Here is a 55,224-nt window from a genome sequence, read left to right on the forward strand (position 1 = left end):
TGCCGGTCTCCTGGAGGAGTTGGGCGTCGATCAGCTCCTCCAGCTGCCGCTCGGCCTGCTCCGGCGGGATGTCGGCCGTCGCCGCCGCGGCCCACGACGCGAAGTCGGGGGCGTCGAGCAGCCCGAGCAGCCGGAAGGTGCGGCGGGTCGGCTCGGCGAGGCGGGTGTAGCCGACGGCGAAGCCGGCCCGTACGGCCAGGTTCCCGGCGGCCAGTTCGTCGAGCCGGCGCCGTTCGTCGTGCAGCAGGTGGGCGAGCCGGGCCAGGGTCCAGCGCGGCCGGGCGGCCAGGCGGGCACCGGCGATGCGGACCGCCAACGGCATGCCGCCGCACAGCTCGACGATCCGGGCGGCGGCCACCGGCTCGGCGGCGACCCGCTGCTCCCCGAGGATGCGGCTCAGCAGCGTCCGCGCGTGGGCGGCGTCGAGTTCGTGCAGGTAGACGAGCCGGGAGCCGGGCAGGGCCGTGAGCGCGGCGCGGCTGGTGACGAGGACCGCCGGGCGGGCCTGCGACCGGTCGCAGGCCCACTCCGCCGGCGTGCCGGGGAGCAGCGGGCCCAACTGCTGCTCCCCGGCGGCGTTGTCGAGGAGGACGAGGGCGCGGCGCCCGGCGAGCAGGGTGCGGTAGAGCGCGGAACGCTCCTCCAGCGAGGCCGGGATCTCCCGGGGGTCGGCGCCGAGGGCGCGCAGGAAGGCGGCCAGCACGCCGGCCGGGTCGGCGGGCGACTCGTCGGCCCCTCGCAGGTCGGCGTACAGCCGGCCGTCCGGGTAGTCGACGGCGGCGCGGTGGGCGGCGTGGACGGCCAGCGCCGTCTTGCCGATGCCGCCCATGCCGGCGATCACCGGGACCCGGCCGGCCGCCAGGGCGTCCAGCACGAGCCGCACCTGCTCGTCCCGCCCGGTGAAGTCCGGGATGTCGCACGGCAGTTGGGAGGGAACGCGGGCGCACCCCGGGCTCGTACGGGCGCCCTCGCGGTCCTGCGCCAGCAGCGTCAGGAAGACGTTCTGCACCTGTTCGCCGGGCTCGATCCCGAGCTCCTCGGACAGCCGCCGACGCAGCGCCTGGAAGCGGCGCAGCGCCTCGGCCGCCCGGCCGTCCGCCGCCAGCAGCTCCAGCAGGGCGGCCTGCACGGGTTCGTCGAACGGGTGCTCCTCGGCAAGCGCCGTCAGGGCGGGCACGGCCGGCCGCGGCGCTCCGGCGGCGAGGCCGGCCCGGGCCAGGGCCAGGACGGTGGCGCGCACCTCGTCCACCACGGACGCGACCAGCGGGTCCGCCCGGTTCACCCGCTCCAGCCCGGCCAACACCGGGCCGCGCCGCAGCCCGATCGCCCCGACCGGGTCCCCTCCGGCGGCCAGCCTGCGGAACCGCCCGAGGTCCACCGCGTCCGGCCCGGTCACCAGCCGGTACCCCTGCGCGTCGGAGGCCAGGACCACGCTCTCGTCCCCGAAGCCCCCGAGCCAGGTCCGCAGCCGCGACATCCCGGTGTGCACCGCGCCCCGGCCGACCCGGTCCGCCTGCCCGGCCCACACGAGGTCCAGCAGCCGCCCCACCTGCAGCCGCTCTCCCTCCGCGAGCAGCAGCGCCCCCAGCAGCCCCCGCAGCACGGTGGCCCGCGGCAGCACCTGCGGCACCGAGTCCACCTCGACCGCCAGGGGGCCCAACACCCCGAACGTCATCTTCATCCGCTTCAGCCTAGTGTCGCGGGCCCCTGCCGGTTCGGAGAGGGGAGGGATCCCCGCGGCGGACGGGGCTACCGGGTGGCCGGGGACTTCATGTAGGCGGTCCAGATCCGGGTCGGCAGGGCGGCGTCGGAGGTGTCCGGGGTGGCGCCGCCCAGGCCTTCGAGGGAGAGGAGCTTCATGTCCTTCAGGTCCGCGCGGAACACGGTGACCGCCGTCGACAGCTGCCCGTTGTAGCCGACGAACCACCCTGCCGTCCGGTCCGCGGTGGTGCCGGGCTTGCCGGCCAGGTTCGGGCCCGCCTCGGCGACCGACTTGGCGGCCCCGTCGCGGACGGAGCCCTTGAGTGCCGCGTCCACCTCGCCCGCGACCGCCGGGGTGAGCGCCTGGGCGGCGGCCGGCAGGCGCAGCGGGAGTTGGACGCCGTTGCGGGAGACGCCGAGCACCGAGTAGGGGTCGGTGTGGGTGCCGCCGGAGGCGAAGGTGGCGTACGCGTCGGCGGTGCGGACGGCGCTGGGGGTGGAGTTGCCGACGGCGAGGGCCGGGACGAGTTCGCCCAGGCTGGTGGGGAGCAGCCCGAGGTCGGTGGCGGTGTTCTGCACCCGGTCCAGGCCGACGTCCATGCCGAGTTGCATCAGCGGCCCGTTGACGGACTGCTCGACGGCATTCCGCAGGGTGACGTTGCCCCAGTTCCGCTTGCCGTCGTTGGCGGTCTTGACGATCTTCCCGTCCCGCCCCCAGTACGGCCCTTCCGGGGTCATCACGTTCACCCCGTCGTCGCCGTTGTAGGTGGTGGCGGGCGTCACCGGGGTGCGGTTGCCGCCCCGCTGGCGCTGTGCTCCCTGGCCGAGCCCGGCCGCGTACACCACCGGGGTGAAGGCCGAACCGATCGGCACGGTCGTGGTGTTGGCGTTGTTGAAGCCCTGCTTCAGGTAGTCGGGGCCGCCGTAGAGGGCGACGATCCGGCCGTCCCGGGCGACCGAGGCGGCGCCGACCTTCAGGAACTTGTCGGACTCCCGGTTGTCCGGGTCGATCCCCGCGCTGCCCTCCTGGACGGCGGCGACCAGGGCGTCGACCTTCGGCTTCTCGAAGGTGGTGCGGATCTGGTGGCCGCCGAGGTCGAGCTGGGCCGGGGTGATGTCGCTGTGACTCTCCACGTAGGCGCGGGCCATGTCGACCAGGTAGCCGATCTGGCCGCTCAGCCCCGCCGACTTCGGCTGAGGCCTCGGCTCGGGAAAGACCGTGTACCGGGCGCGCTCGGCGGCGGACAGCTTGCCCACCTCCACCATCCGGTCCAGGATCCAGGACCAGCGCTCCTCGGCCCGCTTGCGGTTCTCCGGGCCGACCGCCGGGTCGTACTGCCCGGCGCCCTTCAACAGGGCGGCCAGGAAGGCGCCTTCGCTCGGGTCGAGCTGGGAGACGTCCTTGCCGTAGTACGCCGCCGCGGCGCGCTCGATGCCGTAACTGCCGCGCCCGAACCAGCTGGTGTTCAGGTAGCCGGCCAGGATGTCCTGCTTGCTCATCCGGTCGTCCAGCTTGATCGCGATGACGATCTCGCTGAGTTTGCGGGACATGTCCTGGCGCTGGTTCAGGTAGATGTTCTTGACGTACTGCTGGGTGATGGTGGAACCGCCCTGGGTGTCGCCGCCCTTGACCATCTGGACGACGGCTCGGCCGATGCCGGTCACGGAGATGCCCGGGTCGGTGTAGAAGGTCTCGTTCTCGGCCGCCAGCACTGCCCACCGCACCGGCTCCGGAACCTGGTCGAGCGGCACGTCCTGCCGGTTGGTCGGGCCGATCCGCGCCATCTCGGTGCCGTCCGCCCAGTAGTAGACGTTGTTCTGCTGGGTGGCGAAGGCGTTCAGGTCCTCCGGGACGGCGGTGGTGACGTAGAACCAGACCAGCCAGCCCGTCAGCGCCGTCGCCCCCGCCCCGACCACGAACAGCAGCTGCCGCCAGGACGGGAGCCAGCGGCGGACCCCGCGCCGGCCTCGGCGCGGGTAGTCGATCCGCGGGGAGGGGCGACGCTTCCGGCGCCGTCGGCACCCGGACCTCTCCTCCTCGGCGGCGCCGTCTTGCTGAGCACGCACAGTCCGGTCTCCGATTCGCTCGTGGGACTGATTCCTCCGTCCACGTAGACGCGATGGGAACGCCAGTACGTAAGCCTCGATTCGGTGTGATCATGGTCATACTTCGTGCGACGGAGCCGCGACGGGCACTCAGCGGACGGGCTGCGGACGGGCGGCGGGCCCACGGCGGACGGGCATCGGACGCGCGGCCACCGGCTGCCGGGCCGCCGCCGGTCGGCCGACCCGCCCCGGAGCGTGCCACGGCAGTCCCGGCGTACCGCCAGAATGGCGCCATGAGGATGATCCAGACCGCGCTCGGCGCGCTGCTGCTCCTGCTGGTCGTCGGCAGCATCCTGCGCACCCTGGTCGTTCCGCGCGGGCTCTACTCGGCACTGGTGATGCGGCTCTGGCGGGTGCTGCGCAAGCTGCTGCGGCTGTTCGCCGGGCCGTCCCGCGGCTACCACGCGCAGGACCGGGCGCTCACCTGGCTGGCGCCGCTGGTGCTGCTGGGCATGCTCGGCGTCTGGCTCAGCTGCATGCTGATCGCGTACACCCTGCTGCTGCACGGCACCTCCGAACTCAGCTGGTCGGTGGCCGTGCGCGAGGCCGGGTCCAGCCTCTTCACCCTCGGCTTCGCCAGCGGCGAGCGGCTGCACCTGTCCGCGATCGACTTCCTGGCGGCCGCCAGCGGCCCGCTGGTGATCGCCCTCCAGATCTCCTACCTGCCGACCCTCTACGCCGCCTACCAGCGCCGCGAGACCGAGGTGACGCTGCTGCAGTCCCGGGCCGGCGAGCCCGCCTGGGGCCCCGAGCTGCTCGCCCGCCAGTCCCTGGTGGACACCGAGACCGCGCTCCCCCAGCTATACCGGGACTGGGAGCGGCTGGCCGCCGACATCGGCGAGAGCCACTCCAACTACCCGGTGCTGCTCTCCTTCCGCTCCCCCCAGCCCAACCGCAGCTGGGTGGTCGGGCTGATCGCCGTGATGGACGCCGCCGCCCTGCACCTGGCGCTCTGCCCGCGCTCGGCCCCGCCCGAGGCCCGGCTGGTGCTCCGGGCCGGCTTCACCGCCCTGCGCGACATCGCCCGCTCACTGCGGTTCGACTTCGACCCGGACCCGGACCCGGACGTCCCGATCCGGCTGACCTACGCCGAGTACCTGGGCGCCGTCGCGATGATCACCGCGGCTGGGTTCCCGCGCGAGCGCCCGGCCGAGGAGGCCTGGGTGCACTTCCACGGCTGGCGGGTCAACTACGAGGCGCTGGCGTACGAGCTGGCCCGCCGCGGCGACGCCGTCCCGGCGCTGTGGACCGGCCCGCGCGACTTCCGCGCCCCGGTCATCCCGCCGGCCCGCCCCGTCGACCGCCGTCCTTCCGCCACCCCTCCGCCGCCGCTGCCGCCGGACTGACGCGCGGGTGACGCCCACGTGACGCGGTGGGGCGGGTGACGCGACGGGGCGGGTGACGCGGTGGGGCCGGGTGGAACGGCGGGGCCGGGTGCGGATCTCCCTCCGCACCCGGCCCCGTCGCGTCACCCGCTCAGGCGTCCGCCGGTGCTCAGACGTCCACCGGTCCGCCGCCCGCCAGCGAGCGCTCGGCAGCGGCCAGGATCTCCACCACCCGCAGGCCGAAGTCCGCCCCGCAGGGGTGCGGCTCTCCGGAGGCCGCCGAGGCCTGCAGGGCGTCCAGCGCCCGGTGCAGCGCCGCGACCGGGCCCTCGCCGCGCGGGGGCAGCTGCACCACGCCGTGCTCGCCACGCAGCTCCATGCCCGTCCCGCCGGCCGCGAGCGGCGCGGTCAGGCTGAGCGCGAGCGTGCTGGAGGCTCCCCCGGCGTGCCGCACCACCAGGTTCACGGTGTCCAGCGGACCGGCCACCGCCGTCACCTGCGTCGCGTCACCCAGCACCGGCAGCAGTACGGACAGCGCGTGCGGGCCGACGTCCCACAGCGCGCCCTTCTCCACCCGCCACGGTGAGGCGGCGTACGGGCTGGTGCTGCCCGGTGCGAACACCGAGCCGAGCCAGTCCGAGCGGCCGGTGAACCAGCCGCCGAGCTCCGCCTGCCGCTCGATCCACGGCATCTGCTCGCCGCCGAAGCGCACGGTGAAGAAGACCACCGACGCGACCTTGTGCTCGCGCACCGCCTCGACCACGGCCTCGGCGTCCGGCACGGTCAGCGCGACCGGCTTGTCCAGCAGCAGGTGGCACCCGGCCTCGGCGGCCCGCACCGCGAGGCCCGCCTGCACGGTCGGGGGCAGCGCGATGGAGACCGCGTCCACCTCGGCCAGCAGCCGGTCGAGGTCCGCGTACCCGGGCACGCCGTACGCGGCGCCCAGCGCCTCGGCCGCCTCCGGTCGGCGGCCCCAGACGCCGGTGAACTCCAGCCCGGGGTGCTCGGCCAGGACGGGCGCGTGCACCCGTTCCGCCCAGGGGCCGGTTCCCAGCAGTCCGATCCGCACGATGTCTCCGTTCTCCGGTGGGCGAGTGACGCGCGGGCGCGCGCGGGTCAGTCGCAGATAAGCAAGTGGGTGGCAGGCCTGCGGTCAGCCGTCGCCCGGCCCGCGCTCAGCCGGCGCCAGGCCCGCGCTCAGCTGGCGCCAGGCCTGCGGTCAGCCCCGGACGCGGGCCAGCGTGAAGCCGTCGTAGCCCTTGCTGCCGACCGTCTGCACCGAGGTCGCGTCGACCCTCGGCTCGGCCGCGATCAGGTCGTGCAGCGCTCGGGTGCCGACCACCGCCGGGTCGGTGCTGGCCGCGTCGGCGACCGCGCCACCGCGCACCACGTTGTCGACGATGATCAGCGAGCCGGGCCTGGTCAGCTGGAGCGCCCGCCGGAAGTACTCCGGGTTGCTCGGCTTGTCGGCGTCGATGAAGACCAGGTCGAAGGGGTCCACGCCCTGCTCCACCAGCTCGGCCAGCGAGTCCGCGGCCCGGCCCACCCGCACCTCGGCGGTCCCGGCCAGCCCGGCGGCCGCCAGGTTGCGCCGGGCGACCTCGGCGTGCCGGGGGTCCAGCTCCAGGGTGAGCAGGGTTCCGTCCTCGGGCAGCGCCCGGGCCAGCCAGATCGCGCTGTAGCCGCCGAGCGTGCCGACCTCGAGGATCCGCTTCGCGCCCTGGGTCAGGGCCAGCAGGTGCAGCAGCTTGCCCTGGTTGGGGGCCACCGCGATCCTCGGCAGCCCGGCCTCGTCGGCGGCGGCCGTGGCGCCCTCCAGCACCGGGTCGTGCCCGACCAGCTGCTCGGAGAAGTAGGCGTCCACGGCGTCCCAGGTCGGCTGCGAAGACATCGGGCCCTCCGGATGCAAGATCGGCAGTACCCGGCCGATGCTACTCCGAGGGCCCGAGGCACCACGACGGGGGCTGCGGAGGAGGACCCGTCCGTGACCGGTCCTCCGCAAGGACCGGCCAGGGGACCGGACGGACGACCGATCGGAAGACCGGCCGGAGGGGGTGGTCAGTCGGCGACCGGCTCCTTGGCCGCGGCGGCGGCCTTGGCCGCCTCCTCCGCCTCGATCTTGGCATGCGTCTTGGCGGTGCGGCGCTTCATGATCCAGGCCGAGAGCAGGCCGATCAGCAGGGCCGCCCCCAGGCCCGCCCAGGAGAACCGGGCCAGCCAGGGCTCGATGCTCTTGCCGACCTTGTAGACCAGCAGCGTCGTGCCACCGGCCCAGACGACACCGCCCAGCACGTTGGCGATCAGGAACTTCCAGTACGGCATCTTCAGCGCGCCCGCGAGCGGACCGGCGAAGATGCGCAGCAGGGCGATGAAGCGGCCGAAGAAGACCGCCCACATGCCCCACTTCTGGAAGGAGCGCTCGGCGGTGGCCAGGTGGGAGGGCCCGAAGTGCTTGGGGAACTTGCGTCCCAGCTTCTCGAAGAGCGGCTTGCCGCCCTTGCGTCCGATCGAGTACCCGATCGAGTCACCGATGATCGCGCCGGCGATCGCGCAGATCGCGACGCCCCACGGGCTCACCACACCCTTGACCGCCATCAGCGACGCCGTGACCAGGGCGATCTCGCCGGGCAAGGGGATACCCAGCGACTCCAGCCCGATGATCAGACCGATTACGGCGTACACCGCCGTCGGCGGAATCCCCTCGATCCAGGCGTCGATGTGCAAGGCCAGTCCCTCCGTGGCAGGACGGGACCGGCCGCGCTCCCCCTGGAGCAGCGTGCCCGTCCCGGCAGTTCATCCGATGGCGGCACCAGGCCGCTCCCCCGGAGCGAGCCTAACGTGCCGGGCGGCCTGTCCCCCCGGCCGATCACCCGTGGTTACGACGTACGCCCCCACACCATGGTTCCAGGTTGACCTGCGTTTCCTCAAGATTCGGCAAAACGCAGTGCGACGACGGACGGGCGCTGCTTGATCCAGCGCACGAGCGGCAGCAGGGCGCTCAGTGGCAGACGCCCGCCCTCCGGATAGACCTCGCGGATGTCCGTGACCCGCGGGTGCGCGGAGGCCAGCCGGCCACGCTCGTCCGCGTCCATCCCGAACGGCATCGGCGGCGCCTGGTAGTACCGGTCCCGCAGCTTGCCCTCGACGGCCCTCCGACTGAACCAGCGCGGCACCGCGTCCAGCACCATCGCCCCACCGGGGAAGTGCTCGGCGCAGGCCGCGATCAGGGCGCGCACCTCCTGCGGCCGCAGGTACATCAGCAGCCCCTCGGTACTGATCAGCACCCCGTTCGCCGGATCCACCTCGTCCATCCAGCCCGGGTCGGTGGCCGAGCGGGCGACGATCCGGTGCCGCTCGTCCGGCGGCAGCAGCCGGCGCCGCAGCTCGGCGACCTCCGGCAGGTCCACCGACAGCCAGCTCGCCCGCCCGTTGTCGACCCGCCAGGCCTGGGTCTCCAGCCCGTCCCCGAGCCCGACCACCGTGCCGCGCGGGCAGCGGGTCAGGAAGTCCGCCACCTCCCGGTCGAAACAGGCCGCCCGCAGCGCCTGGAGCTGGCTCAGCAGCGCGCTCTCCCCGAACCGCGCCGCGAACGGATAGTCGATCCGCTCCACCAGATCCACCGCCACCGGATCCGGCAACACGGTGTCCGGCCGCCGCGCCTCCACCGCCCGGTGCCACAGCGTCCACAACGCCGTCTCCGGCACCTGCCCCAGCTCCGGCTGCTCCCCGCCGCCACTCATCGCTCGCTCCTTCGGACGTGGCGCCGCACTCCCGACGCATCCCCGCCATGGGCATGAACCCGCCGATTCTGACACCCCGTCCGCCCCACCCCTCCCGCCGACGCGCCGACCGTCGGCAGGGCGGCGGGTGCGACGACGGTTGGGGCGCGCGCAGCGCTGTGTGCGCCCGCCTCGATGCGCCGACGGCCGCCGGTGCCGTCCAACGCGTGCTCGTGGCCGTCCATCAACGCGTCCTCGATGCGCCGCCCCAGGTCGGCGCCGACCTTGGAGACGGACGCCTGGTGTGCAAGGCGGGGCATCTGCGCAACGAGAACCTGTCCGACTTCTGGTCGTACGTGGACCGCGCCCAACTCCTCCTCACGGACTCGGTCGCACAGCCGGCCGCCTACACCGAAGCGTGCATCCTCCCGACCGACCGAATGGTCACCCTCGACGCCGTCCCGGCCGACACAGATCCCGGGCGGACCGGCAGCAGCGAGCCAATGGCACATCGACAGAACCCCGGCCCCGCCCAGCCGACTTCGCTCACAACCCAGCCCGCCCGTGACCTCAGGCAATACCACTGATCCCGCCCTCCACGAGCGAGTACCCTTCGGGAGCCGCAGCATTGACAATGGCCTGGCCGTGAGAAGAGGTGACGACACCACATGAGTGCCGCCATGGACCGTCTACCGATTCGAACTGAATCAATCGGCACCCTCTGAGGAGAATCGGTGCAGGTCACGAAGCCTCGGCCCCGCGCTCGCGGGGATCGCGCAACCACGGCCGGATCGGCTGAGGGCCGCACCGGCCACGACCGTTCGCCGATACAGGCCCGGTGCCACGATCCCCCCATAGAATCCCGGCGACGGCAGGTCCGGGCGAAGAGGAGGGCGCCATGGGGCCCGTACCGGGCGCGCGGGAGGAGCTGGACCGGCTGGGCCAGATGCTGCGGGCACAACTCGTCGAGCTGATCGACGAGTTGGCTCCCGGCGGCGATCTGAGCCCGCCGTTCCTCGCCGAGCCGGAGGTCGTCGACTGGCACGAGCCGCTCCGCTACCGGTACTCGGTCGGCTGCTTCACGGGAAGGCGCCCCGCGAACGTCACCGCCACCGACGCCGCGTCCCGCGCGGCCGCCCTGCTCGAATCGGCCGGATGGAAGGTCGCGACCTCGCAGGAGGAGGCCGACGGGACGGTTCGCATCGTCGTCACCGGCCGCCGCCACGGCTGCGGCATCGAGATCCGTGCGGTCGACCACATGTCCACTCTCTGGTTCAGCGGGCAGACACCTGCGATGGCCCTGTACGAGCCAGAGGAGTTCCGACGCCCGGAGCCACTGCACACGCCCGAGACCGTCACCCCTGGATACGTACTGTGCTACGAGTGCGACGGCCTGGGCTGGTGTCACGACTGCGGAGGACGCGGCTGGCGCCCTGACGCGGCCCGCGGGCGGGTCAACTGCTCTGCCTGTCACCGGCGTCGCGTCTGCGTGATCTGCCGGGGCGCGGCGGAGCTCGCTGTGACCGATCTGTCGCCGTACCAGCGCGGCTACTACCCCGAACTGGGCCGGTGACGGGTCGTCGCGCCCCCGGAGAGACCTCGTGCAGTAGTCCTGCCACAGTCGCCCGGCCAAACCGCCTGACGTCGACTCAATCCTTGCCTTTAATGCTTGGATTGATATCTTGACTTCAATCCAAGGATTGACACCTTGGCTTCATGCCAAACAACGAGAAGCCTCGCCTCATCCCGACCGGCAAGTGCTGGTGCGGCTGCGGGAAGGACGTCGGCCTGGGCAAGTTCTTCGCCGCCGGTCACGACAAGATCGCCGAAGCAGCGCTCATGGCGCTCAAGTACGACGGGTCCGTCGCTCAACTGCTCCACGCCCACGGCTACGGCTCGCACCACTCCGTCCGCCATGCCGCTGTCGCCGATCCGGACTGCTCGTGGCAGCAGTGCGCCGACTGCCACTACAGCGGCGCCCCCGGCCAGCATCGTCAACCACCGCAAGAAGGACCATTCCTGACGACGTTCCGGACCGCGGCGCACCCGGTCGCCCCTACAGTGGCGCCATGGATGCCAACTGGGACGACTCGACCTGGGAACTGATGCTGGTACAGCGCCCCTCCGGTACGCACCTCTCGCAGTCGAGCACTGCTGGCGGGAAGAGCGCGCTGGCGCGGAACGACGACAACGAACTCACCACGCACGCCGTGCTGTTCCCCGGGACCAAGGTGGCCCTGGGGATCCTCGGCGCGGGCGTCGCCCTGGGGGTCGTCGCGGTGAGGGCCGCTCCGCACGTCAGGAGCGGCCTGATCAGCCTCAAGTCGAAGCTGACTCGCGGGACAGAGGAGGACGCCGAGGCCCCCGCTCCCCTGACGGTCGTCCCGGAAATCGGACCGGAGCAGCCGGACGCCTCTCCACTGCGCACTGCCTGAGCGACGGACCAGGCGCCGGCACGGAACTCGAATCAGGCCGAGTGGATGTGACATCCGCCACATCCACTCCGCCGGGTACCGGTCGCCCGTCATTCGCAACGCCCCGACCACCCTGTCGAGTTCGCGACCGAACGAACCCGGGCGCCGGTGAAAACGATCTGGCTGTCCTCGGCGGGCTGGCCCTAGCCTGCCCGCCATGTCCCAGAACACGAACACCTCCGGTTTCCCCGGACAGGCGACCGCTCCGTCCGGCGACGCCGCCAGGGTGCAGCGCCAGGTACAGCACCAGGCGGGCGTCGGACCCGTCTCCGGTGGCGGCGGCACCCTCTTCTCCGAGCCCGTCCTGGTGGTGAACCAGAAGGTCAAGCTGATCGAGCTGACCAACGAGTACTCGGTCTTCGACCAGCAGGGCGCCACGCTGGGCTCGGTGGTCCAGGTCGGCCAGAGCGGTCTGCGCAAGGTGCTGCGGCTGCTCTCCTCCATCGACCAGTACCTGACCCACAAGCTGGAGATCCGCGACGCGCACGGCACCCCGGTGCTGCTGCTGACCCGCCCGGCGAAGATCATCAAGTCGCGGGTGATCGTGCAGCGTCCGAACGGCCAGGAGGTCGGCCGGATCATCCAGCAGAACGTCATCGGAAAGATCGACTTCGCGCTGGAGGTCGACGGCCAGAAGGTCGGCGCCATCAAGGCCGAGAACTGGCGGGCCTGGAACTTCTCCATCGTCGACGCGACGGACACCGAGGTCGCCCGGATCACCAAGACCTGGGAAGGCCTGGCGAAGACGATGTTCACCACGGCCGACAACTACGTGCTCCAGATCCACCGCCCGCTCGCCGACCCGCTGCTCAGCCTGGTCCTGGCGACCGCGCTCACCGTGGACACCGCGCTGAAGCAGGACACCCGCGGCTTCGGATAACCGCGAACCACACGTCGCCCGGCGGCAGTTGCCGCCGGGTAGCGATGAGCATCGGCGGTCCGCGGCCGCGCGTCCGGATCGACCCCGGCCAGGGTCCGGCCGAAGTGGCCGCGACCGGACGGTAGACGGCCGCGGCGCCCGTGGTTCGGCCTCGGTCCGGGCCCACCAGCCTGCCGCCGTCAGCCGCCCACCCGGCGCACCGTCACCGCCGCCGAGTGGGTGCTCGCCGCCGCAGGTCGTCAGAGGGTGGCCGACGGAGCAGGCGAGGCCGCGGTAGTCGGCGGAGCTTGGCAGGGCAGCGTGACGACGACACCCACGCCCTGGCCGGGCTTCGCCTCGCCCGCGCGAACGGTGTAGCGGTCGGGCTCGTGGACGGCCTCGAACCCCCACGTGGACTGATCGGCCGAATCCGGCTCGTTCGAGGTGACCTTGAAGCCCTCCCCCGCGAGTTTCTCCCGCAGTGCCCGAACCACCTCGGGACGCTGGTCGTCCGTGGCCTCCAAGCGGATCGCCGAGCTGAGCTCGTACGCCTCACCCTCATCGGCGATGCCCGGCCCCCGCCCCGAGCACCTGGAGTAGGCGATGAGCCTGGTCCACGGATCCCGTTCGAGGCCCGTCAGCTCGCGCACGTGGCTCTGCACCTGGTCCGCCCGGACCAGCGCCTCCTCCCGGGACTCGACCCGCACCGGCTTGTTCGGCTTCTCCGCCCCTCCGACCAGTGGCTCCACGAGCGAGCACGAGCTCAGCACCAGGGCACTCGACACCGCCAGTACGGCCGCACGGGCGGCCCGTACGTCCGTTCCGGACAGCGCGGGCGTCGATCTCTTGAACAAGTGCGGTACTCCCCCGTGAACAGCTGTACGTCGTGCCGTCCGGATGTCACGGCACCGCAGGGGACAGTCCGCATCCGGATTTACGGGTCGCCCGGTCGGAAGGCTGCGGACGTTTCTCGTGCTTGCGGCCCTGGTCAGCGAGCGAGGTCTCCGGCGGCTCGCCCCGGTGATCCACCGAATCGAGGGGCCGCCCGGGGAACGTGATTCAAGAGAAGGACCGGCACCTTCCATCTCGACTCCGCCCCTACCCCAAGTCGGAAGGCCGCCCCGCCAGCACCGAGGAAGCCGTGGACGGGCTGACCCACGAGGTCCTGGAGCAGGGCGCGGCAAGGCCGACGTCCGGGGTTCTACGGGAACGGGTCGCGGTGCCGCTTCCGTGGGAGCTGGAGCAGCCTCACGGCAGCGACTCGCGCACGCGACTGCCTGAACAGCTCGGGTTCGGAGACATGGTCGCGCGGCTCCGAGCGCTCACACCGAACCGCTTGGTGGTCGCCGGCCCTGGCGGGGCGGGGAAGTCCTCCCTGGTCGTGCAGCCCGTGGTCGGGCTGCTGGAAGCCGGAGCAGCCCCACCGGCCCTCCTCGCGCGCGAGCTTGTCCCACAAGGCGCGCAACCAGCCTCTGACTTCCGGCGGGCACCGCTATCAGAATTCCTCGACCATCATCCCGACCCACGTGCGAGTACGCTTCGGGAGCAGGGAACATGTTGGTGGCAACCCGGGTTGGGGCAACGAGAATGACGGTACGACACCACTTGCCCTCCAGGCTTCCGTCCAATCGAACTGAATCAATCGGCGCCCCCTGACGCCAACCGCCGCAGGTCAGCAAGTGTCGGCCCCGCGCTCGCGGGGGTTGCTCCCGGGCCAGTACCGGCCAGGCGAACACCGCGAGATCGGCCCCGCGCTCGCGGGTCTCTAGTAATGGCCAACAGCGACGGTCGGGCGCCAGCGCGGAGACCAATGCTGGAAGAGTGCTCAATGTGCCGCGGGCGAGGGGGTCGGGGCAGCACACCGGTGCGGGCGAAGCACGGGCCCAACCGAACTCGAAGTCGAAGGACTCGGAGGAAGTGACGCCGCTGGCGTCAGCCGAGTTGGCGGGCCCAGTCCGTCAGCCGGGCGAAGTCGTCCGCCGTCAGGCCGGTCTTCGGGTCGACGTGGTGGAGGAGGGCCGGGCCGGGGTGGTGGGCTTCGACCCAGGCCCGGTCTGCGTCGGTGATCAGGTCGTCGACCCAGGCGAGCGGGCGGCCGCGCGCCCAGGCGACGATCTGCGGGGTCTTCCAGAACACCCCGCCGTCCGGCTCGGGCCGCGGCTCGGACCAGGCGATGTGCGGCAGGGCGGGCAGTCCGAGGAGGGGGGCGATGAAGGCATCCGCTTCCTCCTGCCACGTGGTCGCCCACACCAGGTCGTACGGTAGCGCCGCGAGGACCGGGCCGTGGTCCGGGTTGAGCCAAACCCGCAGGGGCTTCGGCGCCTTGTGGGGCAGGCCCCACGCAGCGAGCCGGCGGCGCTCGGCGGCCTCCCAGCTCGGCGTCATCAGCCGATGGGTCTCGTAGCCCTCGGGCCGCCGGTACGGCTTCGCCGCGTACGGGTTCAGCGGTCCGTCGACGTCCATCAGCAGCAGCGGCCGCACCGTCTCACCTCCGGGATCGTCCCCGCACGCTACCGACGGGAACGGGCGGACGCCCAGTGGTTTTCCGGGGCCGGCCGCCCCGGCGCGGGGTCAGCCGATGCTGAAGGCGCCGTCCGGCGGGGGCGGAAAGTCGGTGGCCTCGGCGTCGGTGACTCGGGCGGTGCGGCCGACCAGGGCTGCCAGGTCCTCGCCCTCGGTGAGTCTGGCCGGGAAGATGTCGCCCGCGAGCAGCCGGGTCAGCTCGGCCACCGGCAACGGCGCCGTCGAGCCGGCCAGCGGCGGGCCGTCCGCCGGGTTCGCCGCGTAGCAGCCACCAGGGCGCAGCGCGACCGCCGCCAGCCGCAGGAACTCCACCGGGGTGAGGTGGGCGGGGGTGCGCCGGCCGAGTGCCGGCGCCGAACCGACGAGCAGGCCGAGCGGACCCGCACCGGGAGCGGGCATCGACCTCACGTGGTCCGCGGTGAGTGCCGACCGCTGGAGCGTCACCGGCTCGGGTCACGACCACCGCCTCGATGTCGCCCTCAACGACCGCGACTTCGCGGAGGACATGCACGAGATCAGGGAGAACGGCCACTTCATCTCCCGCCACCGCCACCGCCGCCGGCGTCAGGCCGAGGCCACCGTGCGGCAGTTACTCGCGGACGGCGTCGAGATCGGAGAGCGGACACCAGGCCCCGCCCCCGCGGCCTCCGCCCGGCGGTGTCCCACCGCCCGTTGGCACCAGGCCCGGCCCATTCTCGTGACTGGACTTCCCAAGACTCATATCTGACGGCACATCGGAAATGGAAAGTCCTGACAGCGGGAGTCTCCAGGGCGGAGCACGAAGCACTGGCTCAGCTCTGCAACTGAACGCAACCGGCTCGATAGAACCCGACAGTCCTGACGGCCGCCGAACGCAGCCGACCCCGGGAAGCGTGCGGGGCCGCGGCGCATGCGCCGCGGCCCCTCTCCCTCACGGCTGGATCAGCCCGCGCTCGTACGCGCGGACCAGATTGCGCGGCACCAGGTGCTCGCGCCCGTCGACGGTGATCGGCACCAGCCGTGGCGCGCTCGCCTTCCACTGGGCGCGGCGGTGGCGGGTGGCGCTGCGGGACGTCCTGCACTTGGGTACGGCCACGGGACACGTTCCTACCGGGTGGTCGAGGTGTGGGGCAGCAGCGCCATGGTGCGGGCGTTCTTGATCGCCCGTGCCATTGCCCGCTGTTGCTGGACGGTGAGCCGGGTGACCCGGCGGCTGCGGATCTTGCCGCGGTCGGAGAGGAACCTGCGCAGCAGATCGGTGTCCTTGTAGTCGATGCGGGTGATGCCCGCCTCGATCAGCGGGTTCGGGCGCGGACGGGCCGGACGTCCGGCGGTGGGGCGCTTGGCCATGTCGGTTCCTTCGTACGGTCGTTCAGGAGACGGGTTCGAGCAGGTCCTCGAAGGCGTCGGGCAGCGCCTTCCAGCCGGCTTCCCCCGCCAGCAGCTCGGCGTCGGTGAGCAGGCAGGAGTCGAGCAGTTCGGTGATCCCGTCGACGTCCAACTCCTCAGCGGTGAAGACGAGTTGCTGGACGCGGTCGCCGTGGGCGGGGTGCCAGTCGAGGGCCGCGGCGGCCCGCCGGGCGGGCGGGTACTGCTCCCAGGCGGCGTCCGGCAGCGAGGCCAGCCAGGGCCCGCACTCCTCGACCGCGAGATTGGCGCCGGCGGCGTCCCAGGCGAGCATCAGCTCGCCGCGGTTGGCCAGCCAGAACCGGCCCCGGCTGCGCTGGGCGGCCGGCACCAGCAGCTCCAGCGCCTCGTACAGCCGGCCCGGGTGTAGCGGGCGCCGTCGTTCCCACACCAGGGTGGCCACGCCCGCCTCGTCGGCCGGCTGCGGCAGCAGCGCCAGGGCCGGGTTCACCCGGTCGCGGGCCGCTGCCACGTCGAAGCCGCCGAGCGCAGCCCGCAGCAGCTCGCCGGTGCCGAGCAGGACCCGCCGGGCGGTCGGGTGCAGCTGCCGCAGCATCGCCAGCCCGGCCGCACCGCCGCGGGCGACGGCGATGGTGGTGGCGTACTCGATCTGGTGGGCGAGCGCCTCGGCACGGGTGCGGGTGTCGTCGGGCGAGGTGTGCTCGCCGTGCTCGGCCAGGGTGTCCGGGACGGAGAGCTCGCCGAGCAGCCGGTCGGGGTCGACCGCGACCACTACGCCCGCCGGCTCGATGAACTCCGCCGTCGGGCGGCCGTCCACCTCGCCGCCGGCGATCACCTCGACCGCCGGGTGCGGGTCGCTGCCGCCCCACAGCTCGACGATCGCCAGCCCGTGCTGCCCGGCCTCGGCGATCCCGGCCAGCTCGGGCAGCAGGTCCTCGCGCAGGGCGCAGCAGGCGCAGTCGTTGGTCAGCGGGACGTCGGCGGTGTCGTACGCACCGTCGCCGTCGCGCAGTTCGCGGTGGACGGTGCCGCGGCCGGCGTCGCGCAGATCGTGGTGCAGGACGACACCGTTGACGCTGCCGTCCAGCAGCTCCTGGACGGCACGGCGGCGTTCCGCGCGGTGCAGCCCGGCCACCACGACGACGGGGAGCCTGACGTGTTCGGGCACCGCGCTCACCAGCTCGACTTCCGCACGCCGGGGAGCTGCCCGGCGTGCGCCATGGTGCGCAGGTTGAGCCGGGAGAGGCCGAAGGCGCGCTGGTAGCCGCGCGGGCGGCCGTCCACGCTGTCGCGGTTGCGGATCCGGGTGGCGCTGGCGTCCCTGGGCTGGCGGTCCAGCTCCCGCCGGGCGGCCGCTCGTTCGTCGGGCGTGCTGGACGGGTGGGCGATGACCCGCTTCAGCTCGGCCCGGCGCTCGGCGTACCGGGCGACGGTCGCCCGCCGCTGCTCGTTCTTGGCGATCTTGCTCTGCTTGGCCATCAGGCCTTCTCCCCCCGGGCGCGGATGCGGGCGACGGCGGCCTCGATGCCGATGGCGTCCACGGTCTTCAGGCCCTTGGCGCTGAGCGTCAGGCGCACGAACCGGCCCTCGCTGGGCAGCCAGTAGCGCTTGCGCTGGATGTTGGGGTCGAACCGGCGGCGGGTGCGGCGGTGCGAGTGGGAGATCGCGTTGCCGAAGGACGGCTTGCGGCCGGTCAGTTGGCAGTGAGCGGACATGTGGGGGCGACTCCGTTGCGGATCGGGCGGGCAGGCGGTCGGTCTCGCTCCCGGGGTCGGCACGACGCCCCGGGGAAGCGCGACTCACCCTAGCCTAAATGAAAACGGATTTCATTTCACTCCAGGGGCGTAGCGTCCATTCGCCGCGGGGCGGGGGCGCCGATGTAGGAGTGGTCGGCGAGGATGCGGCCGAGCGTCGGCTCGTCGGCGTTGACCCACACGGCCTGGCCGTACTGGCGGCGGTTGTCGTCCCGATCCCCGCCGCCTCGGTCGATGCGGCCAGCGCCTCCAGCAGGGCGCGGGCGACACCCCTGCCGCGCGCGTCGGGGTGGACGTAGACGGAGTGCGGCGGCGCTGCACGCCAACGGCGTCGACCACCGCGCGGCCTTGGCCTCCGCTCGGCGGCCGTGGCCGACGGCGAGTTGGGAACTCCAGCCTCGCCCTGCCCGAGCTGGTCGAAGCAGCCGTCCGATGCGGCGAGGAGGACGCCGCCCGGGAGGCGTTCGCGCGGCTGTCGCGGCACGCGACGGCCGCGGGCACCGACCGCATCCGACTCTCCCGGCATCAGCCGCCGCTCGGCCCCGGGGCCCGCCATCCGCACCCGTGGAGCGGCAACTGACATCTCGACACCTTCGTAGCGTCGATCAGCCCCGAGCATGCCCGCTGGTCAACGGGCATGCTCGGGAAAGCTCCGAGGTCCCCGACAGAGTCGTGCTCCATGCGTGTCTTCGAGGGCGCACAGGAACGTCGTGGCTGATGGACGTCGTGACTGATGGAAGCCGCCCGTTCGCCCTCCAGCACGCCGGCCGCAAGCTGGCCCACGTCGAGATGCGGGGCGTCGGTCCGATCGCGTGGGTGGCCGCGTACGAGGAGGCGTACGGGCCACTGCCGGAGGTGTGCTTCACCAACGCCGACGGCACCGTGAACACCGAAGCCCTCGCGCAGTACCGCGAGACCGGGACCGTCACCACCGAGTGGGACTGCGGGCCCGTGGGCGGTGACGACGGCGACAACGTCGTGCCGGAGAAGTCCAACCGGTGATCACAGCGCCATTCGACGGAGCGTCCCGGCCCACCGCCGGGGCGCTCCGCCTCACCGGGCCTCGCACGGTAAACCCCGTCAGCGTGGACGTGAACGGATACCTGGCCGGGCTGTACGAGCACACCCTCGGGGGCAAGGTGTAAGGGTGGTGGGTTCTCCCAGGTCGTCGCCCACGCCAGGTCGAGGGGCAGCGCGGCGAGGGCCGGGCCATGGGCCGGGTCGAGCCAGACCCGCAGGGGCTTGGGCTGCTTGTGGGGAAGGCCCCAGGCCGTGAGCCGGCAGCGTTCGGCCGCCGCCCAGCGGGGTGTCATCAGCCGGTGGGTCCGGTAACCGTCGGGCCGGCGGGAGGGCTTCGCCGCGCACGGGTTCAGCGGGCCGTCGACGTCCACCAGCAGGAGCGGCCGCATCGTCTCGCCTCGTCCGGACCGTCCCCGCACGCTACCCGGGGCGGCGGGGACGGACCAGCGGACTTCCGGCGGCAGGGCCGCAGGGGTGGGGCCACAGGGGTGGGGCGTCAGCCGATGCTGAAGGCGCCGTCCGGCGGGGGCGGGGAGTCGGTGGCCTCGGCGTCGGTGACCGGGGTGGTGCGGCCGACCAGGTCCGCCAGGTCGTCCCCCTCGGTGAGGCGGGCCGGGAAGATGTCGCCCGCGAGCAGCCGGGTCAGCTCGGCCACCGGCAGCGGCGCCGTCGAGCCGGCCAGCAGGATGTTGCCGTACCGGCGGCCGCGCAGCACCGGCGCCTCCGCCACCAGGCAGACGTACGGGAACACCGCCCGCACCGTCGCCGCCTGCGCCTTGGCGAAGGCCAGTGGCGGGCCGTCCGCCAGGTTCGCCGCGTAGCAGCCACCGGGGCGCAGCGCGGCCGCCGCCAGCCGCAGGAACTCCACCGACGTGAGGTGGGCGGGGGTGCGCGAGCCGTGGAAGACGTCGGCGATCACCAGGTCCTGCGAGCCGGCCGGGGTCTCGGCGAGGGCCGCCCGGGCGTCGCCGACGGTCGCGGTGATGTCCGCGCCGGGGCCCTGCCAGGGCAGCTGTTCGGCGACCAGCTCCAGCAGCGGCCCGTCCACCTCGACCACCCGCTGCCGCGAGCCGGGCCGGGTGGCGGCCAGGTAGCGGGGCAGGGTGAGGGCGCCGCCGCCGAGGTGCAGCGCGTCCAGCGGCCGGCCGACGGGGGCGAGGGCGTCGGCGAGGTGGCCGAGGCGCCGGGTGTACTCGAACTCGAGGTGGGTCGGGTCGGCGAGGTCGACGTACGACTGCGGGGTGCCGTCCAGGGTGAGCAGCCAGCCGCCGTCGCGGTCGAGGTCGGGCATGAGCTTGGCGAAGCCCAGGTCGGTGCGCCGCCCGACCGGCACGGGCTCGTCGTGCGGGTCGTGCCCGCCCGCGTGGTCGTCCGAGTCGTGCGGGTCGTGCGGGTCGTGCTCGGAGGTCACGCGTGCTCCCCGACGGGCTTGACGTCGAGGTAGGCGGCGAGCCAGTGGTCCAGCTCGGTGAACACCTCGGTGCGGGCCGCCTCGCCGGAGAGGATCAGGTCGTGCATGCCGCCCTTGATCCGGACGACGGTGACGTGCCGGCCCAGCCGCGGTCCCTGCGCGGCGATGTCGTCGGCGCGCAGCACGGCGTCGGCGTGGTGCAGCGCGTTGTGCCACTTGGTGGTCGAGATGGAGCGGGTCGAGGCCATCAGCAGCACGGGCACGTCGATGCCCAGCCCGCGCTGCAGTCGCCGGTGGCCCTGGTGGATCGCCGACAGCCACCCCGCGTACAGCGGGAAGCTCTGGGGACGCTTGAGCGTGAGGTCGAAGTCCCACTCGCCCTGGTGGTCCTTGTGCAGGCTGTGGGTGTAGTGGGGGTTGAGCGCGGACGGCAGGACGCGGGTCGGCGCCAGCCGCCCGAGCGCCGTCACGGCGGGCCCGCCGAGCGTGCGGACCGCGGGCGCGGCGGGCATCGACAGGAACGGCGAGTTGAGGAACAGCCCGTCCACGACTCCGCGTCCGGCCCGACGCCCGGCCCACAGGGCCCCGATCAGCCCGCCGGTGGAGTGCCCGTTCAGCAGCAGCTGCCGGTGCCCGTCCACCTCGCGGATGATCCGGACCGCCTCGTCGATCTCCTCGTCGTACTCGGCGAGGTCGCGGACGAAGTTCGGCGACTGGTGCGGGCGCAGGGAGCGGCCGTACTTGCGCAGGTCGAGGGCGTAGAAGGAGAACCCGAGCGCGGTGTAGTGGTCCGCGAGGTTGGTCTGGAAGAAGTAGTCGTTGTAGCCGTGGATGTACAGCACGGCCCGTTCCGACCCGGGCACCGGCCGACGGACGAGCGTCGCGCACACGGCCCCTTCGTCGTCGGGCCGCAGCGTCAGCTCGGCCGCCTCGTAGGGGGCACCCAGGATGTCTTCACGGAACTCCATCTGCCGCCGCACCCGTCCTCTGTTCCGCCTGCCCTCTCGGCAGGTGACCACCTGTTTCCGCCCCCGACCATACCGGCCGGTAGCTGCGGGGCGCTCGGCGGCGGGGTGTCACCAGGTGATCTGCCCGGCGGCCCCAAGGGTGGCACGGGTGGTACTGGGCTCATCGCCGTCCCGGGAATCCGCTCCCTCCACGCCCAGGGTCAGGAGGATGGCGCGGGCACGCTCCCGGGCCTGGGCCGCCTCGTCGTTCCGGCCCAGCACACGAAGCGCCGATTCCGCGCTCTCCCAGGCGATGACCTCGCACTTCCGGTCGCCACACTCCCGGCAGAGCGCGCGGACATGTTCGAGCAGCTCAAGGGCTTCCCCGGGGCGACCGGCCGTCCGCAGCACCTCGCCCAGATTGATCAACGCAATCATCTGACTCACCGAGCCGTGGCGGTCGGGCGAGATGGCGAGAGCGCGTCGATAGGCTTCGACCGATTCTTCGAAGCGTCCCGCGAGGCGGAGCGAAGTGCCGTAGTTGTTCCACGCATTCGCTTCGTCGGCTTCGTCCGCATCCGAATCGACCGAACCTGTAGCCCTCAGTGCCGCCTCCGATACGGCCATCGCCATCTCGGCGCTACCACTGTGAATCAAGCCGGGCATCACGACGGAGGAGAGGCGGACCACCCCTCTGTGGATTCCGGCCTGCGCCATGGCCAACGTCATGGCCACCATGTTCGCCCGCTCGTCGTCCAACCACGCCAGAGCGGCGGCCCGTTCCGGAAAGAGATCACCACCGGAGCGATCGGGCCTCGACATGACCCGCCGGTTGGCAGCATGAGCGGTCATCACGTAGTACTCCGTGAAGCGGCTCAGACCGAGTGCGCCCAGCTCCGGATCCTCCACCAGTCGTTCCAAGGCGTACGACCGGACGAGGTCGTGCATGTACCACCGACCGCCTCCCGGGCTCTGCTCGATCAGCGCAGTACCGGCCAGCTGGGCGAACAGGGCACGGGCCGCTCGGACCTTCCTGCCGATGAGCGCCGCCCCGGCTTGGGTCGGAACATCGCGTCCGACGCAGATCGAGAGGAAGCGAAAGAGCTCGGCCTGCTCCGGGGTGAGACGACGGTAGGAGCGCTCGAAGGTGAGACGGATGCCGATGTCGCCGTCGCACAGCAGGTCGAGGCAGTCCGTACCGACGACCAAGTCGTCGGCGAGTTCTCCCGGGCGCAGGTGCGGGTCCAGGACGAGCTGGGCGGCGGCGAGGCGCAGGGCGAGCGGGAGGTGACCGCACAGCTTCGCGATCCGCTGGGCGGCTGCCGGGTCGGCCGCGACGCGGTCGTCGTCCGCCCGGGCGGCGCGCAACGCGGTGTCGAGGAGGGCCGTGGCCGCCTCGGGGGCGAGGACGCCGAGGCGGTGGAGGCGGGCGCCGAGGCTGGGGAGGGTTTCGCGAGAGGTGACCAGGAGGCGGTGGCGGGTGGACGGGGGTTGCAGGAGACGGACCTGCTCCGCGGCGGAGGCGTTGTCGGCGACGACGAGGACGCAGGCGTGCCGTTCCAGCTGGGCGCGGTAGAGGGCGGCGCGGGTCTGCGGCTCCGGGGGGATGTGGTCGGCGGGGACGCCGAGGGCTCGGAGCAGGGCGTCGAGGGCTCGCCCAACCTCCACCGGGGTCTCGTCATAACCGCGGAGGTCGACGAAGATGGCCAGGGAGAAGCGGCCGGCGTCGAGCAGTGCGTGGCCGGCCGCGATCGCCAGCGTCGTCTTGCCGATGCCTCCGAGGCCGGTGACCGTGACCGTCGGCGGGCCGTCCGACGCCAACAGGGTCTGCAGTTCGGCGAGGTCCTGGTCACGCCCGGTGAAGGCGGAGGTGAGCGGTGGCAGCCCCGAGATGGTCGGCGGCCGGGCGGGGACGGTCACGTGTGCGGTGTCCGCCTGGACGACCGGGGCGTGGAAATCGCCCCCGCGAATGCTGTTGTGCACCCGGCCGAGGGTAGCCGCCCGCACGTCCCGACCGCGTCCGGACCGCCACCCGCCGCCTCCGGACCACCACCCGACCGGACCGCCACCCCGGCCGCCTCCGTACCGCCCCCGTCCGCCCCTCGTGCGCCTGCTGTGCGCCGGTGTCTCTGTGGAACGCTTCCCGGACGGACACGGCGAGTTGGGGAGTTTGCATGCAGCACGGGCATACCGATCCGTCGCTTTACCGTTCGGCCGCCGAGGCGATCGCCGCTCCGCCGGAGAAGCTGGCGTACGTGGCCGGATTCGACCGGTCGGGGCGGCAGCCGGACGCGTTGCTGAGCGTCGACACCGATCCGGACTCGGCGAGCTACGGGAAGGTCCTGAACTTCGCCGAACTGCCCACGCTCGACGACGAGTTGCACCACTTCGGCTGGAACGCCTGCTCCAGCGCCCTCGCCCACGCCTGCCACGAGAACCCGGAGCGGCGCTACCTGCTGCTGCCCGGGCTGCGCTCCTCGCGGCTGCACGTGCTGGACACCCGGCCCGACCCGGTCCGCCCGCGGCTGGTGAAGACGATCGAGGCCGAGGAGCTCGCCGCCAAGGCCGGCTACTCGCGTCCGCACACCCTGCACTGCGGCCCCGACGGCGTCTTCCTCTCCTGCCTCGGCAGCGGCGAGGGCGACGACGGCCCGGGCGGGGTGGCGCTGCTCGACCACACGACCTTCGACGTGCTGCGCGCCTGGGAGACCGAGCGCGGGCCGCAGCAGTTCGCGTACGACGTCTGGTGGCACCTGGGCACCAACGTGGGCATCACCAGCGAGTGGGGCACCCCGCGGATGGTCGAGGACGGGGTGGTGCCGGACCTCCTGCTCGGGCGCAAGTACGGCCACGCGCTGCACTTCTGGGAGCTGGACTCCGGCCGTCACCTGCAGCGGGTGGACCTCGGCGACCAGTACCAGATGGTGCTGGAGCTGCGTCCGGCGCACGACCCGCAGGCGGAGTGGGGGTTCGTCGGGGTGGTCACCAACGTCGAGGACCTGTCCTCCTCGATCTGGCTCTGGTACCGGGAGGGGCCGGCGTTCACCGCGCGCAAGGTGATCGAGATCCCCGCCCAGCCGGCCAAGGCCGAGGACCTGCCGCCCGCGCTGCAGCCGTTCGGCGCGGTGCCGCCGCTGGTCACCGACATCAACCTGTCGGTGGACGACCGCTGGCTGTACGTCTCCGCCTGGGGCACCGGCGAGTTGTTCCAGTACGACGTCTCGGACCCGTTCCACCCCCGGCTGACGGACTCGGTGCGGCTCGGCGGGATCGCCGCCCGCACCCCGCACCCGGCCGAGCCCGGCCGTCCGCTGAGCGGGGCGCCGCAGATGGTGGAGATCAGCCGGGACGGCCGGCGGCTCTACCTCACCAACTCGCTCTACGGCGCCTGGGACGACCAGTTCTACCCGGACGGCATCGAGCCCTGGATGGTCAAGCTGGACGCCGATCCGGAGGCCGGCGGGCTGAGCGTGGACGAGCGCTTCTTCCCGCACGGCGCCGACTTCCGGGGTCTGCGCGTCCACCAGACCCATCTGGCGGGCGGCGACGCCTCCTCCGACTCCTACTGCTTCCGCTGACCCGGACGTCGCCCCGGACGTTGACGCCGACACCGGCGCCGAAGCCAATCCGGCGCCGACCGGTCCTCAGCGGAAGAGCGCCTGGTCGAACCGCACCTGCGTCGACGGCATCCCGACTTCCGCCAGCCGGGTGCGGACGGAGCCGACCATGCCCACAGGGCCGGTGACGCAGGCCAGGTGCTCGCGCCAGTCGCCGGCCGCCGCGACGGCGTCGGCGAGTTCGCCGACGGTGACCGGGGTGACGGTCAACCACGGCTTGTGCAGGCCGAGTTCGGACAGCGCCTGCCAGTCGTAGAGGTCGCCGCGGTCCCGGGCGCCGACGAACAGGTGGACCCTTCGGCCGGTCGGCCGCTGGGTGGTCTGCTGCTCGACGATCGCCTTCATCGGGGCGAGGCCGGTACCTCCCGCGATCAGCAGCAGGTCGCGGGAGTCGCCGTCGGGCAGCAGGCTGCCGCGCGGCGGGCCGAGGCGCAGCCGGTCGCCGATGGCGGTGTGGTCGACCAGGGCGGCGCTGACCCCGCCGAGGCCGGTGCGGCGGACGTGGAACTCCAGCTCGTTGTCGGACCGCGGGGCGCAGCCCATCGAGTACTGCCGCCAGGTGTGCGGCAGCGCCGGGTGTTCGACGGTGCCGTACTGCCCGGCCCGGTACGGGTAGGGCTCGCCGGTGCGCACCCGCAGCACGGCGAGGTCGGGGCGGCGGCGCTCGTGCCCGGTCACCACGGCGTGCCAGTACGGCGGTTCGGTGAGCGCGGAGTCGGCGCCGGCCACCATCGCGCCGACGGCGAAGCGCAGCATCCGCACCCAGGCGCCCTCCAGGTCCTCGGTCCAGCGCTCGCCGGCCCGGTGCCGGACGGCCGCGCACAGGGCCTCCTCGAAGGCCTCGTAGTGCACCGGCCGGACGCCCAGCTTCCGGTGGTCGCGGCCGAGTTGGCGTAGCGTCTGCTCCAGCTCGGCCGGGCGGTCGAGGTGGTCGATCAGGTGGTGGAAGATCCGTTCCAGGTGGAGCTGCTGGAACTCCATCGAGGCGGGGAAGATCGGTCGCAGGTAGGGGCGGTGGCTGAACATCACCGCGTAGAGGTGGTCGATCAGGTCCGAGAGCGGGGAAATCAGGTCGAGGTCGCGCCGGATCAGGTGCTGGTCGGCGGCGCCGTCGTAGCCGCCGTCCTCGCCGTAGGCGCCGTACCCGAAGTCGCCGCCGCCCGAGGAGGACGGGGCGAGGAGTTGGCGTCGCAGGCGCATCGCGTGATGGCGCGCGATCAGGCGGTCGTACTCGGCGGTGGCGGCGGTGCCAGTGCTCATGCTGCTGCTGTGGTCCATGTCGTGTCCAGTCAACTGCCCGGCCGCCGAACGCGAGAAGGGCCGATCGCCCCGGAGAGACCCGGGACCTTCGGCCCATTGCCTCGGTGCGTGCGGTCCGGGATGGTTTCGGCCACCCCGGACCACCCCGCCCCCGGACCCCGGACCACCCTGGACCACTGCGGGCGCAGCGCCCGCGTCGGGCGCGTCGACGGCGGGGTGCCCCACGCCCTGGTGCTCTCCCACCACCAGGACCCGGGGCACCGCCGTCAGACCGCCGCCCGGCGGGCCTCCCGGCGCTCCAGCCGCCGCTGCCGGCCCTGGCGCAGCGGCTGCTCGGGCAGCCACCCGAAGGTGAGGCAGGCGCCGACCACCCCGAGCATCATCCCGACCACGAAGCCGCCCAGGTTGGACGTGACCCAGGTGGCCAGCGAGGCCAGCACGGCGAGGATGGAGTAGAACAGCCGCTGTGCCGGGTTGAACAGGATCAGCAGGCCGCACAGCACCATCACCGCGGGCACCAGGTACCCGGCCAGCCCCTCCATCCCGATGTGCAGGAGGACGGGCAGCGGGGCCTTCAGGGTGAACAGGATCTCGGCGCCGCCGAGCGTCACCAGCAGCCCGCCCCAGAACGGTCGCCGCCCCCGCCAGTCCTTCTTGACCGGGTGTGCGGCGGGCTCGGCGACGGGGGCCGCCACGGCCTGGGCGGGCGTGGCCGCCGTCCCCTCGGCGGCCACCCCCTCGGCCCGTGCCGCGGTGCCCTCGCCGGTGCCGGCCGGCTCCGGTACGGACTCCGTCATGGTCAGCAGCCCGTGGAGCTGAAGCTCAGCCGCAGGTTGGGCAGCTTGAACCCGGCGGCGGTGCTCGCGTAGTTGTGCTGGTTCAGGTGGGTCAGCTTGACGGTGTCGGCCTGCTGGCCGAACACGCCGGGGCCGCCCTTGCCGATCGGACCGGCCTTGGTGTACGTGCTGGCGTCGCCGCCGATCTCGATGTTGGTGAACTCCGCGTCGCCGGAGAGCAGGTCGGAGTCGGTGGTGAGGTTGCTGGCGGAGACGGGGGTGCCGCCGTCGCCCGCGTGGATCACCAGGTTGATGCCGCCGAGGTCGACGCTCTGGCAGAGGTTGGTGATCTCGGCCTTCTTGATCGCCGACACCGCGACCAGCACCTGGCCGCCGGTGGAGCCGGCGTTGGGGCTGTCGGGGATCATCGAGTCGAGCGCGCCGAACTGGGCGAAGCCCTCGCCCTCCAGCTTGTCGGCGGTGATGGTGAACGGCATGCCGGAGATGGAGAACTGGGCGGCGAGCACGCCCTGGGCGGTGAGCGCCATCAGGACGCCACCGGCCGCGATGGCCGGGACGGCCATCAGGGCGGTGCGCTTGAGGCGGACCCGGCCTCTTCTCGGCGTGCCCGGCGTCTGCGGGGCCTCGGCCGCCGTGGCGGCGTCCTCGGACATGGCCATGTGTGTGCTCCCTGTGGGTGGATGGGTGTGCAGGCACTTGGCACGTTGTCCTGGCGCGGACAGCGTTCTTCGGCGTGACCGGGTCGTCAACCCCTCGGCAGCGGGGTCCTTCCGGTCAGCACGCGGTAAGTAACTGGGAAGCTACTGCCCGGTATTGGTCGGGTCAATACGGGTGCACGAAGGTTCTTCACCAATCCGCGACCCGCTTCGGCCAGTCCCGCACCCCCAGCCGCTCGGCCGCCTCCGCCGGGCCGAGGAACGGCGACAGGCAGAACATGCTCAACACCGGCAGGATCTCCAGCAGTTGTTCGGTCCTTCCGGAGTCGATCCGCCGGTAGACGGCGCTGTAGACGCCGCCCACCACGGCGTCCACCATCTCCTTGGACTCCACCCCGCCCGGGAGTTGGGGCACCTCGGAGAAGAACGTGCGGAACCTGGTGAGCAGTTGGGCCCGCTCCCGGCGCCCGGCCGGGCCGACCGCCTCGACCTCGATCACCGCCATCTTCGCGAACGCCGGTGTCCCCGAGAGGAGTTGGAGCATCACTCCGAGCCCCTTGCGGATGCCCCGGCACCAGTCGGTTTCGGCCGCGTAGGCCTCCGCCATCCGGCGGATCACCACGCCCGTGCCGTACCGGTGCGCGGCCAGGAAGGCGTCCTCCTTTCCGCTGAACAGCTCGTAGAAGACCGGCCTGGTCACGCCCGCCGCACGGCAGATGTCGCTGATCGTGGCGTGCTGGTAGCCGCGTTCGGCCACGGTCCGCACCAGCCCGTCCAGCAACCGTTCGCGCTGGGTCGCGGCGATCACGCCGGCGGGCAGTCGGCGCGGCCCCGGCTTGATCGAGCGGGCCGGATCGCGGCCGGTCCTGGCACCCGGCAGCAGGACCACGTCGGCTTCGCGGAGGTAGTTCCGATCCATCACCAACTCCTGTGTCCTGTATTGACATTGACGATACGCCGGGTTTACAACACTGACAGGTTTCCAACCGGTGGGCCAGCAGGCCACCACCGGACGGACCTTCCGGGGATCCGACGGCCCGGGCGAACGCCCAGGCCACGGGACCACGGCGGAGGCGGGGACGCGACGGTGGCAGCCGTCCACGTGCCCCACGGCACCGCACGTCCCCGACCGAACGGCGCAGTGCCGCTGGTGTCCACGCCGCCGCCCGTACGCACGTCAGCACCACCGCACCGCAGTTCCACCGCAAGGTCGCACCACCGCACCACCGCACTGTCGTACCACCGCACCGCCGTACGCGCCCACCCTCGCGTACGTCCGCACCGCCGTACCACACGGACGGGCCCGTGGCGCCGGGCCCGCCCGCCCCTCGGCCTGTGCCGAAGCCCATCGGACGACGCCCGCAACTCCGGTCCTCCGAAGCGGTGTTCGGCACCGGCCGCCGGTACGAAGCCCCCGGTACGCCATGCACCTCCCCCGCCGTGCACACCACCACACCCGCACGCGGGGATTCCCCCACCCGTCCACCGGACGGAGAGAGGCACCCTCATGCGCATCAGCCGCACCCTCGCCACCGCAGCACTCGCCTCGCTCGCCCTCACCGGCGCGGCCGTCGCCCCCGCCCAGGCCGCCGGCGCGGTCCTGACCACCGGCAGCCCGAGCGGCCCGGCCGTCGCCGTCGGCGACGTACTGACCGCCAACCTGGTCTCCGGCACCTACGCGACCTTCTACAACAGCGCCACCGGGACGACCGGCGTCAAGTGTGCCGCCTCCTCCTTCTCGGCGACCGTCACCTCCAACCCGGCCGCGCCGGGCAGCGCCGTCGAGCGGCTCGACACCCAGACCTTCGGGTCCTGCACCTCCAACGTCGTCGGCGTCACCGGCGTCAAGAGCATCAGCGTCACCAGCCTGCCGTTCACCAACACGGTCAGCGACGCGCCCGGCAACCCGGTCAAGCTCACCCCCGGCGCGGCCGGCGTGATGGGCACCACGGTGGTGCTCAACACCATCCTGGGCAGCATCAACTGCAACTACCAGAACAGCACCGGGATCAACGGCACCACCTCGAACACCGGCAACACCATCGGCTTCTCCGGCCAGCCGTTCACGCTGGTCTCCGGCCCGAGCCTGTGCTTCTCGACCGGCTTCTTCAGCGCGACCTACGGCCAGGTCATCGACATCACCGCCCCCGGCCAGCCGGTCCTCTTCGTCAACTGACACCAGGGCCCACCCGGCCCGTCGTGACGACGGCGGCGTACGGCACCCTCACCGGAGCCGTACGCCGCCGCACCGCCTTGCCCCGGCACCGCACCGAAGCCACCGCGCCATCCCACGCCCACGGACCCGAGACAACGAACGCCGAACCCACGACCCCGAGCCAACGGACGCCGAGCCGACGAACCCGAGACAGCGAAGTGACCGGCCGGTAGGGTGGCGCCGCACGGAGACGGCGAACCGGAACGGGGCAGACGGATGAGCGACAACGGCACGGGCTTCTTCACCTCGGTGGCGGACGCCGCCGAACAGCTGGCCGCCACCGGCTACCTGGCCTCCACCTCCGTGGCCACCACCGTGTTCCTCGCCGACCGGCTCGGCAAGCCGCTGCTGGTCGAGGGCCCGGCCGGGGTCGGCAAGACCGAACTCGCCAAGGCCGTCGCCGAGATCGGCCGCGCCCGGCTGGTCCGGCTCCAGTGCTACGAGGGCATCGACGAGGCCCGCGCGCTCTACGAGTGGAACCACGCCAAGCAGCTGCTGCGGATCACCGCCGGCCGCGACGAGGGCTGGCAGGACGCCCGCACCGACATCTTCGGCGAGGAGTTCCTGCTCACCCGCCCGCTGCTCACCGCGATCCGCGGCGAGGAGCCGACCGTGCTGCTGATCGACGAGATGGACAAGGCCGACGTCGAGGTGGAGGCGCTGCTGCTGGAGGTGCTCAGCGACTTCCAGGTCACCGTCCCCGAGCTCGGCACCATCACCGCGAGCCGCCGCCCCTTCGTCCTGCTCACCTCGAACGCCACCCGCGAGCTCTCCGAGGCGCTGCGCCGCCGCTGCCTCTTCCTCCACCTCGACTACCCCGAGGCCGAGTTGGAGCGCCAGATCGTCCGGCTCAAGGTGCCCGGGCTGGACGAGACGCTGGCCGAGTCGCTGGTCCGGGTGGTCGGCGCGCTGCGCGCGATGGAGCTGCGCAAGGCGCCGTCCGTCGCCGAGACCATCGACTGGGCCCGCACCCTGCTGGCCCTCGGCGCCGACACCCTGGACGACGCCGTCGTACGGGACACCCTCGGGGTGATCCTCAAGCACCAGGACGACGTCCGCACGGCCGCCCAGAAGCTCACCCTCGCGTGACGACGCCGCCCCCGGAAGCCGACACCGCCGCCCGCCTCACCGGCCTGGTCCGCGCCCTGCGCGGCCACGGCCTGCCGATCGGCCCGGCCGAGACGGTGGACGCCGCCGCCGTCCTGGACGTCCTCGGCTTCACCGACCGCGAGCCGATGCGGGCCGGCCTGGCCGCCGCCCTGCTGCGCTCGCAGAGCCAGCGGGCGGTCTTCGACGCCACCTTCGACCTGTTCTTCCCGCTCGGCGTCGGCACCCCGGAGGCCGTACGGGCCGACCCGCCGCCGATCCCGGACGACCCGGAGCCGCCGCGCTTCGGCCGCCCCGATCCGCTGCGCGATCAGCTGCGCGACCGGCTCGCCGCCGCGCTGGCCGCCGACGACCGCGCCGCCCAGGCCCGGCTGGCCGCCGAGGTGCTGGAGGCCTTCGGCCGGTACGGCGTCGGCGGCTCGCCCGGCTCCGACGGCTGGTCCGCCCAGCAGGCGCTCGGCCGGCTCGCCCCCGACACCCTGCTCGCCCGCGTCCTCGCCGCCCTGCGCGAGGGGCAGAACACCCGGGACCTCTCCGACCGGGTGCTCGCCGACGAGATCCGCCGCCGCATCCGGGACTTCCGCGCCATGGCCGCCGGCGAGGCCCGCCGCCGGGTCGCCGAGCTGCGCGGCCCCGAGCGGATCGCCGAACGCGCCGTCGCCCCGACCACCGACCTGGTCGACTTCCTCTACGCCGGCCGCACCCAGCTCGCGGAACTGCGCCGCACCGTCCACCCCCTGGCCCGCAAGCTGGCCACCCGGCTGGCCGCCCGGCGCCGCCGCGCCGCCCGCGGCGAGATCGACCTGCGCCGCACCCTGCGCCGTTCGCTGACCACCGGCGGGGTGCCGCTGCGCCCCGCCTACCGGCTGCGCCGCCCGGCCCGGCCGGAGCTGGTGCTGCTGTGCGACGTCTCCGGTTCGGTGGCCGGCTTCGCCGACTTCACCATGCTGCTGGTGCAGGCGATGAGCGAACAGTTCAGCAAGGTCCGGGTGTTCGCCTTCGTCAACCGCACCGCCGAGGTCACCGGACTGCTGCGCGGCGGCGACGACCCGGCGCGGCTGGCCGCCCGGATCCTCGCCGAGGCCAAGGTGACGGGCTACCACGGCAACAGCGACTACGGCGCCGCGTTCGGGGAGTTCGCCGAGCGGCACCTGGACGCCGTCGGCCCGCGCACCTGCGTGCTGGTCCTCGGCGACGCCAGGAACAACCAGCGCGACCCCAACCTGGACGCGCTGCGCCGGATCGCCGGCCGGGCGCGCCGGGTGTTCTGGCTCAACCCGGAGCAGCCCTCGCTCTGGCCGACCGGCGACTCCGCCGCGCTCGCCTACGCGGGCGTGGTGGAGATGCACTCCTGCCGCAACGCCCGCCGCCTCGGCGAACTGATCGCCCGCCTGCTGCCGGTCTGACGCCGTTCGCGGCTGTCCGCAGTCGTCGGCCGCGGCCGACGACTGCGGACGGCGCCCGGCCCGACTACTTGTCCAGGTGCGCCAGGAAGTCCAGCAGCGCCTCGGTGACCTCGGCCGGGCGCTCCTGCTGCGTCCAGTGCCCGGTGTCCGGCAGCCGGACGTGGCCGTGCAGCCTGGGCAGCCGGCCCAACAGGTGGTCCAGCACCGGGCGCGGGACCAGCGCGTTGACCAGGTCCTGCTCGCCCACCACGAACAGCGCGGGCACCTCGACCGTCACCCCGCTGAAGGCGGCCAGGAGTTCGGCGCTGCGGTCGAGGTTGCGGTACCAGTTGAGGCCGCCGGTGAAGGCGCGCTCACCGTGGGCGGCGTAGTCGGCCGTGAAGACGTCCAGGTCCTCGTCGGTGAGCCAGCCGGGCAGCCGCTCCGGCTCCGGGACGGTGTCCAGCAGCTTCCCGCCCTCGGGGACGATCCACGGCCGCGGCACGCCGTCCGGCTGCTTGCCGCAGAGGATGCGCCGCAGGCTGGACTTGACGTCCGCGGCCAGCTCGGCGTCGGCCTTGCCGGGCTCCTGGAAGTAGACCTGGTAGAAGCCCTCCCCGAAGGCCGCCCGGGCGGCCTCGAGCGGCCGCGGCCCGCCCACCGGCAGCGGCGGCACGCTCAGTCCGGCCACCCCGCGCACCAGGTCGGGCCGCAGCGCCGCGGTGGTCCAGGCCACCGGCGCGCCCCAGTCGTGGCCGACCACGACGGCGCGCTCCTCGCCCAGTGCGCCGATCAGCGCGGTCACGTCGCCGACCAGGTGCAGCAGGGTGTAGGCGTCCACCTGCTCGGGCTGGGAGCTGCGGGCGTAGCCGCGCTGGTCCGGCGCGACGACCCGGTACCCGGCCTCGGCGAGCGGCGCGAACTGGTGCCGCCAGGAGTACCAGCTCTCCGGGAAGCCGTGCAGCAGCAGGACCAGCGGCCCCTCGCCCTGCTCCGCGTAGTGCAGCTGTACGCCGTTGACCTCGACCTCGCCGTGCTTGATCGCGTCGTTCAACTCCCGCTCCCTGGTCGGTCGGTCGGGCCGCAACGGCCCCTGCCCGGCCCAACGACCGGCGGCACCCGAAGGTTTCCGCGGAACCCGGCCCACCGGAACCGGCCGAGGCCGCCCCGGAACTCCGGGACGGCCTCGGTCTCAATTGAATTGACGTTTCGTCAGTTCACGGTGTAGCTGTACGGGATCGCCGCGAGCACCGAACCGGTGGTGTTCAGGACGTTGTTGGCGGTGGCCACGCCGGTCGGGCCGGACACCAGGTACAGCACGCCCTTGACGGTGCTGCCCTTCGGGCCGGTCGGGGTCAGCGTCACCTGGAGCGAACCGGTGGCGCCGGGGGCGACGGTCACCGGGGTGGCGGCCGCGGCCGAGGCGTTCACCGAGGCGGCGTACAGGTCACCGGTGCTGGAGGTCAGCGCCGGGTCGAAGGCCTGGGTGTGCGCGGTGGCCGTGATGGTGGAGGTGCCGGCCGGCGCGGAGCCGCTGCCGAACGGGCCGATCTGCTGGACGAAGGTGCCCCAGGTGCCGGGGACGACCGGCTGCTCGGGGGTGCCGTTGTCGGTCACCACCGAGACGGTCGAGCCGTCCTGGGCCTTCTTCAGGTCGCCGAACAGGTCCGGCGAGCCGGTGGTGGCGCTCAGCTCGATCTGCGCCGGCGTCGAGGACGCCGCCACGGCCTTGAGCCGGTCGGTGCCCGGGGGCACCAGGAAGGACGGCACGGCGGAGCTGAGGCTCAGCGGCAGGCTGACGGTCGCCGAGGAGCCCTGGGGCACCAGCGGCACGTCCACCCGGCGGTCCAGTCGGCCGTCGGCCGCGATCCGCTGGGTCGCGACGGTGTTGTTGGTGTAGTTCACCTGGACGGTGACCGGCTTGCCGGCCGCCAGCCCGGTGCGCGGGTCGTTCGGCAGACCGGCCGCGGTGGCCTGGTTCTGGTTGAACGCGACGGTGCCGGTGAAGTCCTGGGCGAGTTCCTGGCCGCTGACCGGGCCGAGCACGTTCAGGACGAACCGCCAGCGGCCGGCGGCCGGGTTGACGGCGGTGGCCGAGACGCCGTTGCCGGTGCCGGCCAGGTTGCCCTGGGCGTCGAACTGCCCGTTGCCCTCGATGTCGACCGGGGTGCCGTTCGGGCTGATCAGCGCGCCCTGCATGAGCAGCTTCGGGTCCTTGGCGACGGTCAGGCCGACCCGCAGGTCCCGCTGGCCCTTCGGGACGTCGAAGGCGTACGAGAAGCTCTGCGTCGGCGAGGCGCTGCGGCCGTTGCCACCGGTGATGGTGCCGGTGAACGTGCCCTTGCCCTGGTTGACCGGCACCAGGCTGCGCAGCACGACCGGGACGCTGGTGGTGTTCCCGTTGGAGCCGGAGACCAGGACGGCCTCGCTGGAGTCGCCGCTGGTGGCCGGGGTGGTGAGCTGGACCTTGAGGGTCTTGGTCTGGCCCGGCTTCAGGTCGGTGGTGTTCGGGCTCACGGCGCCGGCCGGCACCGCGCGCTGGGTGGCGGTGCCGAGTTGGACGGCGCCGCTGTAGCCGGCCTTGCCGGCCGGGGTGTAGAGGATCGCGGTCCACTCGCCGGCCACCGGGTGCGGGACGTCCACCAGGCCGTAGTTCGCCGGGGTGGCGCCGCCCTGCGGACGGGTGTTGGTCTCGAAGCGGCCCGAGGGGTCGAGCAGCGTCATGCGGACCACCGGGCCGTTGGTGACCGGGTTGGGGGCGCCCTGCCAGGCGATCGAGGCCGCAAGGCGGTCGGCGCCGGCCGGGACTGTGAACTTGACCTGCTTCTGCACCCAGTCCGCGCCGTTGGTCGCGTACTTGAAGGTGTCCTTCGAGGACGGGTCCAGCTGGACGGTCTGCCGGCTGCCCGACTGCGGGACGAAGCTGCGGGTCGCGGCGCTCACCGTCTGGGTGCTGTCACCGGTGTTGGTGACGGTCACGTCGGCGGTGTGGGTCGAGCCGGGGGTGCCGGCGATGTCGATCTGGCCGGTGTCGACCACGACGGTCCTGGCGCCGTCGGTGCCGTCCCCGTCGTCGTAGCCGCGGGCGGCCTCGACGGCGGCGCGGACGTTCAGCAGGCCGGCGCCCTCCTCCTCGGCCGGCACGCCGAGGTCGGTGGCGGTGCCGGTGAGGAACTTCTTCACCAGTGCCGGGGACGGCGAGTCGCCGCCGTGGGTGTCGCGGTAGGCCTGGATGACCAGGGCCGCGGCGCCGGTGACGAACGGGGCCGACTGGCTGGTGCCGCCGAACGGCTGGATCGGCGAGGGCTGGCCGTTGTAGCCGGTGCAGTCGGTGTACTTGGCGGTGTCGGGCGTGCACAGCGCCCAGTCCGACTCGCCGGGCGCGACCAGGTCGACGGTCCGGCCGGCCTGGGTGAAGCCGCCCGAGGAGAGCGCGGAGATGCGGTTGTCGCTCCAGGTCCCGTTGGAGAACTTGGAGGCCGCGTAACCGGTCTGCTGGTAGTTCTGGTTGTCGGTGGAGGCGCCGACCGCGATCACGTACGGGTCGGTGGCCGGGGTGCCGACGGTCCCGCTGAGCCCGGCGTCACCGCTGGAGACGGCGACGGTGACACCGGCCTTGACGGCCTGCTCGTTGAAGAGCGAGATGGTGTCGTGCGCGCCGCTGTCCGGGGTGACGTTGCCGCCGAAGGACTCGTTCAGCACGTCGACGTGGGCGACCCGCACCGCGTAGTCGATCGACTGCAGGATCGAGGAGTTGGACATCATCTCGCCGCCGGCCTTCAGCGCGACCAGGTCGGCGTCCGGGGCGAGGCCGCGGATGCGGATGTTGCAGCCGGCCGGCAGCGGGTGCGAGGAGTTGACGAACTTGGAGACGTCGTAGACCTGGCGGCCCTGGGCGATGACCGCCGAGGCGTCGCCGAAGGCCTCGGCCGCGCCGGTCGGCGCGTCCCAGCCGTCGCCCGCGAAGTCCTGGTAGTCGACCACGGCGTGCGAGCCGTCGGCCCGGATGAAGTCCGGGTTGTTCGGGTCGAGGCCGTCCGCGATGTAGGCGACCTTGACGCCCTTGCCGGTGGCCAGGTCCTCCACGCCGGGCTTGCCGTTGCCGGTGACGGCCCGGGTGGAGTACAGGCCCTCGGGCTCCAGCAGCGGCTTGCCCGGGTCGGAGGGGCAGACCGTGTTGGTCGCGTTCTCCTCGGCGCCCTGACCGTTGCTGCCCGTAACGGCCTGCGCGGCGGCGTCGGCCTTGGGGGCCTTGGCGCCGGCACCGGCGGCGGCGTCCTTGGCCGCCTTCGCCTTGGTGGCGGCCGGTGGGGCGACCTGGACCTGGGTGTCCGCCACCACGGAGGAGACGGCCGGGTCCGCCTGGAGCTGGGCGCGCAGAGCGGGGCTGACCGTGGCCGAGAAAGCGTTGCCGACCACGAAGCTCTTGATGTCGGTGCCGCCGCCCGCCCTGACCTTGTTCAGCAGCGGCGCCTGCGCGGAGGCGGTCTTCTGCTGCCGGGCGCCCAGGTGGCCGTGGTCGGCCGGGGCGTCCGCGACCTGGTCCTTCAGGATCACGATCACCGGCACCGGTGCCCCGTCCGCGGACGCCGCCCGGGTGTTCTGCGGGTCGGGGGCCGGGGCCGCGCTCGCGATGGTCCCGAGGCTCAGGACCATGGACGCGGCGGTGACCGTGACGGCGGCTGCTAGCTGGGTTTTGCGCCAGCCGATCATATAAATCCTCTCGTCAGATGGATAGTCGAATGGATAGCTGACGCATTCCAACGCACCCGAGAGGATCACGACAAGGGGGTAAATCCCCATCAGAAAGTAAAGTTGACCATCAATCAGTAAAATTCGGGGAGGAAATCGGGCCGAATCCGCATCTTTCAGCCGATCGGCCCCGAGCGGATCCGGCCCCGTTCTCCCTGGTCAGTACCCGGCCGCCCGCTCCTGAGCGTCCGCCAGGTCCTCGGCGGTCGGCGCGTCGTCCTGGGTCAGTCGGTGGCGCCAGTAGCCGGTGAAGTCGATGTTCTCCTTCGACACCCCCTCCCGCTCGACCAGGTGCCGTCGGATCGTCCGGACCGCCCCCGCCTCCCCGGCCAGCCAGACGAAGGGTTCGCCGGCCGGCAGCACACCGCCCAGGAACGCCTCGGCCAGCGCGGCGCCCGGAGCCGCCCCGTCGCGGTACAGCCACACCACCTCCAGCTCGGCCCGGCTCGCCAGCTCCTGACGCTCCGCCCGGTCGGCGACCTCGATCCACGCGTACGCCCGCACCCCCTCGGGCAGCGCCCCGACCAGCGTCGCGAGCGCCGGCAGCGCGGTCTCGTCCCCGGCCAGCAGCACCCAGTCGGCGGCCGCCGCGACCTCGGCGAACGGCACCGGCGGGGCGTACAGCGCGGAGGGGCCGACCATCCCGAGCCGGTCCCCCGGCGCGGCGCGCAGGGCCCAGGCGGCGGCCGGGCCGGTGTCGCCGTGCAGCACGAAGTCGATCTCGACCAGCCGGGTGCCGGGGCGGCGGCCGCGCAGGGTGAAGCTGCGCAGCAGCGGGCGCTGCTCCTCGGGGATCGCCAGGTAGGCCCGGTACCAGTCCGTCGGGTCGTCCTGCCGGACGGGCAGCAGCGGCTCGCGCTGCCCGGGGCGCGGGAAGCAGAGCTTGAGCTGCTGGTCGGGGGCGGTGCCGACGGCGTCGGGCAGTTCCTCGGCGGCGAAGGTGATCCGGGCGGTGCGGGGCGTGATCCGGCGGACCTCGACGACCTCGACGAAGGTGACGGGCAATGTCATCGCGAAACCCCTTCGGTTGGTAACCTTACGGCATAAAGAGTTGACGTCGCGACGATACTTTACGCCATAAGGAGATGCCGGATGACCGTCTATGCCGGGCAGGGCGACGCCCACCGCTCGCTCGCCCTGCTCTGGGGCGCACCCGAGGAACCGCGCGCCGGGCGCAGCGGCCCCAAGCCGGGCCTGAGCGTGGACGCGATCGTGTCCGCCGGAATCGCGGTCGCCGACGCCGAGGGCATGGCCGCGCTCTCGATGCGCGCCGTGGGCGAACGGCTCGGCCGGACCGCGATGGCGCTCTACACCTACGTGCCCGGCAAGGCCGAACTCCTGGACCTGATGCACGACCGGGCGCTCGCCGAAATCCCCACCGGGCGGCGGGCGTCGGACAGTTGGCGGGATGCCGTCACCGCCTGGGCCGAGGACTTGTACGCCTGCTACCTGCGCCACCCCTGGGTGCTCCAGGTCTCGCAGGCCCGCCCGGTCCTCGGCCCGGCCGAACTGGCGGCGATGGAAGCGCTGTTGGGCGCGCTGCGACCGGCCGGGCTGTCGCCGCTGCGGCTGCGCGGGGCGGTCGCCGCGCTCTGGCAGTTCGTCCGCGGCCTGGCCGCCGCCACCGCCGACGCGCGCGGCGCGGCGGCCGCGACCGGGGTCGCCGACGAGGAGTGGTGGGCCGACCGTTCCGCCAGACTCGCCGAGCTGGCACCGGACTTCGCGGAACGCTTCCCGCTGCTCGTGGCCCTGCAGAGCACGGGCGGCGGCGCCCCGCAGGACAGCCACCGGGAGGCCTTCCGCAGCGGGCTCGCCGTGCTCCTCGACGGCATCGCGGTGCGACAGTCATCGGCGGAGGAACCGGCAGTGGGGGAACCGTCAGCGCGGCAGCCGTCGGCGGAGGCCCCTTCGGAGACCCCCTAACCCCGCCGGGCGGCGGGGATCGCCAGCAGGACGCCGAGCGCCACCAGGACGGCGTACCCGGCGGTCTCGTGGCCCTCCGGTACCAGGAACCGGACGAAACCGAACAGCCGGAAGCCGGCGACCCAGCCGGACACCAGGCCGGAGGCGCCGCCGACGATCAACACGAAACCGAGGTAGCCGAGCAGGGTCTTCATGCCCCCGAGCCTAGGAAGCCGCCCACGGCCGGACATCCGACTTTCGGTGCGGTCCTGCGCCACCAAAGTCGTCCCCGCCCCGAGTGGCTCCGGACGGAGCAGCAGGCCCGGCGCCCCGGCGGCGGCCCGGGTTACGTTCGCCGTGTGCTCCCCACCCACGCGGCGCAGAAGAAACGTTCCGTCACCAGGGTCGCGGTCGGCGCCACCGCCTCCGCCCTGGTGCTCACGGCCGTCGCCCCGTCCGCCCTCGCCCGGGACGCCGTCCCCGCCGTGGGCGGGGAGCGGCTCGGCCGCCCGGCCGTCCAGGTCGCGCTGCTGGCCGGGGCACCCGCGCTGCCGTCCCAGCTGACCGGCCGCTCCTGGCTGGTCGCCGACGCGTCCACCGGCGAGGTGCTCGCCGCCCGCGACGCCCACCTGCCGCTGCCTCCGGCCAGCACCCTCAAGATGCTGTTCGCGGACACCGTGCTGCCCAAGTTCGACCGGGCGCTGGAGCACCAGGTCACCCCGGCCGAGCTCGCCAGCCTCGGCGTCGGCAGCAGCCTGGTCGGGGTCAAGGAGAACCTGCCGTACCGGGTCGAGGACCTCTGGCGGGGCGTGTTCCTCAGCTCCGGCAACGACGCCGTCCACGTGCTCGCCCACATGAACGGCGGCATCGAGCAGACCGTCGCCGAGATGCAGGAGCGCGCCCGGACGCTCCAGGCCGGCGACACCAAGGTGCTCTCCCCCGACGGCTACGACATGGACGGCCAGGTCTCCTCCGCCTACGACCTCACGCTCTTCGCCCGGGCCGGGCTGCGCAACGCCGACTTCCGGTCCTACTGCTCCACCCGCACCGCACGCTTCCCCGGCGGGCTGGACAAGGTCACCGGCCAGCGCATCAGCTTCGACATCGCCAACACCGACCGGCTGCTCGGCAAGTACCCCGGCCTGATCGGCGTCAAGAACGGCTACACCACCAAGGCGGGCGCCACCTTCACCGGCGCCGCCACACGCGACGGCCGCACCCTGCTGGTGACGGTGATGCACCCCAACGCACAGGGCAGGGTGTACGACGAGGCCGCCAGCCTGCTCGACTGGGGCTTCGCGGCCGCCGGGAAGGTCCAACCGGTCGGCAAGCTGGTCGACGACACCGCCGCGCCCTCCCCCAGTGCCACGGCCCAGGTCGGGTCCGAGGCCGACGAGCAGCTGCCGCCCGGGTCCCGCCCGCCGGCGGCCGACGGATCCGGCCCCGGCCTCGCCCCCGCCGTCTGGACCGCCGCCATCCTGGGCACCGCCCTCGCCGCCTGGGCCATCTCCTGGGTCGCCGCCCGCCGCCGCACAGCGCCGGGCGAACCCGCGGCCGCCCCGGGGTCCGGCGGCGGCGGCACGACCACCCGCGGCGGCGCCACCGGCGTCCGCGGGCACGACCGGCGCGGCCTCACCCGCCGGGCCCGCGCCCTGGTCCGCTCCGCCCGTACCGCCCGTGGCCGCGGACCCCGGTGACCGAGGCCGACTTCCCGGCCGGGCGGGCCGCACCGGTGGCCGTCGTTCGCCGGACGTCCCCGCCGGGTGTCCCGCGCCGCCCGGCCCCAGGGCGGGTCCGACGATTCGCGCCAGGCGCGCATTGTCGGACACGCCCTAGACTTCCGGCCATGACCACGCCCGACTCCTCCCCCGCGGCCCGGCTCGACCGGATCGTCCGGCTCTCCGCCGGGAGCTACCTGCTCGTCACCACCTACAAGAAGGACGGCACCGCCGTACCGACCCCGGTGTGGGTGGTGCGTGACGGGGAGGCGCTGGGCGTCTGGACGGTCGCGGACTCCTGGAAGGTCAAGCGGATCCGCAACCGCGCCGACGTGCTGGTCGGCCCGTGCGACGTCAAGGGCCGCCCGACCGGCGAGCAGTACCCCGCCACCGCCGAGATCCTCGGCCCCGAGCGCACCTCCGCCTACCGCACCCTGTTGCGTCAGAAGTACGGCCTGCTCGGCGTGCTCACCCTGCTCGGCAGCCGGCTGCGGCGCGGCGAGCGCGGCACCGTCGGCATCCGGATCACGCTCACGGACTGAGCCCGCCCGGGGACCGGCTCGGGCGGACGGGCGAGCGGGCGGGGGCCGGGTTCGCTAGTCTCCGGGGATGGCCTCCTCTCCCCGCCCCGTTCGGCTCACCACCCGGCTCGTCGACGGACTCGTCTGCGCCTACGCACCCGCCCCCGACGCCGTGGGCGTGCTGTCGCCCGCCGTGGCCTGCCGGCCGGCCGCCGGGGACGAGGTCGTCGGCCACACCGTCGCCGCCGACCTCCGGCACGCCTACTACACGACGCTCGACGCCGCCGTCTGCGTGGCGACGGCGGACGGCGCCGAGGTCTGGCGGTCGCGGTTCGAGCCGCAGGCGCACCCCGTCCACGGCCACCGGCCCGCCTGCGAGCTGTCCCCGGACGGACGGGTGCTCTGGGTCTACCGGCCCGACGTACCGGCGGGCCGCGACCGGCCGGACCAGTGGGTCGCCGTGGACGCCTCGACGGGGGAGGTCCTCGCCCGGACTGACCTGGAGACGGCCGGGCACGGCGGCATCCAGCTGCCGCACCCGGCGAGCGGCCGGATCTTCCTCAACGTGGGCGAGGGGCAGGACGGCACGGTCGTCCACCACGCGTCGCTGGCCGACGGTCGGATCGACCTCGTCAGCTACCCCTGGGTCGACCGGTGCCTCATCGACCTCTCGCCCGACGGCCACCGGTTCCTGACCGTCGACCACGCGCAGAACGACCTCGCCGTGCACGCCTTCCCCGGGGGCGAGGTGGCGTTCACCCTGACGGCCGAGGACTTCGGGCACGACCCGGAAGCCGTCTGCCTGGAGTGGAGCGGCGGCTACCTGACCACGGACACCCTCGTCGCCACCCTCGTCGGCGAGACCGAGGACGAGCAGGACTGGTTCCGGCACTACCTCGTCGACGCCCGGTCCGGCCGGATCCGGGGCGAGTTCGACGCCCGCACGGCGGAGCCGTACGACCTCCTGCCGCTCGGTGACGGCTCCTGGCTCACCACCGACTCCTCGGGCCACCCGGTCCGCTGGACCGCCACGCCCTGAGGAGTCCCGCGGGCCGGGGTGGCAGGCTGACGGCCATGGACGAGAACGAGGCCGCGCCGCTCCCCCTGCTGGTCGTCGACGGCGCGAACGTGGTCGGATCGGTACCGGACGGCTGGTGGCGGGACCGGCGGGGCGCCGCGGAGCGGCTGCGGGACGCGCTGGTCGCCGTCGCCGGGCGGGGTGTGCCGGAGCTGCCGGGACCGCTGGAGGTGGTTCTGGTGGTGGAGGGCGCGGCCCGGGGCGTCGCCGGGGTGCCGGGGGTGCGGGTGGTGGAGGCGAGCGGGAGCGGGGACGACCGGATCGTGGAGCTGGTCCGCGCGGCTCGTACCGAACACCCTGAGCGGGCCTGCCTGGTGGCCACCGCCGACCGCGAACTGCGCGCCCGGGTCGGCGCGTTGGGCGCCGACGTCACTGGGCCGCGCAGCGTGCGGCCGTAGGACCTCAGTCGGCCTGGACGGCGTGCATGCCCCAGTGGATGGACGGGTCCGAGGTGTGAGCGGTGAACAGCAGGTCCCGGCCCGGGCGGGCGGGGACCTCCACCGAGCCGATGCCGGTGGAGTCCGTCGGGCACTGGACCGTGAAGTCGGCCGGCGCCTCGCCGCCGATGTGCACGTCCACCGAGCCTCCGCCACGACAGCCGAGCGTGAACGTGAACGGCAACGACGGGTTCACCGAGGCCGTCACGGCGCCGCCGTCGCCGATCCAGTCCGGTATCCAGAGCAGCGCCTCCGGCCCCGGGTCCGGCAGGATCTCGCCCGTCCCCGGCTGGCCCAGAGCCCTGACGGGAGCCGCGCCCCCGCCCGTGGCCGGCTCCGCCACCGCCGTCCCGGCGACGGCGAGAACCGCCCCCACCGCCCCCGCCACCGCCACGAAGCCGTGCTTCTTCATGCGCTTCACCGCTGATTCCCCCTTCGGTGCCCCTCGGTCGTACGCCTGGTGTTCGACGTACGGAGCAAACCTACGACACCCCACCGACAGAACACGCCTGCCCGGAGGACACCTGCCGGGGCGCCACCCCGCGAGCGGTTGCGCACCGCCGACTTCGGACCGTACGGGAACCGATCGCGGTGCCCGTCCGACTGCTGGGGCGTGAGTGCGAAGTCGCCGGGTGTCCGGCCGTTGAGTGTGCTGGCGGGGTTCGTCCTGCTGCTGGTGGTGGTGTTCGTGGTGGCCTACGGGGTGGGACGGCAGGTCGGGCCGGTGGCGCCCGGGTTGCGGCCGAGCAGCGGGGGCGGCGCGTCGCCCGGGATGGGCGGGCACGACATGGGCGGGATGCGATGAGCGCCGTCGCCGAGCCCGTGGTCGCCACCGATCTGGCGGTCGGCGGGATGACCTGCGCCGCCTGCGTGGGCCGGGTCGAGAAGCGGCTGGCCCGGATCGAGGGCGTGACGGCCGGGGTGAACCTGGCGACCGGGCGGGCCCGGGTGCTGCATCCGGCCGGGGTGCCGGTCGCGGAACTGGTCGCGGCCGTCGAGCGGGCGGGCTACACCGCCGAGCCGCTGCCCGCGGGGGCGCCGGTCGGGGTCGCGGCCGAGGAGCCGGACGACCGGTGGCGGCTGCTGGTCACCGCCCTGCTGGCCGTCCCGGTGCTGGTGCTGTCGATGGTGCCGTCGGCGCAGTTCACCGCCTGGCAGTGGGTCTGCTTCGCGCTCGCCGTCCCGGTGGTGACCTGGGGGTCGGCCGGTTTCCACCGCCGGGCCTGGCAGGGGCTGCGGCACGCGGCGGCGACCATGGACACCCTGGTCAGCCTGGGCGTGGTGGCCTCCTTCGGCTGGTCGGCGTACGCGCTGTTCCTCGGCGGGGCCGGCGATCCGGACATGCGGATGCCGTTCTCGCTGACCGCCGACGGCGGCGGCACCGCGCACGTGTACCTGGAGGCGGCGGTCGGCGTGCCGCTGTTCGTGCTGGCCGGGCGGCTGCTGGAGGGCCGGGTGCGCCGGCGCAGCGGGTCCGCGCTGCGGGCGCTGGCCGAGCTGGGCGCCAAGCAGGTGTGCCTGCGGGGGGCGGACGGCGAGGAGCGCCTGGTGCCGATCGAACTGCTGCTGCCCGGGCAGGAGTTCGTGGTGCGGCCGGGCGAGCGGGTGGCCACCGACGGGGTGGTGGTCGAAGGGGGTTCGGCGCTCGACCTGAGTCTGCTGACCGGGGAGAGCGTGCCGGTCGAGGTCGCCCCCGGGGACGTGGTGGCGGGTGCGACGGTGAACGTCGGCGGTGCGCTGGTGGTCCGGGCCACGGCGGTCGGCGCGGACACCCAGCTGGCCCGGATCACCGCCCTGGTGGCGGAGGCCCAGGCCGGCAAGGCGCGGGCGCAGCGGCTGGCGGACGCGGTGGCCGGGGTGTTCGTGCCCTGTGTGCTGGCGGTCGCGGCGAGCGTGCTGGGCTTCTGGCTGGGCGCGGGCGCGGCCCCGCAGGCGGCGGTGACGGCGGCGGTCGCGGTGCTGGTGGTGGCCTGCCCGTGCGCGCTGGGGCTGGCCACGCCGACGGCACTGCTGGCGGCGACGGGGCGGGGCGCGGAGCTGGGCGTGCTGGTGCGCGGCCCGGAGGTGCTGGAGAGCCTGCGCCGGGTGGACACGGTGGTGATGGACAAGACCGGGACGCTGACCACCGGCCGGATGGAACTGGCGGACGTCATCACCACCGGCGGCCTCACCCGGGACGAGGCCCTGCGCCTGGCCGGCGCGGTCGAGCACCGCTCCGAGCACCCGATCGGCCGGGCAGTCACGCAGGCGGCGCGGGAGCGCTGCGGGCCGCTGCCCGCGGTGGAGGGCTTCCGGGCCGCCACCGGGCTCGGGGTGTCCGGGACGGTCGAGGGCCGGGCCGTACGGGTGGTGCGGCCGGACGACACCGTCCTGCCGCCGGACCTGGCCGAGGCGGCCGCGCGGGCCGGGAAGGCCGGCCGTACGGCCGTCGTGGTCGAGCTGGACGGACGGCCGGCGGCCGTGCTGACGGTCGGCGACACGCTGCGCCCGGGCAGCTGGCGGGCGCTCCACCGGCTGCGCGGGCTGGGCCTGGAGACCGTCCTGCTGACCGGGGACGGTCCGGGCGCCGCCCGGGCGGTGGCCGCCGAGCTGGGCATCGAGCGGGTGCACGCCTCGGCCTCCCCCGAGCGCAAGGCCGAGGTGGTGGCCGAACTGCGCGCCGCCGGACGGACGGTGGCGGTGGTCGGCGACGGCGTCAACGACGCGGTGGCCCTCGCCTCGGCGGACCTCGGGGTGGCGCTGGCCTCCGGCAGCGACGCCGCGATCGGCGCGGCCGGGCTGACCCTGGTGCGCGGCGACATCGAGGCGGTGGTGGACGCCGTACGGCTGGCGCGGCAGACCCTGGCGACCATCCGGGCCAACCTGCTCTGGGCCTTCGGCTACAACCTGGTGCTGATCCCGCTGGCGGCCGTCGGACTGCTCAACCCGATGCTGGCGGCGGTCGCCATGTCGCTCAGCTCGCTGCTCGTGGTGGGCAACAGCCTGCGGCTGCGCACCTGGGAGCCGGGGCGGGCCAGGAGCCGAGGGGGACGCCGGTGAGGGTGTCCGAGAGGTTCAGGGTGGCGGGCCCGCCGGTCGGCGCGGCGGCACTGGCGCTGGTCCTGCTCACCGGGTGGACGGTGGTCGGCGGGGCCGGCCGCACCCGCCCGGTGGAGGCCGGGTCGGGCTGGGTTCTGCTGCCGACGGCGGGCGCGTCCGCCGCCACGGCGGCCTTCTTCACGGTCCGCAATCCGGGCGACGTGCCCGACGAACTGACCGGCGCCAGCTGGGAGTTCGGCGGCCGGATCACCCCGAAACGGCATCTGCACCAGGGTGCGGCGGGCCGCTGGGAGCCGGCGTCGGCACTGCCGGTGCCGGGCCGCGGCGAGCTGCGGATGACCCCGGAGGACGCGGACCTGATGATCGCCGACCCGCCGCCGCTGCGGGCCGGCCAGTGGGTGGAGTTCACCCTCACCTTCCGCCACAGCCCGCCGCTGCGGCTCGGCGCCCGGGTGCTGCCCGCGGCCGAGCGACCGCGCTGAGCGACGGCGGCGAGCGACGGCGACGGCGACGGCCCGGGCCGCTCCCACCGGCCCGGGCCACTCCTGTCGACTCCGGTCACTCCCACCGACTCGGGGCAGCGATCAGGAAGGCCGCTCCCCGAGCGTCTCCTCGACCGTCCGGCGCGGGGTGGCCGCGCCGGAGGGGCCGTAGCCGACCCGCAGCACCAGCTGGACGTGGCCCGGCCCGGTGTCCGGGTCGCGCAGCGCCCAGCGGGTGTCCGGCCACTCGATCGCCTGGTGCCAGATGGAGAGCCGGACGCCGTGCGTCGTGGCCAGCAGCCAGACCCGCTCCAGCGCCTGCCCGGTGCGCAGCCAGTCCAGCGGGCCGTCGCCGGGGGTGGTGAGGGTGCACAGCTGGGGCAGCGCCTCGAATCGCCGGGACGGCTGCGCGGGGGCCTGCGGCGGGCGGCCGCCGAACTCGCGCATCGGCACCCGGGCGTCGTGGTCCTGCGGGCCGAGCGCGGCGTGCGGGATGCCGTCCTCGGCGGTGCCGTCGTCGGACCGCAGCCAGGCCCGGGACTCCGCGGCACGGGCCGGGTCGGCGGCGTTGCGGCTCTCGGCCTCGGCGGTGAGCGCCTGCACCCGCCGTACGCCCTCCTCCTCCAGCGCGGCCAGCGTGACGCCCTCCTCGCGGGCGGCGTCGATCAGCTCGCCGATCACCGCCTCGGGCACGTCGCGCTGGGCGAACGGCTCGCGGCTGGAGTGCCGGGCGGCGATGGCGGGGTAGAGGTCCCGGCCGAAGGGCGTGAGCTCGGCGGCCGGGCGGGAGAGGTCCAGCACGGCGAACAGTTCGGGCTCGGCGGCGTCCGGCAGCAGCCGGGTCAGTGGTTCCCGGTCCAGCTGCCCGGCCGCCACCCGCAGGTTGAACAGGGCCGCGCCGACCGCGATGTGCACGGCGGCACCGACCGGGTCGGCCAGCGGTACGGAGCGCGCGGTGTCGGCGTACACGGCGAGCCCGCGCCCGTCCGGGGTCGGCACGAAGCGCCAGGGCTGGCTGTTGTGCAGCGACGGCGCCGCGCCGCCGGCGGCGGCGAGCAGGCGCAGGTCGGCCGCGCTGAGCATCTGGGTGAGAGCCGGGTCGAGCGTCATGGCGATCCACTCCTTCAACCGCGGGGCGTCGGCTTCGCCTCCGGGCACGCGCACCCGCCAGGAGGTCCCGCTGCTTCCGAGCGTGCGCGCCCGGTGGTGCCCGGGGACAGGGCCCTTGGGCCCGTCCTTCGGCCCGCCATCGGGCCCGTCCGGTGGATCCGGGACGGGGGCGGATCCACCGGACGGGCCGCTCCGTCACCCGTGCGGAACGACCGCGACGGGGGCCTCGGCGTGGTGCAGGACGGCGTGCGCGACCCGGCCCAGCCGGGGGCCGATCTCGATCGGGCGGCGGCCACGGCCGACGACGACCAGCGCGGCTCCGGCGGAGGCCTCGACCAGGGCGCGGGCGGCGCCGAGCTGCACGTCCTCGACCACCTCGATCTCCGGGTGCTGCTCGCGCGGGCCGGCCAGGGCGAGCGAGAGCAGCTCGGCCTCCAGCGCCTCCAGCTGGGCGAGCTCGGCCGCCGGGACGGCGCCGCCCGCGTAGCCGAACACCGGCGGCAGGTCCCAGCCGTGCACCGCCCGGACCCGGGCGCCGCGCAGGGCCGCCTCACGGAAGGCGAAGTCGAGCACCTCCGTCTCGGGGGCGTGGGCGTCGACGCCGACCACCACCTCGCCCTCGCCGGCCTCGCCCTCCTCTCGCACCACGACCAGCGGCACGCTGCTGCGGCCGGCCACCGACATGCTGACCGACCCGAGCAGCAGGCCGGTGAAGCCGCCGCGGCCGCGCGAGCCGAGCACCAGCAGCTCGGCCTCCGCGGCGGCGGCCACCAGCCCGTCCACCGGCGCGTCCAGGACGGCGTCGGTCTCCACCGTCAGGTCCGGGTGCAGGCGGCGGACGTCCTCGGCGGCCTCGGCGAGGGTGCGGCGGACGGCCGCGGGCAGGTCGTCCTGCTCGGCGAAGGAGGACACCCCGTCGGTCAGCCACGGCCAGGCGTGCACCAGGCGCAGCGAGGCACCGCGGCGCACCGCCTCGGCGGCGGCCCAGTGGGCGGCCGCGGTGCTCTGCGGCGAGCCGTCGACCCCGGCCAGAACGGTTGACGTCATGAGAGTTCCTCCACACTGTCGACACGCTGTCGACGCTCGGCGGTTCGGTGCGGGCCGCGGTGCGCTCTGACGCCCCGTCCGCTCCTCCCCCACCCTGGCAGCGACGCAGGACCGGCGGCAGAGGCCGCAGGACCCCCTGCGGCGGGACGAAAGGCCCGCCCGACGGAGCCTACGGCCGACCCCGCCGTCCCCACCAATGACACGGCATCCGGTGCCCGGCTCCCACCGCCCCGCTCCCCACGGCGTCCTGCCGCGTCGTCACCACCTCACCGCCGTCCCGCTCCATCCCGCGTCGTCACCACCTCACCGCCGTCCCGTTACGCCCCGTTCTGTCCCGCGCCCACCGGAAGGCTGGCACACGCCACTGACACCTCGGGCCCGCCGGCCGCCCGGATCCCTCCCCGGCCCGGTGTGGGGTCCCCCGTTCGGTCTATCGTGTAATGGACATTCCCGCTGGTCGGACGGCGCCGAGCCGGGCCGGGCGGTGGGAGCGGCCGTCCGCAGGGCGGATGGGGCACGTCCGGACGGTGGACGGGCCGGTCAGGGCGGCACGACGAGGAGGACAGCGGTGGGCGGAGCGGACGGCAGCGCGACGGGTGGCGGCGCGCGGATGCCACGGCTGCGCCTGGACGAGCTGCTGGAGGAGCTCCAGGGGCGGATCGACGCGGCGCGCGGCACCCAGAACCGGGTGCACAGCCTGCTGGAGGCGGTGCTGGCGGTCGGGCGGGAGCTGGACCTGGCACAGGCGCTGCACCGGATCGTGGAGGCGGCGGCCGACCTCGTGGACGCCCGGTACGCGGCGCTCGGGGTGATCGGGCCGGACGGGCACACCCTGTCGCAGTTCCTGACGGTGGGCCTGACCGAGGAGGAGATCGCCGAGATCGGCCCGCCGCCGTCGGGCCGCGGCATCCTGGGCGAGCTGATCCGCGAGCCGAAGCCGCTGCGCTGCCCGGTGCTGTCCGAACACCCGGCCTCGGTCGGCTTCCCCGCGAACCACCCGCCGATGCACACCTTCCTGGGGGTGCCGGTGCGGGTGCACGGCGAGGTGTTCGGCAACCTCTACCTGACCGACAAGCGCGGCGGACTGGACTTCGACGAGGACGACGAGGCGGTGATCGCCACCCTGGCGGTCGCGGCCGGCGTGGCGATCGACAACGCCCGGCTGTACGAGGAGGCGCAGCTGCGCCAGCGCTGGCTGCGGGCGAGCACGGAGATCACCCGCAGCCTGCTGTCGGGGGCGCCGCGGCTGGAGGTGGTCGAGCTGATCGCCCGCCGGGCGCGGGAGATCTCGGGCGCCGAGCTGGCGGACGTCTCGGTGGCGCTGGCCGGCCCGGAGGAGCGGGCCGAGGAGCTGACGGTGGAGGTCGCGCTGGGCGGCACGCCGTCGGCGCGGCTGGGGGTGACGGTGCCGGTGGACGGCACGCTGTCCGGTGCCGCGTACGCCTCCGGCTCGCCGGCCACCAGTGACGAGCTGGCCTGCGACGCCCGGTTCAAGGCCGGCCCGGCGGGCCGCTTCGACGGGCTGGGCGCGGCGGTGGCGGTGCCGCTGGGCACCGGTGCCGGGTACGGGCGGGGCGTGCTGCTGCTGGCCAGGGCGCAGGGGCAGCCGGCCTTCGGGCCGGAGGAGACCGGCCCGCTGCTGGGTTTCGCCGACCAGGCCGCGCTGGCCCTGGAGCTGGCCGAACGGCGGCGTGACGCCGAGCAGTTGAACCTGCTGGAGGACCGGGACCGGATCGCCCGGGACCTGCACGACCTGGCGATCCAGCGGCTGTTCGCGACCGGGATGACGCTGCAGAGCGCGGGCAGGCTGATCGAGAGCCAGGCCGCGGCGGACCGGGTGGCCCGGGCGGTGGCCGACCTGGACGAGACCATCAAGATCATCCGCTCGACCATCTTCGGCCTGCGCGCCCACAGCGAGCCGGACCGCGGCCTGCGCGCCCGCGCCACCCGGGTGGTCACCGAGGCCCAGGGCACGCTCGGGTTCCCGCCCCGGCTGAGCCTGGAGGGCCTGCTGGACACCGACGTGCCGCAGGAGCTGGCCGGGCACGTGGTCGCGGTCCTCGCCGAGGCGCTCAGCAACGCCGCCCGGCACGCCCGGGCGTCCCGGGTCGAGGTGACGCTGCGCGCCCTGGCCGGGCGGGTGGTGCTGACCGTGACGGACGACGGTGTCGGCGTGCCCGAGGGCGGGCGGCGCAGCGGGCTGCGCAACCTCGCCGAGCGCGCCGACCGGGTCGGCGGCTCCTTCACCGTCGACCCCGCCGAGGGCGGCGGCACCCGGCTGGTGTGGGAGGCCCCGCTCGGGTCCTGAGGGCCCCTCCCGACGCGGAGGGCCGCCACCGGGGGTCACCGGTGGCCGGCCGACCACCGGTGACCCCCGCCGACAGGCCCGGGCCGTCAGCCCCGCAGGGCGCGCAGGAAGCCGAGCAGGTGGGCGTTGAACTCCTCCGGCCGCTCCATGTTCGGGTAGTGCCCGGTGTCCTCGACGATCACCGCGCGCCCGTCGACGACGGTGCGGACGACCCGCTCGGCCAGGCCGATGTGGTCCACGGAGTCGATGCCGCCGTTGATCGCCAGCAGCGGGACGGTGATCCCGGTCAGCCGCTTCCAGGTGTCCGTCACCGGCACCAGGTACTGGGGCTCGTCGGGGCTGTGCTTGGCGACGGTGTTCCGGGTCATCTCCTTGAGCCGGCGCACCACTTCGGGATCGACCTCGTCCAGGCGGCGGTGCGGCCCGGAGGCGAGGCGGGTGAACGAGTCGAGCCAGCGCTCGCCGTCGCCCTCGGCCAGCGCGGCGTTCTGCTCGTCGCGGAGTTCGCCGAGCCACGGGTCCTTGAACTCGGACTCGCCGGTGCCGTTGCCGCTGATCACCAGCGCGCGGACCAGCTCCGGGTGTTCGAGGGCCAGGTCGAGGGCGATCGTCCCGCCCATGGAGAGCCCGACCACGACCACGGGACCGAGGCCGAGGTGGCGCAGCAGGTCGGCCAGGTCGTCGGCGGGGCGGAACGGCCGGCTCGCGTTGGCGGAGGCGCCGTGGCCGCGGGTGTCCGGTGCGATCACCCGGTACTCGGGCAGCAGGGCGGGGAGCTGGTCCGCCCAGCTCCGGTGGTCCAGCAGGCCGCCGTGCAGCAGCACCAGCGGTTCGCCCGTACCGGCGTCGAGGTAGGCGAGGCGGCCGTGGCCGCTGTCGAAGGAGCGCAGGTCGTCGGGGGAACCGGTCACGGCGGATTCAGTCATGACGTGATTTTAGGTTCGAGCGCCCCATCGGCCCCCGGCGGGTGCCGGGGCTCCTCGCCGGACGCCGCCCGGCTCCGGCGGAGGAGGAACGGCGCTCCCGCGCCCGGCAGTTCGCCGTGCCGGTCGAGGGCGCCCACCCGTCCGCCCCGGCCCGGACCCTTGCGGCGGACCCCGAACTCCCCTGCCCCGCTGAGGAGTTGCCGGGGCCACGGGAGGGCGCCGGCGGGGGCTCAGGCCAGGCAGCGGCCGATGACCAGTTCCGGGCGGATCCGGATCCGTACGGTGTCGCCCGGGTCGGTGCTCCTGGTGGCCGGGCGGACCTGGGCGCGGCCGAGGACGGTGACGAACCAGCCGGTGCCGTCCCGGCCGTCCACCTCGTCGACCTCGAAGGCGATCACCGCGCCGTCGACGGCCCGGGCCAGTTCGGAGCCGGCCGGCGCCGAGAGCAGCACGCCGCCGGGGCCGAGCCGGAACGGCACCGGCAGGACGGCCGGGAGGGCGTCGACGGTGTAGACCACCCGGCCGACGTCGGCCCTGGCCAGCAGCTCCAGCGAGCGCCTGCGGTCGAGTTCGCGGAGTTCGGGAAGGTCGTACGGGGCGGGCCGGGGAGACGGGACGGGCCGGGGGGACGGGACGTGGTCGCGGTTCATGCGAGCGATGCTCGCCCGGGCCCGGCCCCGGTCGCGAGGGCCGATGGTCCCGGCGAGGGCCCTGCCCCGAGGACCGCCGGCCCCGGGACCGAAGGCCCGTTCGGCCCCGAACGGAACCGGACGGGCCCCGACGGGCCCGGGCAGCCGCGACCGGCCGGGTCAGTACCGGCCGGAGCGCAGCGCGGACGGCTGCGGGGCGGCGGCCTGGCGCAGCTCGGTGGCGATCAGGGCGGCCTGCACCCGCCGCTCGACGCCGAGCTTGGCGAGCAGCCGCGAGACGTGGTTCTTGACGGTCTTCTCGGCGAGGTAGAGCCGCTCGCCGATCTGCCGGTTGGTCAGGCCCTCGCCGATGAGTTCGAGGACCTCCTGCTCGCGCGCGGTCAGGCCGGGTCCCGTGGTCACCGGCTGGGCGGGCTCGGCGTCGCTGCGCAGCCGGTTGAGGAGGCGGGTCGCGGCGCCGGGATCCAGCATCGAGCGCCCCGAGGCGACGGTGCGGACCGCGGCGACCAGGTCGGTCCCGCTGATCTGCTTGAGCACGTACCCGGCGGCGCCCGCCATCACGGCGTCCAGCAGCGCCTCCTCGTCGTCGAAGGAGGTCAGCATCAGGCAGGCGAGGCCGGGCATCCGCGAGCGCAGCTCACGGCAGACCGAGACGCCGTCGCCGTCGCCCAGCCGGACGTCCAGCACGGCCACGTCGGGCCGCAGCGCGGGCACCCGGACGAGCGCCTGCTCGGCCGTCGCCGCCTCCCCGACCACCTCCAGGTCCGGTTCGCCGTCCAGCAGGTCGTGCACCCCGCGGCGGACCACCTCGTGGTCGTCCAGCAGGAACACCCGGACCGGCGCCGAGGCCTCGGCACCCTCCGTCTTGGTCGCCATCACGCGGCTCCACCTTCGTCACCCCCGCACACTCCCAGCGGGGCCCAGGGCATCATCCCGCACGGCCGGCCGTCGGCCCAGGGCCCAAGGGCCCCATTGCGGCCGGGACACAGGGCCCGGCCGGCGGGCGCGTCTCAGCGCCCCTGCCGCCGGACGTTCCCCAGGCCCATCAGCAGGAAGGCCAGCGCGACGCCCGCGCCGCTGACCGCCGCGAGCGCCACCCGGGGCACGACCTCGCCGCCGCCGGACAGCAGGATGGCCACCGCCCCGAGCAGGGCGACGGCCGTACCGACCACCAGCCACCCGGCCAGGGCCAACGCCGGCGGGCGGTTGGAGCGCGGGGCGGGCCCGGCGTCCAGGGCGGCCCAGCGGGCCGCCGTCTCGCGCACCTCCCGGCGGCGGTCCCATAGGGCCCGCAGCCGCAGCGCCGTGCCGCCGACCAGTCCGGCGAGCGCGACCTGCGCGGCGGGCCGCCAGTCCGTGAGGACGAGCAGCAGCCCGCCCGCGAGCGCGAGCCCGGCCCACCACAGCACGCACGCCGCGGCGGCGGTGCGGGTGGAGCGGGGCCGGTCGGCACCGGCCTGGAGGTCGGCGATGGCGGGCAGGTACCAGACACAGCCGCTCGCGGTGAGGGCGGCGGTGCCGATGGCGAGAACGGTGTGGTTCACGACCCGGCCTTCCTGGTCACGAAGGGGTGAGGAGAGGGGAGAGATCAGGAGTGGAGGAGCCGTCCCCGCCCGCCCGGGGGCAGCGACGCGGGCGGGGACGGCGTTCGGGGAGCGGGATCAGCCGCCCGAGGAGGGTGAATCGGTGGGCCCGGTGACCCGGTCCTTGGTGGCGACGGCGGCCGCCGCCCGGTCCGCCCGGCTCAGCGGCCGGTCGTACTTCGCCGGCTCCACGTCACCCAGGTGCTTGGCGGGCTTGCCGCTGTTCTCCAGGATGTCCCGGGCCGCGATGTCCGGGTGGTGGAGGTCGAAGGCCGGGGATTCGGAGCGGATCCGCGGCAGCTTGACGAAGTTGTGCCGCGGCGGCGGGCAGGAGGTGGCCCACTCCAGCGAGCGGCCCCAGCCCCACGGGTCGTCCTCGGTGACCTTCTCGCCGTACTTGGCGGTCTTCCAGACGTTGTAGAGGAACGGCAGGATCGACAGGCCGAGCAGGAACGAGCCGATGGTCGAGACGGTGTTCAGGGTGGTGAAGCCGTCCGAGGCCAGGTAGTCGGCGTAGCGGCGCGGCATGCCCTCCACGCCCAGCCAGTGCTGGACCAGGAAGGTGGCGTTGAAGCCGACGGTCAGCGTCCAGAAGGTGATCCGGCCGAGCCGCTCGTCGAGCTTCTTGCCGGTCATCTTCGGCCACCAGAAGTGGAAGCCCGCGAACATCGCGTAGACCACGGTGCCGAACAGCGTGTAGTGGAAGTGCGCGACCACGAAGTACGAGTCGGAGACGTGGAAGTCGATCGGCGGGGCCGCGAGCAGCACGCCGGTCAGGCCGCCGAACAGGAAGGTGACCAGGAAGCCGACCGTCCAGAGCATCGGGGTCTCGAAGCTCAGCGAGCCCTTCCACATGGTGCCGACCCAGTTGAAGAACTTCACACCGGTCGGGACCGCGATCAGGAAGGTCATGAAGGAGAAGAACGGCAGCAGGACCTGTCCGGTGACGTACATGTGGTGCGCCCACACCGTCACCGACAGGCCCGCGATGGCCACCGTCGCGGCGATCAGGCCGGCGTAGCCGAACATCGGCTTGCGGCTGAACACCGGGATGACCTCGGAGACGATCCCGAAGAACGGCAGCGCCAGGATGTACACCTCGGGATGCCCGAAGAACCAGAACAGGTGCTGCCAGAGCATCGCCCCGCCGTTGGCCGGGTCGAAGACGTGGGAGCCGAACTTGCGGTCGCACTCCAGCGCCAGCAGCGCGGCGGCCAGCACCGGGAAGACCAGCAGCACCAGCACCGAGGTGAGCAGCACGTTCCAGCAGAAGATGGACATCCGGAACATGGTCATTCCGGGAGCGCGCATGCAGATGATGGTGGTGATGAAGTTGACGGCGCCGAAGATGCTGCCGAAGCCTGACAGCGTCACGCCCATGATCCACATGTCGGCGCCGACGCCGGGCGAGTGGATCGCGTCGGACAGCGGCGCGTAGAGGAACCAGC

At 73.7% G+C, this 55,224-nt stretch carries 55 protein-coding genes and 2 pseudogenes (2 of these 57 running past the window's edge); 21 read left to right on the forward strand and 36 right to left on the reverse strand.

The features are described from left to right. Nucleotides 1-1,681: the 5' portion of an ATP-binding protein gene (locus ACWDBE_RS10360; RefSeq protein WP_449792142.1), read on the reverse strand. It extends 1,310 nt beyond the left edge of the window; 1,681 of the gene's 2,991 nt are visible here — the first part of the coding sequence; its start codon is at nt 1,679-1,681; its stop codon lies beyond the left edge, outside the window. Nucleotides 1,682-1,749: 68 nt separating this feature from the next. Then, the gene (locus ACWDBE_RS10365) at nt 1,750-3,768 is read right to left on the reverse strand and encodes a transglycosylase domain-containing protein (protein ID WP_449792141.1); all 2,019 of its coding nucleotides are present in this window, start codon (nt 3,766-3,768) and stop codon (nt 1,750-1,752) included. A gap of 272 nt (nt 3,769-4,040) precedes the next feature. Between ACWDBE_RS10365 and ACWDBE_RS10370 the strand changes: the two genes are divergently transcribed. Then, a complete protein-coding gene (locus tag ACWDBE_RS10370; RefSeq protein WP_449792140.1) occupies nt 4,041-5,153 on the forward strand; it encodes a hypothetical protein in 1,113 nt (370 codons plus the stop codon). Between the two features lie 148 nt (nt 5,154-5,301). Here the strand turns inward: ACWDBE_RS10370 and ACWDBE_RS10375 are convergent, their stop codons facing one another. From ACWDBE_RS10375 to ACWDBE_RS10390, 4 genes are all read right to left on the reverse strand, one after another. Further along, on the reverse strand, nt 5,302-6,201 hold the full coding sequence (locus ACWDBE_RS10375) for a Gfo/Idh/MocA family protein (RefSeq protein WP_449792139.1): 900 nt from the start codon (nt 6,199-6,201) through the stop codon (nt 5,302-5,304). A gap of 150 nt (nt 6,202-6,351) precedes the next feature. Continuing rightward, a complete protein-coding gene (locus tag ACWDBE_RS10380; protein WP_449792138.1) occupies nt 6,352-7,023 on the reverse strand; it encodes an O-methyltransferase in 672 nt (223 codons plus the stop codon). 167 nt (nt 7,024-7,190) lie between these two features. Beyond that, a complete protein-coding gene (locus ACWDBE_RS10385; RefSeq protein WP_449792137.1) occupies nt 7,191-7,856 on the reverse strand; it encodes a DedA family protein in 666 nt (221 codons plus the stop codon). Nucleotides 7,857-8,056: 200 nt separating this feature from the next. After that, entirely contained in the window at nt 8,057-8,872 is an 816-nt protein-coding gene (locus ACWDBE_RS10390) for a class I SAM-dependent methyltransferase (protein WP_449792136.1), read from the reverse strand. 206 nt (nt 8,873-9,078) lie between these two features. Here ACWDBE_RS10390 and ACWDBE_RS10395 point away from each other — a divergent pair, with 206 nt between their 5' ends. Both ACWDBE_RS10395 and ACWDBE_RS10400 read left to right on the forward strand, forming a co-directional pair. Continuing rightward, nucleotides 9,079-9,438, forward strand: coding sequence for a hypothetical protein (locus ACWDBE_RS10395; protein ID WP_449807711.1), 360 nt, complete (start codon nt 9,079-9,081; stop codon nt 9,436-9,438). Nucleotides 9,439-9,749: 311 nt separating this feature from the next. Continuing rightward, the gene (locus tag ACWDBE_RS10400; RefSeq protein WP_449807712.1) at nt 9,750-10,424 is read left to right on the forward strand and encodes a hypothetical protein; all 675 of its coding nucleotides are present in this window, start codon (nt 9,750-9,752) and stop codon (nt 10,422-10,424) included. Between the two features lie 89 nt (nt 10,425-10,513). On the opposite strand, the gene ACWDBE_RS10405 is transcribed toward ACWDBE_RS10400, so the two are convergent. Beyond that, a complete protein-coding gene (locus ACWDBE_RS10405) occupies nt 10,514-10,849 on the reverse strand; it encodes a hypothetical protein (RefSeq protein ID WP_449807713.1) in 336 nt (111 codons plus the stop codon). A 71-nt stretch (nt 10,850-10,920) separates the two neighbouring features. On the opposite strand from ACWDBE_RS10405, the gene ACWDBE_RS10410 reads away from it, so the two are divergent. Further along, complete coding sequence (locus ACWDBE_RS10410; protein WP_449807714.1) at nt 10,921-11,286, forward strand: hypothetical protein; 366 nt, start codon at nt 10,921-10,923, stop codon at nt 11,284-11,286. A 196-nt stretch (nt 11,287-11,482) separates the two neighbouring features. Continuing rightward, nucleotides 11,483-12,205: a phospholipid scramblase-related protein gene (locus ACWDBE_RS10415; RefSeq protein WP_449807715.1), complete on the forward strand. Its 723-nt coding sequence runs from the start codon at nt 11,483-11,485 to the stop codon at nt 12,203-12,205. A 239-nt stretch (nt 12,206-12,444) separates the two neighbouring features. Here ACWDBE_RS10415 and ACWDBE_RS10420 read toward each other — a convergent pair whose 3' ends face one another. From ACWDBE_RS10420 to ACWDBE_RS10430, 3 genes are all read right to left on the reverse strand, one after another. After that, the gene (locus ACWDBE_RS10420; protein ID WP_449792130.1) at nt 12,445-13,038 is read right to left on the reverse strand and encodes a hypothetical protein; all 594 of its coding nucleotides are present in this window, start codon (nt 13,036-13,038) and stop codon (nt 12,445-12,447) included. Nucleotides 13,039-14,116: 1,078 nt separating this feature from the next. Then, complete coding sequence (locus tag ACWDBE_RS10425; RefSeq protein ID WP_449807838.1) at nt 14,117-14,647, reverse strand: hypothetical protein; 531 nt, start codon at nt 14,645-14,647, stop codon at nt 14,117-14,119. A gap of 108 nt (nt 14,648-14,755) precedes the next feature. Continuing rightward, a complete protein-coding gene (locus ACWDBE_RS10430; RefSeq protein WP_449807716.1) occupies nt 14,756-15,106 on the reverse strand; it encodes a hypothetical protein in 351 nt (116 codons plus the stop codon). A gap of 19 nt (nt 15,107-15,125) precedes the next feature. Here ACWDBE_RS10430 and ACWDBE_RS10435 point away from each other — a divergent pair, with 19 nt between their 5' ends. Then, nucleotides 15,126-15,434 carry a hypothetical protein gene (locus ACWDBE_RS10435; protein ID WP_449807717.1) on the forward strand — a complete coding sequence of 103 codons (309 nt, stop codon included), beginning with the start codon at nt 15,126-15,128 and terminating at the stop codon, nt 15,432-15,434. Nucleotides 15,435-15,617: 183 nt separating this feature from the next. Here ACWDBE_RS10435 and rpmF read toward each other — a convergent pair whose 3' ends face one another. The 6 genes and pseudogenes from rpmF to ACWDBE_RS10465 all read right to left on the reverse strand — a co-directional run. Continuing rightward, entirely contained in the window at nt 15,618-15,782 is a 165-nt protein-coding gene (rpmF, locus tag ACWDBE_RS10440) for a 50S ribosomal protein L32 (protein ID WP_449807718.1), read from the reverse strand. A gap of 11 nt (nt 15,783-15,793) precedes the next feature. After that, nucleotides 15,794-16,036 (reverse strand): 30S ribosomal protein S18, encoded by a 243-nt coding sequence (gene rpsR, locus ACWDBE_RS10445; RefSeq protein ID WP_449807719.1) that lies wholly within the window; start codon nt 16,034-16,036, stop codon nt 15,794-15,796. A gap of 22 nt (nt 16,037-16,058) precedes the next feature. Beyond that, on the reverse strand, nt 16,059-17,231 hold the full coding sequence (locus ACWDBE_RS10450) for a CobW family GTP-binding protein (protein ID WP_449807720.1): 1,173 nt from the start codon (nt 17,229-17,231) through the stop codon (nt 16,059-16,061). Next, on the reverse strand, nt 17,228-17,533 hold the full coding sequence (rpsN, locus tag ACWDBE_RS10455) for a 30S ribosomal protein S14 (protein ID WP_449792125.1): 306 nt from the start codon (nt 17,531-17,533) through the stop codon (nt 17,228-17,230). Before rpsN ends, ACWDBE_RS10450 begins: the two co-directional genes overlap by 4 nt. Continuing rightward, nucleotides 17,533-17,769: a 50S ribosomal protein L28 gene (rpmB, locus tag ACWDBE_RS10460; RefSeq protein ID WP_449792124.1), complete on the reverse strand. Its 237-nt coding sequence runs from the start codon at nt 17,767-17,769 to the stop codon at nt 17,533-17,535. Before rpmB ends, rpsN begins: the two co-directional genes overlap by 1 nt. Before the next feature lie 247 nt (nt 17,770-18,016). After that, a pseudogene (locus ACWDBE_RS10465) lies at nt 18,017-18,115 on the reverse strand (GNAT family N-acetyltransferase); the annotation flags it as partial. A 410-nt stretch (nt 18,116-18,525) separates the two neighbouring features. Here ACWDBE_RS10465 and ACWDBE_RS10470 point away from each other — a divergent pair. Beyond that, nucleotides 18,526-18,810, forward strand: a complete 285-nt coding sequence (locus ACWDBE_RS10470) for a hypothetical protein (RefSeq protein ID WP_449807842.1) — start codon at nt 18,526-18,528, stop codon at nt 18,808-18,810. Further along, nucleotides 18,807-18,953 carry a hypothetical protein gene (locus tag ACWDBE_RS10475; protein ID WP_449792122.1) on the forward strand — a complete coding sequence of 49 codons (147 nt, stop codon included), beginning with the start codon at nt 18,807-18,809 and terminating at the stop codon, nt 18,951-18,953. The genes ACWDBE_RS10470 and ACWDBE_RS10475 overlap by 4 nt, the downstream gene beginning before the upstream one ends. Here ACWDBE_RS10475 and ACWDBE_RS10480 read toward each other — a convergent pair. The 4 genes and pseudogenes from ACWDBE_RS10480 to ACWDBE_RS10495 form a co-directional block, all read right to left on the reverse strand. Next, nucleotides 18,939-19,217 (reverse strand): annotated as a pseudogene (locus ACWDBE_RS10480) (hypothetical protein); the annotation flags it as partial. The gene ACWDBE_RS10475 and the pseudogene ACWDBE_RS10480 sit on opposite strands and share 15 nt — an antisense overlap. A gap of 107 nt (nt 19,218-19,324) precedes the next feature. Then, on the reverse strand, nt 19,325-20,119 hold the full coding sequence (locus ACWDBE_RS10485) for a spermidine synthase (RefSeq protein WP_449807839.1): 795 nt from the start codon (nt 20,117-20,119) through the stop codon (nt 19,325-19,327). 116 nt (nt 20,120-20,235) lie between these two features. Next, complete coding sequence (locus tag ACWDBE_RS10490) at nt 20,236-21,207, reverse strand: alpha/beta hydrolase (RefSeq protein WP_449792121.1); 972 nt, start codon at nt 21,205-21,207, stop codon at nt 20,236-20,238. Nucleotides 21,208-21,315: 108 nt separating this feature from the next. Continuing rightward, nucleotides 21,316-23,169, reverse strand: coding sequence for a tetratricopeptide repeat protein (locus ACWDBE_RS10495; protein ID WP_449807721.1), 1,854 nt, complete (start codon nt 23,167-23,169; stop codon nt 21,316-21,318). 191 nt (nt 23,170-23,360) lie between these two features. Between ACWDBE_RS10495 and ACWDBE_RS10500 the strand changes: the two genes are divergently transcribed. Further along, a complete protein-coding gene (locus ACWDBE_RS10500) occupies nt 23,361-24,764 on the forward strand; it encodes a selenium-binding protein SBP56-related protein (RefSeq protein ID WP_449807722.1) in 1,404 nt (467 codons plus the stop codon). Between the two features lie 66 nt (nt 24,765-24,830). Here ACWDBE_RS10500 and ACWDBE_RS10505 read toward each other — a convergent pair whose 3' ends face one another. From ACWDBE_RS10505 to ACWDBE_RS10520, 4 genes are all read right to left on the reverse strand, one after another. Further along, the gene (locus ACWDBE_RS10505; RefSeq protein ID WP_449792118.1) at nt 24,831-26,063 is read right to left on the reverse strand and encodes a globin domain-containing protein; all 1,233 of its coding nucleotides are present in this window, start codon (nt 26,061-26,063) and stop codon (nt 24,831-24,833) included. Between the two features lie 266 nt (nt 26,064-26,329). Continuing rightward, entirely contained in the window at nt 26,330-26,860 is a 531-nt protein-coding gene (locus ACWDBE_RS10510) for a DUF6114 domain-containing protein (RefSeq protein ID WP_449792117.1), read from the reverse strand. 2 nt (nt 26,861-26,862) lie between these two features. Beyond that, nucleotides 26,863-27,519, reverse strand: coding sequence for a DUF6230 family protein (locus ACWDBE_RS10515; RefSeq protein WP_449792116.1), 657 nt, complete (start codon nt 27,517-27,519; stop codon nt 26,863-26,865). Between the two features lie 187 nt (nt 27,520-27,706). Beyond that, a complete protein-coding gene (locus ACWDBE_RS10520; RefSeq protein ID WP_449807723.1) occupies nt 27,707-28,435 on the reverse strand; it encodes a TetR/AcrR family transcriptional regulator in 729 nt (242 codons plus the stop codon). A 588-nt stretch (nt 28,436-29,023) separates the two neighbouring features. Here ACWDBE_RS10520 and ACWDBE_RS10525 point away from each other — a divergent pair. The 3 genes from ACWDBE_RS10525 to ACWDBE_RS10535 all read left to right on the forward strand — a co-directional run bounded on the left by ACWDBE_RS10525 (nt 29,024) and on the right by ACWDBE_RS10535 (nt 32,244). Beyond that, nucleotides 29,024-29,692: a Tat pathway signal sequence domain protein gene (locus ACWDBE_RS10525; RefSeq protein WP_449792114.1), complete on the forward strand. Its 669-nt coding sequence runs from the start codon at nt 29,024-29,026 to the stop codon at nt 29,690-29,692. 255 nt (nt 29,693-29,947) lie between these two features. Beyond that, a complete protein-coding gene (locus tag ACWDBE_RS10530) occupies nt 29,948-30,820 on the forward strand; it encodes an AAA family ATPase (RefSeq protein WP_449807724.1) in 873 nt (290 codons plus the stop codon). Further along, nucleotides 30,817-32,244, forward strand: a complete 1,428-nt coding sequence (locus tag ACWDBE_RS10535; protein WP_449807725.1) for a vWA domain-containing protein — start codon at nt 30,817-30,819, stop codon at nt 32,242-32,244. Before ACWDBE_RS10530 ends, ACWDBE_RS10535 begins: the two co-directional genes overlap by 4 nt. A gap of 64 nt (nt 32,245-32,308) precedes the next feature. Here ACWDBE_RS10535 and ACWDBE_RS10540 read toward each other — a convergent pair whose 3' ends face one another. The 3 genes from ACWDBE_RS10540 to ACWDBE_RS10550 all read right to left on the reverse strand — a co-directional run bounded on the left by ACWDBE_RS10540 (nt 32,309) and on the right by ACWDBE_RS10550 (nt 37,986). Beyond that, on the reverse strand, nt 32,309-33,277 hold the full coding sequence (locus tag ACWDBE_RS10540; RefSeq protein ID WP_449807726.1) for an alpha/beta fold hydrolase: 969 nt from the start codon (nt 33,275-33,277) through the stop codon (nt 32,309-32,311). A 158-nt stretch (nt 33,278-33,435) separates the two neighbouring features. Beyond that, on the reverse strand, nt 33,436-36,936 hold the full coding sequence (locus ACWDBE_RS10545) for a S8 family serine peptidase (RefSeq protein WP_449807727.1): 3,501 nt from the start codon (nt 36,934-36,936) through the stop codon (nt 33,436-33,438). A 198-nt stretch (nt 36,937-37,134) separates the two neighbouring features. Then, nucleotides 37,135-37,986 carry a siderophore-interacting protein gene (locus tag ACWDBE_RS10550; protein WP_449807728.1) on the reverse strand — a complete coding sequence of 284 codons (852 nt, stop codon included), beginning with the start codon at nt 37,984-37,986 and terminating at the stop codon, nt 37,135-37,137. Nucleotides 37,987-38,067: 81 nt separating this feature from the next. Between ACWDBE_RS10550 and ACWDBE_RS10555 the strand changes: the two genes are divergently transcribed. Next, on the forward strand, nt 38,068-38,898 hold the full coding sequence (locus ACWDBE_RS10555) for a TetR/AcrR family transcriptional regulator (protein ID WP_449792108.1): 831 nt from the start codon (nt 38,068-38,070) through the stop codon (nt 38,896-38,898). Here ACWDBE_RS10555 and ACWDBE_RS10560 read toward each other — a convergent pair. Next, on the reverse strand, nt 38,895-39,092 hold the full coding sequence (locus ACWDBE_RS10560) for a hypothetical protein (RefSeq protein ID WP_392871349.1): 198 nt from the start codon (nt 39,090-39,092) through the stop codon (nt 38,895-38,897). The genes ACWDBE_RS10555 and ACWDBE_RS10560 overlap by 4 nt on opposite strands. 144 nt (nt 39,093-39,236) lie before the next feature. Here ACWDBE_RS10560 and ACWDBE_RS10565 point away from each other — a divergent pair, with 144 nt between their 5' ends. From ACWDBE_RS10565 to ACWDBE_RS10580, 4 genes are all read left to right on the forward strand, one after another. Next, a complete protein-coding gene (locus ACWDBE_RS10565) occupies nt 39,237-40,574 on the forward strand; it encodes a D-alanyl-D-alanine carboxypeptidase family protein (protein WP_449807729.1) in 1,338 nt (445 codons plus the stop codon). Between the two features lie 149 nt (nt 40,575-40,723). Next, nucleotides 40,724-41,137: a PPOX class F420-dependent oxidoreductase gene (locus ACWDBE_RS10570; RefSeq protein WP_392871343.1), complete on the forward strand. Its 414-nt coding sequence runs from the start codon at nt 40,724-40,726 to the stop codon at nt 41,135-41,137. Between the two features lie 67 nt (nt 41,138-41,204). After that, nucleotides 41,205-42,155 (forward strand): hypothetical protein, encoded by a 951-nt coding sequence (locus tag ACWDBE_RS10575; RefSeq protein WP_449807730.1) that lies wholly within the window; start codon nt 41,205-41,207, stop codon nt 42,153-42,155. Nucleotides 42,156-42,190: 35 nt separating this feature from the next. Continuing rightward, nucleotides 42,191-42,592 (forward strand): NTP pyrophosphohydrolase, encoded by a 402-nt coding sequence (locus ACWDBE_RS10580; protein WP_449792516.1) that lies wholly within the window; start codon nt 42,191-42,193, stop codon nt 42,590-42,592. 4 nt (nt 42,593-42,596) lie between these two features. On the opposite strand, the gene ACWDBE_RS10585 is transcribed toward ACWDBE_RS10580, so the two are convergent. Continuing rightward, complete coding sequence (locus tag ACWDBE_RS10585) at nt 42,597-43,052, reverse strand: hypothetical protein (protein ID WP_449792515.1); 456 nt, start codon at nt 43,050-43,052, stop codon at nt 42,597-42,599. Between the two features lie 222 nt (nt 43,053-43,274). Between ACWDBE_RS10585 and ACWDBE_RS10590 the strand changes: the two genes are divergently transcribed. The 3 genes from ACWDBE_RS10590 to ACWDBE_RS10600 are packed head-to-tail and all read left to right on the forward strand — an operon-like array spanning nt 43,275 to nt 46,152. Further along, a complete protein-coding gene (locus tag ACWDBE_RS10590) occupies nt 43,275-43,436 on the forward strand; it encodes a hypothetical protein (protein ID WP_402408174.1) in 162 nt (53 codons plus the stop codon). After that, complete coding sequence (locus ACWDBE_RS10595; protein ID WP_449807731.1) at nt 43,433-45,670, forward strand: heavy metal translocating P-type ATPase; 2,238 nt, start codon at nt 43,433-43,435, stop codon at nt 45,668-45,670. The genes ACWDBE_RS10590 and ACWDBE_RS10595 overlap by 4 nt, the downstream gene beginning before the upstream one ends. Nucleotides 45,671-45,672: 2 nt before the next feature. Beyond that, on the forward strand, nt 45,673-46,152 hold the full coding sequence (locus tag ACWDBE_RS10600) for a copper chaperone PCu(A)C (RefSeq protein WP_449792513.1): 480 nt from the start codon (nt 45,673-45,675) through the stop codon (nt 46,150-46,152). A gap of 102 nt (nt 46,153-46,254) precedes the next feature. Here ACWDBE_RS10600 and ACWDBE_RS10605 read toward each other — a convergent pair whose 3' ends face one another. Continuing rightward, complete coding sequence (locus ACWDBE_RS10605; protein ID WP_449807732.1) at nt 46,255-47,262, reverse strand: Acg family FMN-binding oxidoreductase; 1,008 nt, start codon at nt 47,260-47,262, stop codon at nt 46,255-46,257. Between the two features lie 195 nt (nt 47,263-47,457). Then, the gene (locus ACWDBE_RS10610) at nt 47,458-48,309 is read right to left on the reverse strand and encodes a universal stress protein (protein ID WP_449792511.1); all 852 of its coding nucleotides are present in this window, start codon (nt 48,307-48,309) and stop codon (nt 47,458-47,460) included. Between the two features lie 610 nt (nt 48,310-48,919). Here ACWDBE_RS10610 and ACWDBE_RS10615 point away from each other — a divergent pair. Continuing rightward, the gene (locus ACWDBE_RS10615) at nt 48,920-50,617 is read left to right on the forward strand and encodes a sensor histidine kinase (RefSeq protein ID WP_449792519.1); all 1,698 of its coding nucleotides are present in this window, start codon (nt 48,920-48,922) and stop codon (nt 50,615-50,617) included. A gap of 86 nt (nt 50,618-50,703) precedes the next feature. Here the strand turns inward: ACWDBE_RS10615 and ACWDBE_RS10620 are convergent, their stop codons facing one another. The 5 genes from ACWDBE_RS10620 to ctaD all read right to left on the reverse strand — a co-directional run. After that, on the reverse strand, nt 50,704-51,543 hold the full coding sequence (locus ACWDBE_RS10620; RefSeq protein ID WP_449792510.1) for an alpha/beta fold hydrolase: 840 nt from the start codon (nt 51,541-51,543) through the stop codon (nt 50,704-50,706). 230 nt (nt 51,544-51,773) lie between these two features. Beyond that, on the reverse strand, nt 51,774-52,193 hold the full coding sequence (locus ACWDBE_RS10625; protein WP_449807733.1) for a pyridoxamine 5'-phosphate oxidase family protein: 420 nt from the start codon (nt 52,191-52,193) through the stop codon (nt 51,774-51,776). A 159-nt stretch (nt 52,194-52,352) separates the two neighbouring features. Next, entirely contained in the window at nt 52,353-53,069 is a 717-nt protein-coding gene (locus tag ACWDBE_RS10630; protein WP_449792508.1) for a response regulator, read from the reverse strand. A 134-nt stretch (nt 53,070-53,203) separates the two neighbouring features. Then, nucleotides 53,204-53,737: a hypothetical protein gene (locus tag ACWDBE_RS10635; protein WP_449792507.1), complete on the reverse strand. Its 534-nt coding sequence runs from the start codon at nt 53,735-53,737 to the stop codon at nt 53,204-53,206. Between the two features lie 117 nt (nt 53,738-53,854). Continuing rightward, nucleotides 53,855-55,224, reverse strand: the 3' portion of a protein-coding gene (gene ctaD / locus ACWDBE_RS10640) for an aa3-type cytochrome oxidase subunit I (RefSeq protein WP_449792518.1). It continues 409 nt past the right edge of the window; 1,370 of the gene's 1,779 nt are visible here — the last part of the coding sequence; the start codon falls outside the window, past its right edge — the gene reads right to left on this strand; it ends in the stop codon at nt 53,855-53,857.

The sequence above is a fragment of the Kitasatospora sp. NPDC001132 genome (genome assembly GCF_053598415.1).

Coding starts and splice junctions, on each gene's coding strand:
- ACWDBE_RS10370 (WP_449792140.1), top strand. CDS start 4,041: ATGAGGATGATCCAGACCGCGCTCGGCGCGCTGCTGCTCCTGCTGGTC.
- ACWDBE_RS10380 (WP_449792138.1), bottom strand. CDS start 7,023: ATGTCTTCGCAGCCGACCTGGGACGCCGTGGACGCCTACTTCTCCGAG.
- ACWDBE_RS10390 (WP_449792136.1), bottom strand. CDS start 8,872: ATGAGTGGCGGCGGGGAGCAGCCGGAGCTGGGGCAGGTGCCGGAGACG.
- ACWDBE_RS10400 (WP_449807712.1), top strand. CDS start 9,750: ATGGGGCCCGTACCGGGCGCGCGGGAGGAGCTGGACCGGCTGGGCCAG.
- ACWDBE_RS10410 (WP_449807714.1), top strand. CDS start 10,921: ATGGATGCCAACTGGGACGACTCGACCTGGGAACTGATGCTGGTACAG.
- ACWDBE_RS10415 (WP_449807715.1), top strand. CDS start 11,483: ATGTCCCAGAACACGAACACCTCCGGTTTCCCCGGACAGGCGACCGCT.
- ACWDBE_RS10425 (WP_449807838.1), bottom strand. CDS start 14,647: ATGGACGTCGACGGACCGCTGAACCCGTACGCGGCGAAGCCGTACCGG.
- ACWDBE_RS10430 (WP_449807716.1), bottom strand. CDS start 15,106: ATGCCCGCTCCCGGTGCGGGTCCGCTCGGCCTGCTCGTCGGTTCGGCG.
- rpsR (WP_449807719.1), bottom strand. CDS start 16,036: ATGGCCAAGCGCCCCACCGCCGGACGTCCGGCCCGTCCGCGCCCGAAC.
- rpsN (WP_449792125.1), bottom strand. CDS start 17,533: ATGGCCAAGCAGAGCAAGATCGCCAAGAACGAGCAGCGGCGGGCGACC.
- rpmB (WP_449792124.1), bottom strand. CDS start 17,769: ATGTCCGCTCACTGCCAACTGACCGGCCGCAAGCCGTCCTTCGGCAAC.
- ACWDBE_RS10470 (WP_449807842.1), top strand. CDS start 18,526: ATGGACGTCGTGACTGATGGAAGCCGCCCGTTCGCCCTCCAGCACGCC.
- ACWDBE_RS10485 (WP_449807839.1), bottom strand. CDS start 20,119: ATGCCCGACCTCGACCGCGACGGCGGCTGGCTGCTCACCCTGGACGGC.
- ACWDBE_RS10490 (WP_449792121.1), bottom strand. CDS start 21,207: ATGGAGTTCCGTGAAGACATCCTGGGTGCCCCCTACGAGGCGGCCGAG.
- ACWDBE_RS10500 (WP_449807722.1), top strand. CDS start 23,361: ATGCAGCACGGGCATACCGATCCGTCGCTTTACCGTTCGGCCGCCGAG.
- ACWDBE_RS10505 (WP_449792118.1), bottom strand. CDS start 26,063: ATGAGCACTGGCACCGCCGCCACCGCCGAGTACGACCGCCTGATCGCG.
- ACWDBE_RS10510 (WP_449792117.1), bottom strand. CDS start 26,860: ATGACGGAGTCCGTACCGGAGCCGGCCGGCACCGGCGAGGGCACCGCG.
- ACWDBE_RS10515 (WP_449792116.1), bottom strand. CDS start 27,519: ATGGCCATGTCCGAGGACGCCGCCACGGCGGCCGAGGCCCCGCAGACG.
- ACWDBE_RS10520 (WP_449807723.1), bottom strand. CDS start 28,435: ATGGATCGGAACTACCTCCGCGAAGCCGACGTGGTCCTGCTGCCGGGT.
- ACWDBE_RS10525 (WP_449792114.1), top strand. CDS start 29,024: ATGCGCATCAGCCGCACCCTCGCCACCGCAGCACTCGCCTCGCTCGCC.
- ACWDBE_RS10530 (WP_449807724.1), top strand. CDS start 29,948: ATGAGCGACAACGGCACGGGCTTCTTCACCTCGGTGGCGGACGCCGCC.
- ACWDBE_RS10545 (WP_449807727.1), bottom strand. CDS start 36,936: ATGATCGGCTGGCGCAAAACCCAGCTAGCAGCCGCCGTCACGGTCACC.
- ACWDBE_RS10550 (WP_449807728.1), bottom strand. CDS start 37,986: ATGACATTGCCCGTCACCTTCGTCGAGGTCGTCGAGGTCCGCCGGATC.
- ACWDBE_RS10555 (WP_449792108.1), top strand. CDS start 38,068: ATGACCGTCTATGCCGGGCAGGGCGACGCCCACCGCTCGCTCGCCCTG.
- ACWDBE_RS10560 (WP_392871349.1), bottom strand. CDS start 39,092: ATGAAGACCCTGCTCGGCTACCTCGGTTTCGTGTTGATCGTCGGCGGC.
- ACWDBE_RS10570 (WP_392871343.1), top strand. CDS start 40,724: ATGACCACGCCCGACTCCTCCCCCGCGGCCCGGCTCGACCGGATCGTC.
- ACWDBE_RS10575 (WP_449807730.1), top strand. CDS start 41,205: ATGGCCTCCTCTCCCCGCCCCGTTCGGCTCACCACCCGGCTCGTCGAC.
- ACWDBE_RS10580 (WP_449792516.1), top strand. CDS start 42,191: ATGGACGAGAACGAGGCCGCGCCGCTCCCCCTGCTGGTCGTCGACGGC.
- ACWDBE_RS10595 (WP_449807731.1), top strand. CDS start 43,433: ATGAGCGCCGTCGCCGAGCCCGTGGTCGCCACCGATCTGGCGGTCGGC.
- ACWDBE_RS10605 (WP_449807732.1), bottom strand. CDS start 47,262: ATGACGCTCGACCCGGCTCTCACCCAGATGCTCAGCGCGGCCGACCTG.
- ACWDBE_RS10610 (WP_449792511.1), bottom strand. CDS start 48,309: ATGACGTCAACCGTTCTGGCCGGGGTCGACGGCTCGCCGCAGAGCACC.
- ACWDBE_RS10615 (WP_449792519.1), top strand. CDS start 48,920: ATGCCACGGCTGCGCCTGGACGAGCTGCTGGAGGAGCTCCAGGGGCGG.
- ACWDBE_RS10620 (WP_449792510.1), bottom strand. CDS start 51,543: ATGACTGAATCCGCCGTGACCGGTTCCCCCGACGACCTGCGCTCCTTC.
- ACWDBE_RS10625 (WP_449807733.1), bottom strand. CDS start 52,193: ATGAACCGCGACCACGTCCCGTCCCCCCGGCCCGTCCCGTCTCCCCGG.
- ACWDBE_RS10630 (WP_449792508.1), bottom strand. CDS start 53,069: ATGGCGACCAAGACGGAGGGTGCCGAGGCCTCGGCGCCGGTCCGGGTG.